This is a genomic window from Nonomuraea sp. NPDC004580 (assembly GCF_040609855.1).
GTDB lineage: Bacteria > Actinomycetota > Actinomycetes > Streptosporangiales > Streptosporangiaceae > Nonomuraea > Nonomuraea salmonea.
Genome location: NZ_JBEXLH010000031.1, coordinates 1 through 56,022 on the forward strand (window position 1 = coordinate 1; position 56,022 = coordinate 56,022).

Here is a 56,022-nt window from a genome sequence, read left to right on the forward strand (position 1 = left end):
GGGCTGCGGGACGGGCGGGGCTGCGGGACGGGCGGGGCTGCGGGACGGGCGGGGCTGCGGGACGGGCGGGGCTGCGGGACGGGCGGGGCTGCGGGGTGCCGATCACCGGTAGAGTCGGCTCGGTGACCAAGCATGCGATCTCCCCACAGACCGGCATCCTGGGTGACACGTTCGCCTGCGACTGCGGCGCGCTCATGGCCGGCCGGATGACGGCCGAGGTGCACGCCGCCGAGAGCGGGCTGTGCTCGGCCTGTCTCGGCACGACGCAGGATGAGGTGGCGCCCGGCCTGGTGCGCCCCTGCACCTCGTGCGCCGGCTCCGGCCGCCGCAAGGAGCAGGTGACCTGGCAGCTCGCCCACGCCGAAGCCGAGCACCTGATCACGATGACCATCGTGCGCGGCGTCGTCGCCGGGTTCGACGGCCCCTTCCACCTGTCGGAGGTGGCCGACACGGTCAGGAACGGCCTCGGCCTCCCTACGGGCCGGCTGCCCGTCGGCCCTCGCGTCCGCGACCTGCTGCTCCAGCTGCAGGCGGCGGGCGAGATCGCGATGGTGTCGGCCCCCGACGAGATGGTCGGCACGGACATGGTCCTCTATCGCGACCCCCAGTGGCAGCGCGTCCGCGCCATCGGCCTGTAGGCCCCCTCTCAGCACGGCGGCCCCGAGCGGGGAGCCCGGGGCCGTGGGCGGCGGGCGGTCAGTAGACGCAGGTGCTGCTCGACAGGACCTCGATGCCGGCGATCTTGCGGGGCTGCGCGTACGTCATCGAGTCGCCCGGCTTCAGGCAGCTGACGGTGATCCCCTCGGCCGGGCGCACCCGCGCCGCGTAGGTGCTGAGGTTCTGGGCCCCCGTGACGGTCGCGCTGAGCGCCTTGAAGCCCGGCTCGCCGGGGACGCAGAGGCGGCCGGAGGGCGAGACCGTGGTCACGCACACCGAACCGGCGGCGGCCTGCCCCGGCGCGGACTGCGCCGCCTGTGCCGGCGCGGCCGACAGGGCGGTCAGCGACAGTGCGGCGACGATCGCTCCGGTGACGCCTCTGGCGAATGCGGACATCCTTGCCCCTTTCCCTGGACTTGCGCTGGATCCGCCGGAATGGCGGGCTGGTGCAGGGCGGGGAGAGGGAGGTCTCCCCGCCTGCTCAACCCTCCAATGGATCAGGCGTCTTGGCCAGGGCCGCGGCCGGGCATTGTGCGGTCATTACCGGCCCGATGCCACGCTTCCACCCGGGGCCGTCCTGGGCCCTCCGGGGGGCATCAGGGGCCATCCAGGAGCCACCGGCGCTCAGCCGGGCAGGCGGCAGATGACCTCGCCGTGCAGGATGGAGAACCAGCCGTCCTCGGCCGCCGCCCACTCCCGCCACCCCGCCGAGATGCGCCGCAGATCGGACTCGGTGGCGGCACCGGTGGCGAGGGCCTGCCGGGCCATGGCGGAGGACAGGATGCGCTCGGCCCACATGCCGCCCCACCACTCCCGGTCGGCGGGGGTGGCGAAGCACCAGGTGGAGGAGGTGGCGGTGACGTCGTCGAAGCCGGCGGCGCGGGCCCAGGACAGCATCCTCCGCCCGGCGTCCGGCTCGCCGCCGTTGCCGCGGGCGACCTTCTGGTAGAGGGCCAGCCATTCGTCCAGCGCGGGCACCCGCGGCCACCAGGTGAAGGCGGCGTAGTCGCTGTCGCGGGCGGCGACGAACCCGCGCGGCTTGGTGACCCGGCCCATCTCGCGCAGCGCGCGTACGGGGTCGCCGACGTGCTGGAGCACCTGGTGGGCGTGCACGACGCAGAACGTGTCGTCGGGGAAGGGCAGGTCGTGCACGTCGGCCACGGCGAACTCGACGTTGGTCAGCCCCCTGGCGCTGATCTCGGCTCTGGCCAGGGCGAGGGCGTCGTCGCTCACCTCGGACGCCGTCACGTGTCCCACGCGGCCCGCCAGGTCGGCGGTGATGGTGCCGGGCCCGCTGCCCACGTCGAGGAGCTTCATGTGCGGGAGCAGGTGGGGCAGCAGGTAGGCGGCCGAGTTCTCGGCGGTGCGCCAGCGGTGCGAGCGCAGCACGGACTCGTGGTGGCCATGCGTGTAGACGGCGTTCATCGGCGAACTCCCTCGGATCGACGTACGGCCACCCTAACTCTCATCTCATTATTCAAGAGAATATGTCTCAGCCTTCAAGACATCGCGGGATGTCCGTAGACTTTGCGCGACGACGTACGACATCTCGTGGAAAGGCGGAGTCCGTGGCAGAGGTCCGGCCGATCACCCTCGTGGGCGACCCTGTGCTGCACAGCCCCTGCGAGCCGGTCACCCGGTTCGACGGCGAGCTGGCGACGCTGGTGGAGGAGATGTTCGCCAGCATGTACGCGGCCGAGGGCGTGGGACTCGCCGCCAACCAGATCGGCGTGCCGCTGCGCGTGTTCATCTACGACTGCCCCGACGCGGAGGGCACCTCGCACAAGGGCGTGGTCGTCAACCCGGAGCTGGAGCTGCCCAGCGTGGGCGAGCGGCGGCTCGACGAAGGCGACGAGGGCTGCCTGTCGGTGCCGGGACAGTACGCCCCGCTCCCCCGCCCCGACCGGGCCACCGTGCGCGGCTTCGACGTGACCGGCGCGCCCGTCACGGTCGAGGGCACCGGCCTGCTGGCGCGCTGCCTCCAGCACGAGACCGACCACCTCGACGGTTATCTCTACATCGACCGGCTGCCGGCCAAGCGGCGCAAGCAGGTCCTGGCGGCGTACCAGGCGTATCACGCATCCCAGGCATCGCAGGCGTCCGCAGCGTCCGCTAAAGCGGACAAAGCATCGCTATAGTGGAGGAGTGAGCGAAGGGGTCCTGTCCAGCGGCCTGTCCATGCCCGAGCTGGGCCGGCGGATCCGCGGTGAGCGGCGGGCGCGCGGGCTGTCCATCGAGCGGCTGGCCGAGCTGAGCGGCATCAGCAGGAGCATGGTGTCGGAGGTCGAGCGGGGCGCCAAGACGCCGACCGTGCTGGTGCTCGACCGGCTGGCCACGGCGCTCGGCACGTCCATCTCGCGGCTGCTCGACGAGCCCGCGCACGGCGGCGTGCGGGTGCTGCGGCACGCCGCGCAGCGGGTGCTGCGCGACCCGTCCGGCTGGGAACGGCGGGTGCTGTCGCCGGTGCTGGGCGAGGTGGAGTTCGAGTTCATGCGGACGACCATCGGTCCCGGCGTGGACGCGGGCGAGTTCGCGCCGCACGCGCCGGGCTCGCGCGAGTACCTCGCCGTCGAGCAGGGCGTCCTGCTGCTGACGATCGACGGGCAGCCGTACGAGCTGGCGGCCGGCGACTCCGCGTACTACCCGGGCGACCGCCGCCACGCCTTCGCCGGCGACGCGGAGACGGGCTGCGTCTTCTACCTCGCCATGGAGCTGGCGCCTGGACACCACGGGAGGGAGGGGCACGATGGATGAGCTGCGGACGGTCGCCGGGCTGGTCGCCGACCACCTCGACGACATCGCGGGCAGGCCCGTGTGGCGGCCGGTCCCCGACGACGAGCGGGCCTGGCTCACCGGGCAGGAGCTGCCCGAGACCGGCCGGCCGCTGGACGAGCTGCTGGCGGACACGCGGGAGCACATCCTGCCGTACCCGATGGGCAACGGCCACCCGCGCTTCTTCGGCTGGGTCAACCCGCCGCCGAACCGCGCGGGCGTGCTGGTGGAGCCGCTGGCCGCGGCGTTCAACCCGAGCTGCGCGGGCGGCGACCACGCGGGCCCGCACCTGGAGCGCACGGTCGTGCGCTGGCTCGCGGAGCTGGCCGGGTTCCCGCATCCGCCCGGCGGCGGGCTGCTGACCAGCGGCGCGTCCATGGCGACGGTGATCTGCCTGGCCGCCGCCCGGCAGCGTGCGGCGGTCGCCGACGGCTGGGACGTCCGCCGCGACGGGCTGTCCGGGCGGGCGCCGATGGTCCTGTACGTCACCGGCGAGGGGCACAGCTGCCTGCACAAGGCGGCCGAGCTGCTCGGCCTGGGGGCGCGGCACGTCAGGACGGTGCCGGTGGACGAGGCGTACCGGATGGACGTGGCCGCGCTGCGCCGCATGATCGCCGAGGACCTCGGCGCCGGGCTGCGGCCGTTCTGCGTGGCGGGCAGCGCGGGCACGGTGAACTCCGGCGCGGTCGACCCGCTCGACCAGATCGCCGACGTGGCCGCCTCGTACGGGATCTGGTTCCACGTGGACGGCGCCTACGGGGCGCTCGGCGTGCTGGCCGATGAGGCGGCGCCGCACTACCGGGGTCTCGACCGGGCCGACTCGCTGGCCCTCGACCCGCACAAGTGGCTGGGCGTGCCGGTGGGCTGCGGGTGCGCGCTGCTGCGCGATCCGGGGACGGCGCGGGCGGCGTTCAGCCTCGTGCCGTCGTACCTGGTGGACGACAACGCGAGCGACCTCGGATGGTTCGCCGAGTACGGGCCGGAGCAGACCCGCCCCTTCCGTGCGCTGAAGACCTGGGCGACCCTGTCGCACCTGGGCCGCCAGGGCGTCAAGGACCTGGTCGAGCACACGTCGGGGCTGGCCCGCACGCTGGCCGCGATGGTCGAGGAGGCCCCCGACTTCGAGCTGCTGGCCCCGGTCACCACCTCGATCACCGCCTTCCGGCACACCCCGCCCACCGAGGGGCGCACCGAAAGTCGGACCGAGGGGCTCGACGCGCTCAACCGGGCGATCCCCTCTGCGGTGCAGGCGCGCGGCAACGCGTTCATCACCGGCACCCGGCTGGGCGGGCGGGACGTGCTGCGTGCCTGTTTCCTGCACCCGGACACCACAGAGGCGGACCTCGCGGTGCTGCTGGAGGAGATCAGGCTGGCGGCCAAGGACCTGTAGCCTGGCGGGCGTGGTCACCGTCGAGGACGTCCGCCGGTTCGCGCTGACGCTGCCGCGCACGACCGAGCACCTCATCCGCGACCGGGTGAAGTTCCGGGTGGGCAGGATCGTCTACGTGGCGTTCTCGCGCGACGAGACGATCATGGGGTTCGGCTTCCCGAAGGAGGCACGCGCGGCGCTGGTGGCCGCCGGCCCCGGCACGTTCCTCCTCCCCCGCGAGTCCGACCTGCGCTACCACTGGGTGGAGGCGCGCATGGCGGCCCTGGAGCCCGACGAGATGCGCGAGCTGGTGCTGGAGGCGTGGCGGATGTGCGTACCGAAGAAGGTGCGCCTGGAGCAGGAGCGCGCCGCCACCCCATAGCCGCCGCCACCCCCTGGCCGCCGCTCCCCCATGGCCGCCGCCCCGTGGCGGCGCGGGTCAGCGCGAGACCGTGCGGTAGAGGTCGCGGGCGAGCGTGGTGACGCGCTTGACCGAGGCGTTCCATGTGCCGCCGGCCGGGTGCGCGGTGAGCAGCGCCATGACGTAGCGCTCGCCGGGGCCCACGAGCCCGGTCGTGTGCAGCACGGGGCGGCCGTAGTCGGGCACGCCCGAGCCGGTGGCGCGCTGCGCGATCCACGACAGGGGCGCCCCGATCGCGCCGCCCGCCGCGGCGGTGCCCGCCGCGTGGGTGGCGTTGCCCGAGCACCGCACGGGCGGCTTCGTGCCGAAGCCCGACCAGCCCTGCTTGACGGCGTGCGGCTTCGGCACGCCGTCGGGGATGCCGAAGGTCTGGTCGAAGCCGTCGGTGCCGCACGGCGTGGCCTTGCGCAGGTGGCCGAGGATGGTGTCCCTGACCCTGGGTTCGGCCCGGTCGAGCAGGTAGCGGTAGGTGCGCACGATGTCGTACGCGCTGAGCGAGACGTACCCCCAGAACCCGGGCTTGGACACGGGCGGCGGGGTGGTGTCGGCGAGGCCCAGCCTGCGCGCCTGCCGCACGATGATCTGCCCCTTGCCGAGCCGGTCCCAGAAGGCGGAGGCGGCGTCGTCGTCGCTGGACCGCAGCATGCCCTTCAGCAACTTGGCGTCGGCCGGCGGCACGGTCCTGCGGCCCTCCAGGTAGTCGATCGCGATGAGGATCTTGACGACGGAGGCGGAGCGGAACTTGCGGTGCGCGTTGCGCACCGCGACGAACTTACCGGCCTGGCGGTCGAAGACCACCCACGCGGCGGTCGTGCCCGCGGGCACGCGGGGTGCCGCGGCGGCCTGGGCGGGCGTCGCTAGCGCCAGCGTGAGGCTGCCGGCGAGGAGCAGGGGTGCCAGGGGCTTGGTTCGCATTCGCCTATAACTACCAGATTCCGGCAGGGGGCTCTTGACCCGCCAACGAAAGCGGGTATAAACACAGAGGAAACCAACTCGAAACGGCGGTGAATCAACATCATGTACGCCGAGGAGCGGCAGCAGGAGATCCTGCGACGTGCGCGGGCCGCGGGCCGCGTCGACGTGGTGACGCTGGCCGCCGAGCTCGACGTGACCACCGAGACGATCCGCCGCGACCTGACGTCGCTGGAGCGGGCCGGCGTGCTGCGCCGCGTGCACGGGGGCGCGATCCCCGTGGAGCGGCTCGGCTTCGAGCCCGCGCTCGCCACCCGCGACGAGGTCATGACGGCCGAGAAGGAACGCATCGCCAAGGCAGCGCTGGCCGAGCTGCCCGAGGACGGCTCGATCATCATCGACGCGGGCACCACCACGGGCCGCCTGGTGAAGGTGCTGCCCGCCGACCGGGAGCTGACGGTGGTGGTCAACTCACCCCCGCTGGCGACCGCGCTGGCCGCCCGCGCCAACCTGCACGTGATCATGCTGGGCGGCCGGTTGCGCGGCAAGACGCTGGCCACCGTGGACGACTGGGCGCTGACCCCGCTGGCCACGCTCAACGTGGACGTCGCGTTCATGGCGACCAACGGCTGCTCGCTGACCCGCGGCCTGACCACCCCCGACCCCGCGGAGGCCGCGATCAAGCGTGCGATGGTCAAGGCCGCGCAGCGCAGCGTGCTGCTGGCCGACCACACGAAGTTCGGCAACACCTACCTGGCCACGTTCGCCGGCCTGAGCGAGATCGACGTGGTGATCACCGACACCGGGCTGGACGTGACGCAGGCCGCCGACGTGGCGGCCGCCGGTCCGGAGGTGATCAGGGCGTGATCCTCACCCTGACGCTCAACCCCAGCCTCGACCGCACGATCGAGATCTCCTCACTCGACAGGGGCGCGGTCATCCGCGCCGCCGCGGCCCGCCTCGACCCCGGCGGCAAGGGGGTCAACGTCTCGCGCGCGCTGCTGGCCAACGCGGTGGCGAGCCGGGCGGTGGTGCCGTACGGCGGCGACGAGGGCAGGCAGCTCGTCCGCCTGCTGGCCGCCGAGGGCCTCGACATGGTGACCGTGCCGGTGGCCGGCGCGACCAGGTCCAACGTCACGCTCGCCGAGCCCGACGGCACCGTCACCAAGGTCAACGAGCCGGGCACGGCACTGTCGCCCGCCGAGCTCGACACGATCGCCGAGGCCGTGCTGGACGCCGCGCACTCCGGCGGCCAGGGCGCCGACTGGGTGGTCGCCTCCGGCAGCCTGCCGCCCGAGGTGCCCGCCGACGTCTACGCGGTGCTGTGCCGGCGCTTCGCCGGGGCCGGCATCAACGTCGCGGTCGACACCAGCGGGCCCGCGCTGTCGTGCGCGCTGCCCGCCGCACCCACGCTGGTCAAGCCCAACCTGGAGGAGCTGTCGGCGGCCACCGGCCTGCCGGTCAGGCGGCTCGGGGACGTGGTCGCGGCCGCTGGCGAGCTGCGTGCGGCGGGGGCCCGTACGGTGCTGGCCAGTCTCGGCGCCGACGGCGCCGTCCTCGTCGAGGAGTCCGGCGTCTGGTACGGCGAGGCGCCCGCCGCCGTGCCGCGCAGCTCGGTCGGCGCCGGCGACGCCATGCTCGCGGGCTTCCTCGCGGCGGGCGGCACCGGCCCCGACGCACTCGCGCAGGCGCTGGCCTGGGGAGCCGCCGCCGTCCAGCAGCCCGGCAGCCGCATGCCGGGCCCCGCCCACATCGACCTCAGCGCCGTCACCGTGTGCCGGCCCGACCCCGACCGTCCGCTCTCCACCGCTGTCCCCGCGGCACTCCCGCAACCCGGCTGATCTCCTGCTCATCCCCCAAAGGAGCACCTCCCATGGCCGACACCTACACTCCCCCGGTCACCGGAACCGGGGTCAAGGCCACCATCCAGCGCATCGGCGGCCATCTGGCCGGCATGATCATGCCGAACATCGGCGCGTTCATCGCCTGGGGTCTGATCACCGCGCTCTTCATCCCCACCGGCTGGCTGCCGAACGAGTCGCTCGCGCAGATGGTCGACCCGATCATCCGCATCCTGCTCCCGGTCCTCATCGCCTACACCGGGGGCCGGATGGTGCACGGTCAACGGGGAGCCGTCGTCGGGGCGGTCGCGGTGATGGGCGTCGTGGTGGGCACGGAGTCGCCGATGTTCCTCGGCGCCATGATCATCGGCCCGCTCACCGCGCTGATCCTGAAATATGTGGACAAGTTCACGGAGCAGCGGACCAAGGCCGGCTTCGAGATGCTGGTCGACAACTTCTCCGCCGGCATCGTCGGCGGCGCGATGGCCATCGTCGGCTACTACGCCATCGGCCCGATCGTGCAGGCCGTCACCACCGGCGCCGGCAACGCCGTCGAGTGGCTGATCACCAACAACCTGCTGCCCATCGCCTCGGTGCTGATCGAGCCGGCCAAGGTGCTGTTCCTCAACAACGCCATCAACCACGGCGTGCTCAGCCCGCTCGGCGTCGCCGAGGCCGCCGAGAGCGGCAAGTCGATCCTGTTCATGCTGGAGTCGAACCCGGGCCCCGGCCTCGGCCTGCTGCTGGCCTTCCTGCTCTTCGGCCCGCGCGCCATGCGGCCCACCACCCCCGCCGCCATGATCATCCACTTCTTCGGCGGCATCCACGAGATCTACTTCCCGTACGTGCTCATGAAGCCCCGCCTCATCCTGGCCGTCATCGCGGGCGGCGCGGCCGGCGTGTTCACCTTCATGATCACCGGCGCCGGGCTGGTCGCCACCCCGTCGCCCGGCAGCATCTTCGCCTACCTCGCGGTCACCCCCAAGGGCGGCTGGCTCGGCTCCAGCCTGGGGATCCTCGTGGCGACCGGCGTCTCGTTCGCCATCGCCGCCATCCTGCTCGGCTTCGGCAGGGGAGAGAAGGCCCAGCCCGAAGAGGCCGAGACCGCGCCGACCACCCAGAAAGAGAGCTGAGCCATGGCCGGCATCGACAGCAAGGACATCCACAAGATCATCGTGGCCTGCGACGCGGGCATGGGCAGCAGCGTCATGCTCGCCTCCACACTCAAGAAGCAGCTCAAGGACACGGGCGTGACCGTCGAGCACACCCCCGTCAACAACATCCCGGACGACGCCGACGTCATCGTCTGCCACTCCGGCCTGGCGGCCCGTGCCAAGGCCGCCGCCCCGGGTAAGGTGCTGATCCCGTTCCAGATCTTCCTCGGCGACCCGGCGGTGACCCGGCTGGTGAACACCATCAAGAACGGCGGCACGGTCGATGCGTGACGACCTGCTCGACCCCCGGGCCGTCCTGCTGCACGAGAGCGCCCCCGACCGCACCGCGGCCATCCGCCGGTGCGGGCGGGCGCTGGTCGAGGTGGGGGCCGTCGAGGAGCCGTACGTGGAGGCGATGCTCGAACGCGAGCGGACGATCTCCACGTACGTCGGCGAGGGCGTCGCCATCCCCCACGGCACCGCCGCCTCCAAGGGCACCGTCAAGCGCGACGCCATCTGCGTGGTGCGCTTCCCGGGCGGCGTCGACTGGGACGGCGAGCAGGTGACGCTCTGCGTGGGCATCGCGGCCAAGGACGACGGGCACGTGCCGCTGCTGGCGGCGCTGGCCGACATTCTGCTCGACCCGGAAAGGGCACGGGCGTTGCGGGAGGCCACCGAGGTCTCCCAGGTGATGAAGGAGCTCAGATGAAGGTCGCGCGTTTTCACGCGCCGGGTGACATCCGGATCGAGGAGGCGCCCGAGCCGGTCGCCGGTCCGGGCGAGCTGAAGATCCGGGTACGCAACTGCTCCACGTGCGGCACCGACAACAAGATCTTCAAGTTCGGCCACCACCACATCGTGCCGCCGCGCGTGATGGGCCACGAGATCGCCGGCGAGGTCGTCGACACCGGCGCCCGCGTGCAGGTGATCGCCGCCATCCCGTGCGGCACCTGCGGCGAGTGCCGGCGCGGGCGGCTCACCGTGTGCCCCGACCAGGAGTCGATGGGCTACCACTACGACGGCGGCTTCGCCGAGTACATGATCGTGCCGGCCAAGGTGCTCGCCGTGGACGGTGTCAACGCCATCCCCGAAGGGGTGGGCTTCGCCGAGGCGTCGGTGGCCGAGCCGCTCGCGTGCGTGCTGAACGGCCAGGAGCTGGCGCGCGTCGGGCCCGGCGACGACGTCGTCGTGATGGGCGCGGGTCCCATCGGCTGCCTGCACGTACGCCTGGCGCGGGCGCGCGGCGCCTCCCGGGTGTTCCTGGTGGACGTCAACGCCGAGCGCCTCGCCATGGCCGCCGAGCTCGTACGTCCCGACGCCGCCATCGACACCGACCCCGTCGAGCAGGTGCTGAAGCTGACCGGCGGGCGGGGCGCGGACGTCGTCATCACCGCCGCCGCCTCGGGCGCCGCCCAGGAGCAGGCGGTGCGGATGGCGGCCAGGCAGGGGCGCATCAGCTTCTTCGGCGGACTGCCCAAGGACAACCCGATCATCTCCCTCGACTCCAACCTGGTCCACTACCGCGAGCTGACCGTCGTCGGCGCCAACGGCTCCAGCCCCGCCCACAACGCCCAGGCGCTGAAGCTGGTCGCCGAGGGATCGGTGGTGGTGTCCGACCTGATCACGCACCGGCTGCCGCTGCCGCGCGTGCTGGACGGCATCGACCTGGTCAGCAGGGGCGAGGCCATCAAGGTCACCATCGAGCCCTAGGAGGGTCTGCCATGGCACAACGTAGGGTGGTCGTGGCCTCGGCCAGCGGCCTGCACGCCCGGCCCGCCAAGCTGTTCGTGCAGGCGGCGGTGAAGGCCGGGGTGCCGGTGACGATCCGCGCCGGGGACAAGGCCGTGCCGGCCAAGAGCATGCTGGGCGTGCTGTCGCTGGGGGCGGCCCAGGGCACGGAGGTCACGCTGGAGGCCGACGGGCCGGGGGCCGAGGAGGCGCTCGACGCGCTCGCGGCCCTGCTGTCCCGCGACCTCGACTCGGAAGAGGCCCTCGATGCCTGACACTCCACCGCTCCCTGGCTCCCCCGCCACCGAGCCGACCACCGCCGTCCCCGACGGCGGACCGACGGCCTCCGCATCCACCGGCCCCGGCCCGGCCGGCACCGGTCCGGCCGCCTCCGAACGGGCCACCTCCGGACCAGCCACCTCCGAACCGGCCGCTTCCGGCTCGGCCGACGCTGGGCCGATGGGCGGCTCCTTCCCCGCCGCCGGGAACGGTCCGACGGGCGGAGAGGCGTGGGAAGGGAGCACCGGGCGGCTTGCCGGGCTGGGCGTCAGCCAGGGGCGGGCGGCCGGGCCGGTGCTCCGGATGGCGGGGCCGCCCGCGCTGCCGGCGCCGCGCGCCGTCGGCGACCCCGGCGCGGAGGTGGCCGCGGTCGGCAAGGCGCTGGAGTCGGTGGCCGCGGACCTGAACAGGCGAGCGGCGCAGGCGGGAGGCGAGGCGGCCGAGATCCTGGAGGCCCTCGCCATGATCGCCGACGACCCGATGCTGCGCGAGGACGCCGAGGCCAGGGCCGGGTCGGGCGTGGACGCCGCCCACGCCCTCGACGCCGCCTTCGCCCAGCACCGCGAGGCCCTGGCCGCGCTCGGCGGCTACCTCGCCGAACGCGCCGCCGACCTCGACGACCTCAGGCACCGGGCCATCGCGTCCGTGCTCGGGCTGCCCATGCCGGGCCTGCCCGACCCCGGCCACCCGTACGTGCTGGCCGCCGACGACCTCTCCCCCGCCGACACCGCCGGCCTGAGCGACGACGTACTGGCCCTGGTCACCGAGCGCGGCGGCCCCACGAGCCACACCGCGATCCTGGCCCGCGCCCGCGGCCTGCCCGCCGTGGTGGCCTGCAAGGGCGTCATGGACCTGGACGACGGCACCGTCATCGGCGTCGACGGCACCACCGGCGAGATCGCCGTCGGCCTCACCGGCGCGCAGGCGGCCGCCGTCGCCGAGGAAGAGCGGGCGCGCAGGGCCAGGCTCGCCGCCGGCACCGGGCCTGGCAGGACCGCCGACGGCCACCCCGTCAAGCTGCTGCTCAACATCGGCTCCGCCGCCGACCTGCGGCCGGGCGCGGAGGGGGTCGGGCTGTTCAGGACGGAGTTCCTGTTCCTCGACCGCAAGCAGGCGCCGTCGTACGAGGAGCAGGTGGCGGCGTACGCCGACGTGTTCGCGCAGACGGGCAGCGTCATCGTGCGCACCCTCGACGCGGGCACCGACAAGCCGCTGCCCTTCCTCGGCCTCCCGCACGAGGAGAACCCGGCGCTAGGCGTACGCGGGCTGCGCGTGGACCGGCTGCTGCCCGACGTCCTCGGCACCCAGCTCGACGCCGTCGCCGAGGCCGCCCGCCGCACCGGCACCGAGCCCTGGGTGATGGCGCCCATGGTCACCACCATGGCGGAGGCCAGCGCGTTCGCCCGCCAGGCCAAGGCCAAGGGCATCGCCAAGGTGGGCGTCATGATCGAGGTGCCGGCGGCGGCGCTGCGGGCGTCCCGGCTGCTGCAGGAGGTCGACTTCCTCAGCATCGGCACCAACGACCTCGCCCAGTACACCTTCGCCGCCGACCGCCAGCACTCCGCCCTCGCCGACCTCCTCGACCCGCGCCAGCCCGCCCTGCTGGAGCTGATCGGGATGTGCGCGAGGGCCGGCCGCGAAGCAGGCAAACCGGTCGGGGTCTGCGGCGAGGCCGCCGGCGACCCTCTCCTGGCCCCCCTTCTGGTGGGACTGGGGGTGACCAGCCTGTCGATGGCTCCCGTCTGCGTCCCCGCCGTACGCGAAGCCCTGTCCGGCCTGACGCTCGCGGAATGCCGCGCACGAGCCGAAGCCGCCCTTGAGTGACCTGGCGCTCAGAGGGTCGTGAGCTCCCGTTGGGGGAGTTCACGACCGGGTCCGGGCCTCGAACGCAGCCGAGTGGCCGTTCAGGGATCAGCGCATGAACAGTTCGACGGGTCAGGCGGGCGGGCGTGGTTCATGGGGAAGAACCGCTCGGTGGCGGCCATCCAGGCCGCGAACGCCACGCATCCGGTCTCGAACGCCACCAGCCGTCCGTCCCACGCATCGCCAGGACGTTCGGCCCTGGCCGCCGAACGCAGCAGCGCGAGCCCGCCGGCCAGGTTGGCCAGCCCCCACACCAGGTTCACCCCAGGACCGGAACGCCGGCCGGCGAGCGGGGTGAGATGGCGCCGCCCGGTGACGGCCGTGGCCAGGTGGGGAGCGCTGTTGCTCACCAGCAGCCCGGCCACGAACGAGCGGGCCCGGGGCGAGAACCTCACGATCCCACTTTCCAGCCGTGCAGCTTCATGAGCCGGGCCGCGACCCTGGCGAACCGCTCGCCGTCCAGCACCGCGCCCTCCCGGCGGATGTCGTCCTCGTCGAGTTCGAACACCCGGTCAAGCCGTACGTAGGACACCCGGTCGTCGCGCTCCCACGTGCCCAGCTCCAGCCAGTCGGGCCCGTCGTCGCCCTTGCTGGACAGCATCATGCCGAGCAACCGCCGCCCGGTACGCCCCACGACCAGCAACGGCCGATCCTTGCCCCGGGAAGGGTCCTCCTCGTACGGCACCCACGCCCACACGATCTCCCCCGGATCGGCCAGGCCGTCGAGGTCGGGAGAGTAGGCCAGGGTGGCGGTCCCGCGCAGGGAGTGAATCTCACGTACGGCACCCCGGACAGGGCGGGGGTCCTCACCTAGATCACGCATTGAGGGAGCTTACGGCCCACCCCCACACGAAATCCACCCCGCCCCGGCCGGACGCCCTGCTCGGCGAGCAGGACAGCGAATCCTTCTTTTCCATCGTGTTCGGCTGCACCGGCCCGGCCGCTCTGGCGGGCTTCTACGCCGAGACGACCGGCTGGACGCGGACGGGCGGTGACAGGGAGGCGAAGAACGTCCGGAGGTCGTCGGCCAGCAGGCCGGGGGCCTGGAGGGCGGCGTAGTGGCCGCCCCGGTCGAACTCCGGCCAGTGCACCACGTTGTGCACCTGCTCCGCCTAGCGCCGCACGGTCGTGTCGCCGGGGAAGACGCCCGGAATGGACGGGATGACGAGGTGGAAGTCGCGGCCGAGCGGGCCCGCGAGGTGGGAGAAGTCGGCGAACGAGCTGGGCCGGCCGTGGGTGAGCAGCAGCGCGGGCGCGTCGGCGCGGTCGCTGCGCACGTGCACGACGTGCATGCGCTGGCGTCGATCTCGGGCAACCCTGCTCTAGAATCTCATTCTGTGTCGTCAGAGTCAGCGTTTTTCACGCTTAAGCGGGACGAGTTCGTGCCCGCTCCGCACGCCCGTGGCCCCTGGTCCCCCGACATGCTGCACGGCCGCCTGCTGGGTGGCCTCGCCGCCCGCGCGCTCGAACAGCACCACGCCCAGCCCGGGCTGCGCTTCGCCCGGCTGACCGTCGATCTGTTCCGCAACAGCCCGATGCTGCCGGTCACCGTGGAGACGTCCCTGATCAGGGACGGCCGCAGGATCCGCGTGGCGGACGCGACGATCTCCACCGTCCAGGGCGTCATCGCGCGGGCGAGCGCGGTGCTGCTGCGGGAGGGCGAGCAGCCCGACGGCGAGCGCTCGCTCGTCACGCCCGCCTGGGACGAGCCGCCGCCCTCGGGCCCGCCCGCCGGGGCGGGCGGACCCTGGACGCCGCCGTTCGACCTGTGGCGGGTCACGCCGTGGGGCGCCCCGGGGCCGGGCCGGGTGTGGCTGCGCGAGAAGTTTCCGCTGGTGGACGACGAGCCGCTGACCCCGATCGTCCGAGCCGCGCTGGCCGCCGACTTCGCCAGCCCGATCAGCAACGCCCAGGCCGACGGCCTGCGGTTCATCAACGCCGACTACACGCTGACGCTGGCCAGACCGCCGGAGGGCGAGATCGTCGGCATGGAGGGCACCGGCCACCTCAGCGCCGACGGCGTCGCGACCGGCCAGGTGACCGTGCACGACACCACGGGGCCGATCGGCTTCTGCGTGGTGACGGCCCTCGCCAACGGCTCCGCCATGGCGGCGCAGGCCGCCCGCACCCGTACCACGGACGGCGGCACGGGCTGAAGAGACAGGAGGGCTACGCCGGACGTTCCGTGCGGTCGCCGGACCAGTCGGTGTGGAAGGCGCCCTCCTTGTCCACCCGGTGGTAGGTGTGCGCGCCGAAGAAGTCGCGCAGTCCCTGCACCAGCGCCGCCGGGAGGCGGTCACGGCGCAGCCCGTCGTAGTAGGCCAGGGCCGAGGAGAAGCCGGGCGTCGGCACGCCGATCTGCACGGCCGTGGTGACGACGCGCCGCCACGACTCCTGCGCCGCCTCCAGCGCCCCGGCGAACGTCGGGTCGGCCAGCAGCGTCGGCAGGTTCGGGTTCGCGTCGTACGCCGCCCTGATCCGGTCGAGGAACTTGGCCCTGATGATGCAGCCGCCCCGCCAGATGGTGGCCATGGCGCCGAGGTCGAGGTCCCAGCCGTACTCCTTGGAGGCCGCGGCCATCTGGTCGAAGCCCTGGGCGTAGGCGACGATCTTGGAGGCGTACAGGGCCTGGCGGACGTCCTCGATCAGCTCGCGCCCGCCGACGCCGGACAGGTTCGGCCCGTGCAGCGACCTGGCCGCGGCGCGCTGCTCGGGGTGGCCGGACAGGGCGCGGGCGAACGTCGCCTCCGCGATGCCCGTCACCGGCACGCCCAGGTCGAGGGCGCTCTGCACGGTCCAGCGGCCGGTGCCCTTCTGCTCGGCCTGGTCGACCACGACGTCCACGAACGGCTTGCCGGTCTCGGCGTCGACCTGGTCGAGCACCTCGGCGGTGATCTCGATCAGGTAGGAGTCGAGGTCGCCCCTGTTCCACTCCCTGAACACCTCGGCCAGTTCGGCCGGGGTGGCGCCCAGCGCCTGGCGCAGCAGGTCGTAGGACTCGGCGATGAGCTGCATGTCGGAGTATTCGATGCCGTTGTGCACCATCTTGACGAAGTGCCCGGCGCCGTCGGGGCCGACGTGCACGGAACACGGCACGCCGTCCACCTTGGCCGAGATGTCCTGCAGGATCGGGCCGAGCGCCTCCCACGACTCCTTCGACCCGCCCGGCATGATGCTCGGGCCGAGCAGCGCGCCCTCCTCGCCGCCGGAGATGCCGGTGCCGACGAAGTGCAGGCCACGCTCGCGCAGCGCGGCCTCGCGGCGGCGGGTGTCCTCGAAGTGCGCGTTGCCGCCGTCGACGATCATGTCGCCCGGCTCCATCAGCTCGGCGAGCTGCTCGATCACCGCGTCGGTGCCGGCGCCCGCCTTCACCATGATGATCGCGCGCCGTGGCCGCTTCAGCGAGGCCACGAAATCGGCCATCTGCTCCGACGGCACGAACGTGCCCTCGGAGCCGAACTCCTTCACCAGCTGCTCGGTGCGGCTGTGGGACCGGTTGTGCACGGCCACGGTGTAGCCGTGCCTGGCCAGATTCCTCGCCAGGTTGCGCCCCATGGTCGCCAGGCCGGTGACGCCGATGTCTGCCAAGTCCATTAGTCAGCTCCTCTGTGGGGAATACGCATGCTCCAGCTCGGAGGTTCGCGGGGATATTCCCGTCAGTCACTCTGGCGTACGCCGAGTTCGTCGAGCCGGTCCAGCATGTCCGCCGGGTCGGCGTACACCCGGAAGGCCCCCGCGCGCTCCAGCTCGTCCCTGCCATACCCGCCGGACAGCACCCCGATGCCCAGCGCGCCGGCCCGGCGGGCGGCGAGCAGGTCCCAGACGCTGTCGCCCACCACCATGGCATGCGCGGGCTCGACGCGGGCCAGTGCCGCACCGGCGAGGAACAGGTCGGGGTCGGGCTTGGCACGCCGCACCAGGTCACGGGTGACCATCGGCGTGTTCTCCGGCAGCCCGAGCAGGCCGAGCGCGAGCCGCGCCGTACGGGCGTAGCCGCTGGTGCAGATGGCCCACGGCACGCCGCGCGCGCTCAGCTCGGCCAGCAGCTCCGCCGAGCCGGGCAGCGGCCTGACGGAGTGGGCCTGCTGCTCGTACGCCTCAGCGTGGTGGGTCTGCAGCTCGTCGATCTGCTCCTTGGTCAGCTGGAGCCCGGTCTCGCGCAGCAGTGCGCTGACGAACAATCCGCCGCTCATGCCGATGCGGCGGTGGATCCGCCACACCGACAGGTCGATGCCCATGCCGGACAGCGCCTGCCGCCAGGCCACCACGTGCTGGTAGACGCTGTCGATCAGGGTGCCGTCGAGGTCGAAGAGGAACGCCGGCGTGGGCGCCTGCGGGAAGTCACGCATGCGTCCATGACACCATGGCCGACATGCGGATCATCATCGCGGGTGGACACGGGAAGATCGCGTTGCGGCTGGCGGAGCGGCTCAGGTCGGGGGCCGTCGGGCTGGTTCGCAACCCGGCGCACGTCGCCGACGTCGAGGCGACCGGCGCGCAGGCCGTCGTGTGCGACCTGGAGCGGGCGAGCGTCGACGAGGTCACCCGGATCGTGGAGGGGGCCGACGCCGTGGTGTTCGCGGCGGGGGCGGGTCCCGGCAGTGGCGCGGCGCGTAAGGACACCGTCGACCGGGCCGCCTCCGTGCTGCTCGCCGACGCGGCCGAGCGGGCCGGGGTGCGGCGGTTCCTCCAGATCTCCAGCATGGGGGCGGGTAAGCCGCCCGCGCCTGGGCGTGACGAGGTGTGGGCCGCGTACATCAAGGCCAAGACGGAGGCGGAGGAGGACCTGCGCCGGCGCGACCTCGATTGGACGATCCTGCGGCCCGGCCGACTCACCGACGAGCCTGGCACGGGCCTGGTCCGGCTGGAGCCCGAGGTGCCGCCCGGCGCGGTGCCGCGCGACGACGTGGCCGCCGTCATCGTCGCCCTGCTGGCCAACCCGGGCACCGCCCGCCGCACCCTCGAACTCGTCTCGGGCGACACCCCGATCATCGACCTCGTCGCAACGGAATGAGCCGGCCGGCCTGAGCCAGGCGCGATGCCCGCGCCTCGGCGCACTCGCCTCGTGCCGACGGCACCGCCCGCCTTCCGAGAAGGCAGGCGGGACGAGGAGCGGTCAGTCGGGGAAGACGGCGGCGAGTTCGGGGATGCGGGCGCGGTAGCCGTCGAGCAGGCGGTGCGCGGTCGGTACGGAGCCGACCAGCGGGTGCAGGGCGAACGCCGCCACCGCGAGGCGTGACGATCCCGCCATGGCGGCCTCGATGGCGGTCTGCTCCACCTCCTTGACCTGCTGCATCAGCCCGAGGAACCGCCCGGGCAGCGGCCGGGTGGCGAGCGGCCGGACGCCGGAGCCGTCGACCGCGCAGGGGATCTCGACGACGGCGTCATCGGGCAGGCCGGGCACGGCGGCGCCGTTGCGCACGTTGAGGATCATGGTGGCGGGCTCGCCCCTGGCGATGGCGGCCATGAGGGCGAGCGCGATGCCCTCGTACCCGCCGGCCTCCAGGTCCTCGGCGGAGCGCTCGCCGGCGTCGGTGGCCTCGCGCGCCTCCGCCATGTACGACTCGTCCCGCTCCCTACGGGCCCGCCGCCAGGCGTCGAGCGCGTCGCCGGGCCGCTCGCGCACGGCGGCGTAGAAGCGGCCCTGCTGCTCCAGCAGCGCCTCTCCCCTGGTGGTCCCGGCGCCGGCGGCGACGGCCTGCCGCGCGAAGTAGTAGTAGTACAGGTATTCGTTGGGCAGCGCGCCCAGCACCCGCACCCAGTCGGCGCCGAGCAGCCTGGCCTCCTCGACCTGGTGCAGCGCGGCGTCGTCGGCGAGCAGCGAGGGCAGCACGTCGCGGCCGTCGTGCACGAGGCCGCGCAGCCAGCCGAGGTGGTTGAGCCCCACGTAGTCGGGCGAGACGCGGGCGGGGTCGAGCCCGAGCGCGGTGGCGGCCCGCCTGATGAGCCCGATGGGCGAGTCGCAGATGCCGATGACGCGGTCGCCGAGCACGCTGCGCATGGCCTCGGTGATCATGCCGGCGGGGTTGGTGAAGTTGATGACCCAGGCGCGGGGCGCGCGGGCGGCGACGCGTTCGGCCACGCGGACGGCGACGGGCACGGTGCGCAGCCCGTACGCGATGCCGCCTGGCCCGGTGGTCTCCTGGCCGACGAGCCCCAGCTCCAGCGCCACCCGCTCGTCGGCGGTGCGCCCGGCCAGGCCGCCCACGCGGATGGCGGAGAAGACGAAGTCGGCTCCGGTGAGCGCGTCGTCGAGGTCGGTGGTGACGCGCACCACGGGCGGGTCGTCGTGGCCCGCGGCCATGCCGCGCAGCACGTGGGAGATGGCCTCGAGCCGTTCGGGCGAGACGTCGTAGAGCACCACCTCCTCCACCCGGGGCTTGGCGGTGTCGCGCAGGAGCGCGCCGTAGACGAGGGGGACGCGGAAGCCCCCGCCGCCGAGTACGGCCAGTCTCATCCTCAGCCTTTCACGTGAGCAGCACTTCGGCGCCGGCGGCGGCGCAGGCGCGCAGCGTCGCCTCGTCGGCGCCTTCGTTCGTGACCAGCACGTCGACGTCCTCGGGACCGCACACGCGCAGCGCGCCGGTGCCGGGGAACTTGTGCCGGTCGGCCAGCAGCACCACCTGCCCGGCCGCGGCGATCATGGCTCGTTTCAGCGGCACCTCGGCGAGCGTGGTGTCGACGAGCTGCCCGTCGGGGCGTACGCCGCTGGCTCCGAGGAACACCCGGTCGGCGACGACCTGGGCGAGCGCCGCCTCGGTCAGCACGCCGACGAGCGAGTGGTAGGGCCGGCGCACCATGCCGCCGAGCAGCAGCAGCTCGACGACGGAGTCGGTGCGCAGCACGTCGAGTACGGCCAGGCTGGAGGTCACCACGGTGACGCGGCGGCCGCGCAGCCTGCGGGCCAGCCGCATGGTGGTCGTGCCGATGTCGAGCAGGACGACGTCGCCGTCGCCGACCAGCTCGGCCGCGCGGGCGGCGACGGCCTCCTTGTCCTGCTCGTCGGTCGCCGCGACCTCGGAGAACGGCCGGTCGGCGTCGGCGTCCACAGTGGCCAGGGCGCCGCCCCTGACGCGCCGCAGGGTGCCGTCGCGGTCGAGCACCTCGAGGTCCCTGCGGATGGTGGACGGGCTCACACCGAGCTGACTGGCGAGATCACGCACGCTCGTGGCGCCCGAGCTGCGGACGCGGCGCATGATCTCGGCATGCCGGAGGCGCTGGAGCACGGCCGGAGTCTAACATTCAGTTCCGCGCACAAGTAAGCAACTTGCGCCAAACAATTGCGCGAGCACTTGCAGAGTGCGAGCAAACGTGCAAGATTGCGCAGAACCTGGTGTGTCGAGGAGGACTTATTCCCGTGTCTGTCCAGGCGTACGACCCTCTCGCCGGCGAGCGAACCCCTGAAGGCCCGCAGTTCGATGTCTTCCTGGCCGGCACCGTCTTCCTCGACATCATCTTCACCGGCCTGCCCGCCATGCCGGCCGCGGGCACGGAGATCTGGGCCGAGGGGATGGGCTCCTGCCCTGGCGGCATCGCCAACCTGGCCATCGCGACGAGCCGGCTGGGCCTGCGCACGTCGCTGGCGGCGGCGTTCGGCGACGACGACTACGGCGACTTCTGCTGGCGCACGCTGGAGGAGCAGGAGTCGGTCGATCTGTCGCGCTCGCGGCGCTTCGAGCACTGGCACTCGCCGGTGACGGTGTCGATGGCGGTGCACCGCGACCGCAGCATGGTGACCCACGGCCATCCCTCGCCGATACCGGCCAACGAGATGATCGGCAAGCCGCCGCGCTCGCGCGCGGTGATCGCCACGCTCTCCCCCGACGAGCCGCTCGGCTCGCCCGACACCGCCTGCAACTGGGCCGATCTGGCCTCCCGCGAGGGCGCGCTGATCTTCGCCGACGTGGGCTGGGACCCGTCGGGCGCGTGGTCGCGCTCGCTGCTCGACCAGCTCGAGTACTGCCACGCGTTCATGCCGAACGCGACCGAGGCGATGGCCTACACCGGCACCGAGACGCCGCGCGACGCCCTCTACGTGCTCGCCGACAAGGTGCCGCTCGCCGTGGTGACCGACGGCGCCAACGGGGCGATGGCGATCGACTCCTCGACGGGCGAGGAGGCGTTCGTGCCGGCGCCCCGGGTGACGGCGCTCGACCCGACGGGCGCGGGCGACGTGTTCGGCGCCGCGCTCGTGCTGGGCACGCTGTGCCGCTGGCCGCTGAACGACCGGCTGGCGTTCTCGGGGCTGTGCGCGGGGCTCGCGGTGCAGCAGTTCGGCGGCTCGCTGGCGGCGCCGGGCTGGGGCGACATCGCCGACTGGTGGCACGAGGTGCGCGAGACGGCCCCGTACGGCGGCGCGTACGGCAGCTCGCTGGCCCGCCGTTACGCCTTCCTCGACCGGCTGGTGCCCACCGACCCGGTGGGCGCGGTGCGCCGCGCTGCTGCGACCATCGCCAGGTACGCCGACGTGGGCATGACACCCGGCATGACACCCGGCATGGCACCCGGCATGACGCCCGGCATGGCACCCGGCATGGCACCCCCCGCTTCCGGGCAGCGGTCGGAAGCGCCGCAATCCCCGCCCGAGGATGACGACCCGGACACTCCTCGCGCACCTGTTCATAAGGAGTAACGCATGACCGCCCCGACGCGACGACCGCGCGACCCGAGAGCATTCGCCCTGCTCGCCGCCGGCGCCCTGACCCTCACCGGGGTCCTGACCGGGTGCGCGCCCGGCTCCTCCGCCCCGCCCTCCTCCCCCTCGGCCCAGCCGTCCGCCTCGGCGGTGCGCACCGACGCCGCCTCTCTCGGCGAGGTCACCCTGACCGTGTGGGACCAGGAGGTCCGCGGCGGCCAGGCGGCCCAGATGGAGCAGCTCAACAAGGCGTTCCAGGCGAAATACCCCAACATCAAGCTCAACCGGGTCTCCCGCTCGTTCGACGACCTCAACACCACGCTGCGCCTGGCGCTGAGCGGCAACGAGCCGCCCGACGTGGTGGAGGCCAACAACGGCCGCTCGTCGATGGGCGCGTTCGTCAAGGCGGGGCAGCTGCTGCCGCTCGACAAGTACGCCGAGGCGTACGGGTGGAAGCAGCGCTACCCGGAGTCGGTGCTGAAGTACTCGCGCTACAGCGCCGACGGCAAGGTGTTCGGCGAGGGCAACCTGTACGGCCTGCCGCAGGTCGGCGAGGTCGTGGGCATCTTCTACAACAAGGCCAAGCTCAAGAAGCTGGGCGTCGAGCCGCCGGCGACGTGGGCCGGCTTCGAGTCGGCGCTGGCCGCGGCGAAGGCGGGCGGCGAGGTGCCGCTGCAGTTCGGCAACCTCGACAAGTGGCCCGCCGTGCACGTGTTCGGCACCGTGCAGGGCCGCGAGGTGCCGAAGGACCAGATCGGCACGCTGGCGTTCGGCAAGAAGGGCGCGTCCTGGACCTCGCCGGAGAACGTCAAGGCGGCCGAGCACCTGGTGAGCTGGGTGGACAAGGGCTACTTCGCCAAGGGCTTCAACGGGCAGGGCTACGACGCGTCCTGGCAGGCGTTCGGCAAGGGCCAGGGCGTGTTCCTGATCGCCGGCACCTGGCTGCTCGCCGACCTGGACAAGGCGCTCGGCTCCGACCTGGGCTTCATGCTGCCGCCCGGCACGGCGGCGGACGCGGCGCCGGTGGCGACGGGCGGCACGGGGCTGCCGTTCGCGGTGACCGCGAAGAGCCCGCACCCCGACGCGGCGGCGGCGTACATCGACTTCATCACCAATGCCGACGCCATGAAGGTGCTCACCGAGACCGGTAACCTGCCGGTCGCCGACACCTCCGCGCAGAGCGTGAAGGAGGGGCCGCAGAAGGACGTCTTCACCGCGTTCGGCACGGCCACCGAGAAGGACGGGCTGGTGCCGTACCTCGACTACGCCACCCCGACGTTCGCCGACACGCTGGGCGCGGCGCTGCAGGACCTGCTGGCGAAGAAGGCCACGCCGCAGGAGTTCCTGCAGACGCTGGAGAAGGACTACACGGCCTTCACCGAGAGCAACGGAGGATGACCAGTCCGCCCGGAGAGCCCCGCCGCGTCGCCTACCTTTACATCCTGCCTGCCTTCGCCGTCTATGCGGCGTTCCTGCTCTGGCCGATCGGGCGGGCCGTGCAGTTCTCCCTCTACGACTGGGACGGGCTGAGCGTCGGCACGTGGGCGGGGCTGGACAACTACCTCGCGATCGCAGCCGACGAGGGGCTGCGCGGGGCGTTCGGGCACGCGCTGGTGCTCATCGTCTTCTACTCGGTGTTCCCGCTGGTCATCGGGCTGGCGCTGGCCGCGATACTCAACCACGCCAAGGTGCGCGGGCTCGGCTTCTTCCGCACGGTGGTGTTCCTGCCGCAGGTCATCGCGATGGTCGTGGTGGCGGTGGCCTGGCGGCGGGTGTACGCCCCCGACGGCTCGCTCAACTCGCTGCTGAGCGCGCTCGGGCTGGACGCGCTGACCCGCGGCTGGCTGGGCGACTACACCTTCGCGCTGCCCGCCGTCGGCGTGGTGGGCACCTGGTTCGAGACGGGCCTGGTGACGGTGCTGCTGCTGGCCGGGATGAGCCGGGTGCCCGCCGACCTGTACGAGGCGGCCCGCCTCGACGGCGCGGGCGCGGTGCGCGAGTTCTTCTCGGTCACGCTGCCGTCGGTGCGCGCGGAGATCGCGGTGGCGCTGACGCTGACGGTGATCGCCGCGCTGCGCACGTTCGACCTGGTGTACGTCACCACCCGCGGCGGCCCGGGCGAGTCCACCTCGGTGCCGTCGTACGAGGTCTACCACCGGGCCTTCGGCCTGGGCCAGGTCGGGTCGGCGGCGGCCGTCGGGGTCACGCTGACCGTGCTCATCTTCATCGTGTCGTTCGGCGTGAACCGCTTCGCGGACAGGAGGCTGACGTGATCTCGCGCGGTGAGCGGGTGGCGAACTACGTCCTCCTGTCGGTGTTCGCCGCGTTCGCGCTCTACCCGATCGTGGTGATCCTGTCGGCCGCGCTCGGCCCCGCCGACAGCGGCGGCACGTCCGGCCTGGCGAACTTCGCGGCGGCCTGGGACATCGGCCATTTCGGCTCGTACCTGCGCACCAGCCTCGCGGTGTCGGCGTTCACGGTGGTCGTGAGCGTGGTCCTGTCGATCATGAGCGGGTACGCCTTCGGCACCATGCGCTTCCGCGGCAGGACGGCGCTGTTCTACCTGTTCATGCTGGGCATCATGATGCCGAGCGAGGCGGTGGCGGTGCCGCTCTACTTCGACCTGCGCTCGCTGGGGCTCATCGACACGTTCTGGTCGATCACGCTGCCGCAGGTCGCGATGTCGGTGGCGTTCGGGACGTTCTGGATGCGGGCCTACTTCCTGGCCTCCAACCGGGCGATCGTCGAGGCCGCGCGCATCGACGGGGCGTCGAGCTGGCGGGTGCTGTGGCAGGTGCTGCTGCCGCCGGCCAGGCCCGCGATCGTCACGCTGACGCTGCTGGTGTTCATGTGGACGTGGAACGAGTTCCTCATCCCGCTGATCATGGTGACCAGCGAGTCGCTGCGTACGGCGCCGCTGGGGCTGGCCTTCTTCCAGGGCCAGTACACCTCCGGCTTCACGCTGCTCGCGGCCGGGTCGGTCATCGTCGCGACGCCCGTCGTCATCTTCTACCTGTTCCTCCAGCGCCACTTCGTCCGCGGACTGCTTCAGGGGGCGGTCCGCGAGTAACCCCCCGGAGGTTCGATGCCCATCAACGTATCCGCCGCGCGGCGCGCCGCCGTCACGGCCGCGGCTCCGCTGGCCGCCGCCGCGCTCGTCCTCGGCCTTCTCCCCGCCCTGCCGGCGAGCGCCCTTCCAAAGAGCGTCCTTCCAAAGAGCGCCCTGCCGGCGAGCGCCCTGCCGGCGAGCGCCCTGTCGGCGAGCGCCCTGTCGGCACCCGTCGATCTCGACGCGCTGTTCGTCGGCGCGCATCCCGACGACGAGTCGGGCACGCTGTCCACGCTCGGCCAGTGGAACGAGGACCACGGCGTGCGCGCCGGCGTGGTGACCGTGACCAGGGGCGAGGGCGGCGGCAACGCCGTCGGCCCCGAGGAGGGGCCCGCGCTCGGGCTGCTGCGCGAGTCGGAGGAGCGCACGGCCGTCGGCAAGGCGGCCGTGCGCGAGGTGTTCAACCTCGACGACGTCGACTTCTACTACACGGTGAGCGCGCCGCTGACCGACCAGGTGTGGGGCGGCGACACGCTGGAGAAGGTGGTCAGGGTCGTCCGCCAGACCCGGCCGGAGATCATCCTCACCATGGATCCGGCTCCGACGCCGGGCAACCACGGCAACCACCAGGAGGCGGCCAGGCTGGCGATCGCGGCGTTCTACGCGGCGGCCGACCCGAAGGCGTTCCCCGACCAGATCAAGAAGGAGGGGCTGCGGCCGTTCGCGCCCGCGCGGCTGTTCACCGGCGGGGCGCGCGGCACCGGGCAGGCCGGGCCGTCGTGCTCCTCGACGTACAAGCCGAACAATCCCGCGCAGAACGTGTTCGGCGTCTGGAGCGGGCGCACCTCGCCCAGCAGGGGCAAGACGTGGGCCGCCGTCGAGCGTGAGGCGCAGCGCACGTACGCCTCGCAGGGCTGGGCCGGCTTCCCCGACGTGCCGTCCGACCCCGCGCAGCTCGGCTGCGACTTCTTCACCCAGGTGGACGCGCGCGTGCCGTTCCCCGAGCCGGGCAGCCCGGCCGCCGCCGCGCCCACGAACATCCTCGACGGCGCGCTGACCAGGGCCGAGGGCGGCGTGCCGCTCGGCACGCGGTTCGCCCTGCGCACGGGTGAGTTCGACGTCCGGCCGGGGGCGGCGTTCACGGTGGAGGCCGAGGTGGGCGCGCCCCGGAAGGAGGAGCTCGGCCGCTCCGAGGTGGCACTGCGGGTGCCCGGCGGCTGGCAGGTGAGCGGCTCCGGCGACCTCGGCAGGCTGCGGGCCGGGCGCTCCGGCAAGGCCGCCTTCAAGGTGACGCCTCCCGCGCAGGCCGCGCCAGGCCGGGTACGCCTGGCCGCCACCCTCACCACCGAGCGCGGCGGCGGCTACACCGACCGGCAGGTCGAGGTGAGCCCGCCGGTACGCGCGGCGCAGCAGCCGCTCCCCCAGGTCGCCCAGTACGAGAAGTGGACGGCCGAGGTGGGCGTGCCGCAACTCGGCGGCATCGTCCCGCCCGTGCTCACGCTCCCGTCCGGCGGCAGCCGCGAGGTGGGCGTGGTCGTCACCAACGTGAGCGGGGAGACGCGGTCCGGCACCGTACGGCTCGGCCTGCCCGACGGGTTCACCGCCGAGCGGACCGAGGCGCCCTTCGACGATCTCCCCGCGGGCGAGTCGACGACCGTGCCGTTCAAGGTGACCAACTCCGACCCGTCGCTGAAGACGTCCAACGAGGGCGGCGACTACGCGTACACGATCACCACGACCGTCGACGGCGGCGGCTCCACCACTGCCGGGCCCGCGCTCCAGCTCGTGCCCGCCACCACGGTGCCGCAGGCCGAGACCGCGCCGGCGGTGGACGGCGCGCAGGGCGACGGCGAGTACACCGGCGACCCGATCGACATCTCCCGCCGGTGGGAGGGCTCCGCGTGCGCGTCGGCGGCCGACTGCTCGGGCACGGCCCGGGTCGCCTGGCACGACGACACGCTCTACCTGCTGGTGCACGTGAAGGACGACGTGCTCGGCACGCCGCTCGCCGCCTCCGACTGCAAGCGGCACTGGCGTACCGACGCGGTGGAGGTCACCCTCGACCCGCGCGGCACGTCCGAGAACACCTCCACCACCTTCAAGACCGCGGTCCTGCCGGTCACCGCCGAGGGGCCGCCGTGCTTCCTGCGCGACGCCGACAACCGCCAGGGCCCTGGCGAGGAGACCGCGCCCGGCATGAAGGTGGCGTCCACGACGGGCGACGGCGAGTACACGGTGGAGCTGTCCATCCCGATGGAGGTGCTGCCGGGAGCGGTCGATCCCGGGCACCTCGGGCTGAACATCCTGGTGTACGACTCCGACACCCAGGACAAGACCGGCCAGACCCGGATCGGCTGGTCCACGTGGGGTGGCGTGCAGGGTGACCCGTACCGGTGGGGCGTGGCCACGCTGCCCGGCTACCAGCCGCCCGCCGACCGGCCCACCACGCCGCCGGACCCGGTGATCCCCGACACGGCGCTGTCCTCCCTGGACTCGCCGCAGACGCTGGAGCAGGCGGTGCGCGTGCACGTGCCGCCCGCGGGCGCGCCGGCCGCCTCCACGGCCGCGCGGGTGCTGACCGCCTCGGCCGGGCGCGACGCCGTACGGGTGCGGCTGCAGGCCGGCGGGCCGGGCAAGGCGCACCTGTTCGTCCGTGACGCCGAGGGCACGGCCGGCGGCAAGGTCGTGACCGTCTCCCGCAAGGGCGTCACCACCGTCACCGTGCCGGTGACCCGGGCCCCGGGCAAGGGCGCGAACGTCCTGGCCGGATGGGAGGACCGCAGCGGCGGCACGGCCGCCTCGTCCGTCACGGTGCGCTGAGCGCAAGGGGGACGAAAGGCTCCTGTCATCACTCAGAGTGATTGTTCGACTACATTCTGGGTAGAGGTGCAAGAGCCAACCGCCCCCCTGCGCGGCTCTCCGCCGCGCGCACCGAAGGGAACCCCCGTGCCCGACACCGACCGTTGCGCCACCATGCCCGTCCATCGCCGCCTGCTCGCCTCCTCGCCCCGCTACGCGCTGGCGCTGGCCGCGATCGAGAACGAGACGTTCGCCAGGAAGACCGCCAGGACCGCCGCCCGGGACGAGGTCGTCACCATCCCCGTGGTGGTGCACGTCGTCCACCGCACCCCCGAGCAGGACATCGGCCAGGAGCAGATCGACAGCCAGCTCAAGGTGCTGAACGCCGACTTCCGCAAGGCCAACCCCGACGTGAGCAAGGTGCCGCAGGCGTGGCGGAACGTCGTGGCCGACGCCCGGCTGGAGTTCCGGCCGGCCTCGACCGGACCCGACGGCGAGCCCACCTCCGGCGTCGTGCGCGTCTCCACCGATACCGCCGGGTTCAGCACCGACGACAGGGTCAAGTTCAGCGCGCAGGGCGGATCCGACGCCTGGCCCGCCGACCGCTACCTCAACGTGTGGGTGTGCGAGCTGACGGACGCGCTCGGGTACGCCGCCTTTCCCGGCGGGCCGCCCGAGCTCGACGGGGTGGTCATCCGGCACAGCGCGTTCGGCACCACCGGCACGGCGGCCGCCCCGTACGACGGGGGCCGGACCGCCACCCACGAGGTCGGCCACTGGCTGAACCTGCGCCACATCTGGGGCGACGACGGCGACGGCTGCTCGGGCAGCGACTTCGTCGACGACACCCCCAACCAGGCGGGCCCCAACCGCGGCTCCCCATCCTTCCCGGCCGTGAGCTGCGGTAACGCGCCGAACGGCGACATGTTCATGAACTACATGGACTACGTCGAGGACGCCGCCATGTACATGTTCACCCTCGGCCAGGCCGAGCGCATGGACGCAGCCCTGGCCGGCCCCCGCTCATCGTTCCTGACACCGCAACTGCGGCAGAGCATGCGCGCCTCCGTGTAGACCCCGGCCCAGGCTCCGGCCCAGGCTCCGGCCCAGATTCCGGCCCAGATTCCGGCCCAGACCCGGCCCGGTCATCGGCCCTGCTCACCCTGGCTGCGAACATGGGGAGCATGCGTGTTGTGGTGATCGGAAGCGGCATCGTGGGGGCCGGTGCGGCCTACCACCTGAGCCGCAGGGGCGCGGCGGTGACCGTCGTGGACGGCGGCTACCCGGGCGAGGCGACGCAGGCGGGGGCCGGCATCGTCTGCCCGTGGGTGGACCACCCCGAGGACGACGACTGGTACCGCCTGACCCGCGAGGGCGCCCGCCACTACCCCGGCCTGGTGGAGGAGCTGGGCGAGGACATCGGCTACGCCAAGGTGGGCGCGCTGCTGGTGGCCGAGGACCCGGTGGACCTGGAGCCGGTGCGGGCGCTGCTGCGCCGCCGTTACGCGGGTGCGCCCGAGATGGGCGAGGTCGTGGACGTGGCGACCCCCGCCGAGCTGTTCCCGCCGCTGTCCGACACGCTGAGCGCGCTGCTGGTGCCGGGCGCGGCCCGGGTGGACGGCCGTTCGGTGCGCGACGCCCTGCTCGCGGCGGCGGTGGCGAGGGGCGCCGAGGTCCGTACGGGCACCGCCACCCTCACCCAGGACGGCCACGTCCTCCTCCACCCCGCCGACCACCCGGAGACCTCTGCCCCCACCCCACCCCCGCCCGCCCCCGCCCTCTCCGGAAGGGCCCTTGCCGGGACGACTCCCGCCGGAACCGGCCCCTCCGCGACGGTCCCGGCCGGGGAGGCGTCGTGGCGGCAGGCGGCGCCGCTTCACCTTGGTGCGCCGGCGATGCCCGGCGGCCGGCAAGAACCCTTGAGCGAGGGGGCGCCGCTCGAGGCGGACGCGGTGATCGTGGCGGCCGGGGCGTGGACGGGTGAGGTGTGCCGGCCGCTGGGCGTCGAGCTGCCGGTCTTCCCCCGCCGGGGCCAGATCCTGCACGCCACGCTGGAGGGCGTGGACACCGCGTGGTGGCCGATCATCCTGCCGCGCATGGGGCCGTACCTGCTGGGTTTCCCCGACTCGCGGGTGGTGGTCGGCGCGACCGTCGAGGACGTCGGGTTCGCGCCGCGCGTCACCGTGGGCGGACTCGACGAGGTGATCGAGGCGGGACTGCGGGTGGCGCCGGGGCTGGCCGGCGCGACGGTCTCGGAGACGCGGGTCGGGCTGCGCCCGGTCTACGCCCCCGGCTGCGCCCTCATCGGGCCGGTGACGGACCGCGTGGTGGTGGCGACGGGGCTCAGCGCGTACGGGCTGACGGCGGGCCCGTTCACCGGCGAGCTCGCCGCCGCGCTGGCACTCGGGGAGCGGCCGCCCATCGACATCACCCCGTACCGGCCGCCCACCGGCTGAATCCGGGCACCGAGCGCGATAAGCCACCCTGACCGTCAAGTGCGACAAGCGGCAACGTAAGATCGGATACCTCCCCACCGGTGACGTCGTGGGGAGGCCGCCTTGCCGCTGCTCGCACTGCTCCTGCTGCTGCTCGCGGCGCTGGCCGGCTGCGCGGACCCGGAGGCCACCACGCCTCCGCCCCCCTCGATCACGCCTCCTTCCTCCCCTGCCCCCAAGCCGCTGGCGCCCCGCCACCGCGAGGACGCGCCCGAGCAGGAGGAGGTGCGGGTGCCGAACGCCGCCTCCGGCCGCTACGCGATCGTCCCCGGCTCGGCCCCCGCCAGGCCCGGCCGTGGCGCGGCGGTGCGGTACCTGGTGGAGGTGGAGCGCGGGCTGCCGTTCGAGCCGCGCGCGTTCGCCGCCGAGGTGCACAGGACGCTCAACGACGTACGCGGCTGGGCCCGCTTCCACCGCGTGGACCACGGCCCCGTACGGGTGCGCGTGGCGCTGTCCAGCCCGCGCATGACCATCCGCCAGTGCCTGCCGCTGCGCACCGGCGGCGAACTGTCCTGCTGGAACGGCCGCCGCTCGGTCATCAACGCCCTGCGCTGGGCGAAGGGCGTCCCGCAGTACGACGGCGACCTGGTGTCGTACCGGCACTACCTGATCAACCACGAGGTGGGCCACGCACTTGGACACGACCACCGCCACTGCCCTGGCCCCGGCCGCCTGGCCCCCGTCATGGTCCAGCAGTCGAAGTCCCTCGGCCGCTGCCGTCCGAACCCGTGGCCCCACCCCCGCCGGGGCCGCGACCAACGCCGCTGACGCACACGGACCCACACTGTGGGGGCGGCGTTCCGGGGGGTCGGGGCGACCGATAGGTTTCCTTCAACCGGACGAGGTCGCCGCTTCGGTGACGGGGCCCGGCATCGCCGCGCACGCCGCCCCTACGCGGGCCCGCCCGGCGGTGGCCGGATTCGGTCAACGCCGGTGGAGCGATCACGCCCGTCTGACCTATCGCGATATATCGTAGAAGTGGAACACCGGGGAGTCCCGTTCGCACCGATCGGGACGTGGAAGACCTTCCAGGGGAGTGTGAGCGATGGCAGGGATGCGGACGGCACGGCGGATCCTCGCGGGCGGCGCGGTCCTGGCCGCGGCCGGTTGGGCACTGCGCGAGGTTCCCGCCGAGCTGGGCATGCGGCCGCTGCAGTCGGGGCCCGACCGGGTGGCGCGGATCAGGCGCTCGGCGCAGTTCAGGGACGGCGCGTTCGTCAATCCGATGCCCGAGGCGGCGACCGTGCCGTCAGGACCGCCCGTCAGCATGCTCGGCGAGTTCGCCCAGGACCGCGAGCAGCGGCACCCGGCAGGTCCCATCCCGCTGCGCATCCCGCCGGCCGACGCGCCGCCCGCCGACGGCGTGCGCGCGGTCTGGTACGGCCACGCCTCCACGCTGGTGGAGGTCGAGGGCAGGCGGGTGCTGTTCGACCCGGTGTGGAGCCGCCGGGTCTCTCCCACGCAGTTCGTCGGCCCCAAGCGGCACCACCCGGTCCCGGTGGAGCTGAACGAGCTGCCCCAGGTGGACGCGATCGCCATCTCCCACGACCACTACGACCACCTCGACATGGCGACCGTGCGCACGCTCAACAGGACGCAGAAGGCGCCGTTCATCGTGCCGCTGGGCATCGGGGCGCATCTGGAGCGGTGGGGCGTGGCGGCGTACCGGATCATCGAGCTGGACTGGGACGAGGAGGCCGAGGTGGCGGGGCTGCGCTTCGTCGCCACGGCGGCCCGCCACTTCTCCGGCCGCACCCTGAGCCGCAACGACACGCTGTGGGGCTCCTGGGTGGTGGCCGGGCCCACCAAGCGGGTGTTCTACGCGGGCGACTCCGGCTACTTCGAGGGCTATAAGGGCATCGGGAGCAAGCACGGCCCGTTCGACCTGACGCTGATGCCGATCGGCGCCTACAGCCCGGCCTGGCCGGACATCCACATGAACCCGGAAGAGGCCGTCAACGCCCACCTCGACCTGGGCGGAAAGCTGCTGCTGCCGGTGCACTGGGCCACGTTCACGCTCGCCCTGCACCCCTGGGCCGAGCCGGTGGACCGGTTGTGGCGCGAGGCCAAGGCACGCGACGTCCGCATCGCGGTCCCGCGTCCCGGCGAAGCCGTGGACGCCTCCGCCGCCCCCACGGTCGAGGGCTGGTGGGAGATGCTCACCTGAGTCGTCGCCCGCCGAGTGCCACGACGTAGAGTTCGGGCGTGAGCAACCTGGAACGGGACCCCCGCGAGATCCGCTGCACCGCCGGCCCGGCCGGCGGGCCAGGCCCCGAGGCGGAACGTGCGGCGGCCGTCCCGGCGCCTGACGCGCCGGCGGAAGGCGGGGCGCCGGACGAGCGGGAGGTCCTGATCGGGCGTGAGGTGCCGCTGGGCGGCCCGCGGGCGATGACGGTCAGCAGAACCCTGCCTGGCGTGCACCGCCGCATGATCGGCGCGTGGTGCTTCGTCGACGCGTACGGGCCGCAGCCCGCCACCATGCGGGTGCCGCCCCACCCGCACACCGGCCTGCAGACCGTGAGCTGGCTGGTCGAGGGCGAGGTGCTGCACCGCGACAGCCTGGGCACGCTGCAGGAGGTCCGGCCGGGCCAGCTCAACCTCATGACGGCCGGTCGCGGCATCTCCCACTCGGAGGAGTCGCCGCAGACCGTGCTGCACGGGGTCCAGCTGTGGGTGGCGCTGCCCGGCGAGCACCGCCACACCGCGCCCGCCTTCGAGCACCACCCCGAGCTGCCCGTGCTGGAGGGCACCGGCCACCGGGCCCGCGTCCTCATGGGCACGCTCGGCGGGGTGACCTCGCCCGCCACCGCCCACACCCCGCTCGTGGGGGCCGAGCTGGCGATCGACGGCGCCGCCGAGGTGCCGCTGGAGCCGGGCTTCGAGCACGGGCTGCTGCTGCTCGACGGCGAGGTGGCCGAGGTGGAGCGGGGCCCGCTGGTGTACGTGCCGCCGGGCCGCACGTCGATCCGCCTGTCGGGCCGGGGCGGGGTGCTGCTCATCGGCGGCGCGCCGTTCGGCGAGGAGATCGTCATGTGGTGGAACTTCGTCGGCCGCTCCCACGAGGAGGTGGCCGCGTACCGGAAGGAGTGGATGGACGGCGAGGGCTTCGGCGTCGTCGAGGGCTTCGACGGCGCGCCCCTGCCCGCGCCGGTCCTCCCCGGCACCCGGCTCAAGCCCCGCGGCCGGGTCCGCTGACCGCTCTCGAACAGGTGAGGGGTCAGGTGAGGCGCTGGGCCTTGCTGAGGAGGCGTTGGGCCACCACCACCAGAGCCAGGAAGAGGCCGCTGACCACCTGCTGGAACGCCGACGTCAGGTTGCCCACCTGGTTGATGAGGCTCTGGATGACGCCCAGCAGCAGCACCCCGGCCACAGACCCGGTGATGCCGCCCGCGCCCCCGGTCAGCAGGGTGCCGCCGATCACGACGGCCGCGATGGCGTCGAGTTCGAGGCCGATGCCGAGGATGGTGACGCCGGAGGAGAGCCGGGCGGCGTTGAGCGCGCCGGCCAGCCCGGCCAGCAGGCCGGACATGACGTACACGTACACCTTGGTGCGCACGACCGGCACGCCCATCAGGGCCGCCGCCTGCTCGTTGCCGCCGATGGCGTAGACGTTCTGGCCGAAGCCGGTGCGCTGCAGCAGCACCATGGCGAGCAGCGCGAGGGCGGCGGTGACGTAGACGGGGTAGGACAGGCCGAGGATCTCGCCCTGCCCGAGCGTGGCGAAGGCGCGGTCCTTGACCAGGTACGTGGTGGCGCCCTCGTCGGAGATGGCCAGCATCAGCCCGCGCACACCGAGCAGCCCCGCCAGCGTCACGATGAACGGCGCCATCCCGGTACGCGCGATGACCAGCCCCTGCACCAGCCCGACGACCCCGCACACGGCGAGCGGCAGCAGCAGCGCCACGAGCAGGCCGTACCGGGAGCCGTAGGCGGCCAGCACGCCGCCGAGGACGAACAGCGACCCGACGGACAGGTCGATGCCGCCGCTGATGATCACGAACGTCATCCCGACGGCGATGATCGCGAGGAACGACGAGGAGACGACCACGCTTGCGGCGTTGGCGGTGGTGGCGAAGGAGTCGAAGGCCAGGCTGCCCACGACGACCAGCAGGCCGAGCACCATGACGGCGCCGTGCTGCTGGAGCAGCCTGCTCACCTGTTCGCGGTTCATCGGCTCCCCCGCTTCCTGGTGGCGTAGACGGCGGCCAGGATGATGACCGCCTGGACCATCTGGGTCCATGACTGCGGGAGGTTGTGCTTGATCAGCGTGGCGGCCAGGAGCTGCATGAGCAGCGCGCCCATGACCGTGCTGAGCACCCTGATCCGGCCGCCGGTCAGCGGCGTGCCGCCGACGACGACGGCGGTGATCGCCGACAGCTCGATGAACAGGCCGAGCGAGGTGGGGTCGCTGGCCTGCAACCGGGCCGTGGCCAGCACGCCGGCCAGGGCGGCGAGCAGGCCGGAGATCACGTACACGATCAGCAGCACCCGCCTGACGGGCAGGCCGGACAGCTCACTGGCCGAGCGGTTGCCGCCGATGGCGACGACCTGCCGGCCGAACGTGGTGCGCCGCACCACGAACAGCACGATCACGGTGAGCGCCGCCGCGATGAGCACGATGACCGGGACGCCGGCCACGGAGCTGCTGCCGAGCGCGATGAGGTCGGGGTTGCGGAACTCGACGAGCTGCGGCACCAGGACGTTGGCCAGGCCGCGCACGCCGACCAGCAGGGCGAGCGTGGCGACGATGGGCTGCACGCCGACGTACGCGACCAGCGCCCCGCCCGCCGCGCCCACGACGGCGCCGCCGATGACGGCCACGATGACCGCGGGCAGCCAGCCGTAGCCGAGGTAGAGCACGGTCAGCGCGGCGGCCAGCGCCATCACGGACCCGACCGACAGGTCGATGCCCTGGGTGCCGATGACCAGCGCCATGCCCAGCGAGACGATCACGATGGGGGTGACCTGGACGAGCTGGGTGCGGAAGTTGGAGGCGTCGAGGAAGTGCGGGGTGAACAGCACGTTGAACAGCAGCAGCACGAGGACGGCCGCGTACACGCCGTAGTCCTGAACCCACGCGTACACCTGGGGTTTGAGCACGGCGACCCGGGCGCTCCCCCTGGAGGTCAGCTCAGCCATCGGCCTGCTCCGCGATCGTCGCCATGATCCTCTCCTCGGTCACCTCGTCGCCGGACAGCTCGCCCACGACCGTGCCCTCGCGCAGCACGAGGATCCTGTCGGCGCCCTCGACCAGCTCCTCCAGGTCGGAGGAGATGAGCAGCACGCCCAGCCCTTCCTGGGCCAGCTCGTCGATCAGCGCCTGCACCTCGGCCTTGGCGCCGACGTCGATGCCGCGGGTGGGCTCGTCCAGCAGCAGCACCTTGGGCCGGACGGCGAGCCAGCGGGCCAGCAGCACCTTCTGCTGGTTGCCGCCGGACAGCTCGGAGACGAGCTGGTGCTGCGAGGCGGCCTTGATCCTCAGCCTCCGCATGAAGATCTCGACCACCCGGTCGATCTTCGCCTCGGACACCACGCCGGCCCGGCCGAGCGCGGGCAGGGCGGCCAGGACGATGTTCTCGCGGACGGACAGCGTCGGGATGATGCCCTCGGCCTTGCGGTCCTCGGGCAGCAGGCTGACGCCGGCCTTGATGGCGGCGGCGGTGGAGCCGCCGCGCAGCGGCAGCCCGGCCACGAGCACCTGCCCGCCGTCGAGCGGCAGCGCGCCGACGATGGCCTTGGCGGTCTCGGTACGCCCCGCGCCGAGCAGGCCGCCGAGCCCGACGACCTCGCCCGGCTCGACGCTGACGTTCACCCCGTCGAGCACGTGCCTGCGGGTCAGGCCGCGGGCCTCGACCACCGGCGCGTCCGCGCCGGAGCCGTGCCGGTCGCGGCTGAAGCGGGTCACGCCCTGGGCGCGGACCTCGTCGAGGTCGCGGCCCAGCATGAGGGAGATCAGCTTCAGCCGGTCGAGCGCGGCCAGCGGCCCGGTGTGCGCGATCCGGCCGTCGCGCAGCACGGTGACCTGGTCGCACACCTGGTAGAGCTCGTCTAGGCGGTGGCTGACGTACATGACGGCGATGCCGCTGCCGCGCAGCCGCCTGATCACGCCGAACAGCGTCTCGACCTCGCGCGGCTCCAGGGAGGAGGTGGGCTCGTCCATGATGACGACGCGGGCGTCCACGGAGACGGCGCGGGCCAGGGCCACCATCTGCTGGGCGCCGACGCCGAGCGTGCGCAGCGGGCGGCGGACGTCGGTCTCGACGCCGTAGCCGGCCAGCACCCGCTCGGCCTCGCCGTACATGGCGGCGGCGTCGATGACGCCGAACCTGCCGCGCGGCTCGCGGCCGAGCAGCAGGTTGCGGGCCACCGACATCATGGGGACGAGGTTGACCTCCTGGTAAATGGTGGAGATGCCGGCCCGCTGCGCCTCCATGGGGCTGCCGAAGGCGGCGGTGCCGCCCTGGTAGCGCAGCTCGCCCTCGTCGGGGCGGTAGACGCCGGTGAAGACCTTGATGAGGGTGGACTTGCCGGCGCCGTTCTCGCCGACGAGGGCGTGCACCTCGCCAGGACGCAGGGCGAGGGACACGCCGTCGAGCGCGAGGACGCCGGGGAAGCGCTTGCTGACGGCGCGGGCCTCGAGAACCGCTTCCACCTCAGTACGCCTCTCCGAGGGAGTCCTTGGCGTTGGTGGTGTCGTAGTCACGGTCGGAGATGATCACCTTGTCGGGGATGGCCTCGCCGTCGAGGAACTTCTGCGCGGTCTCGAAGGCCAGCGGCCCGAAGCGCGGATTGGACTCGATGACCGCGTGCAGCCAGCCGTCCACGATGCCCTGCACGGCGCTGCGGGTGCCGTCGACCGAGACGATCTTGATGTCGCCTGGCTCCTTGCCCGCGCCCTTGAGCGCGGTGACCGCGCCGAGCGCCATCTCGTCGTTCTCGGCGTAGATGCCGTTGATGTCGGGGTTGGACTGGATGAGCTGCTCGGTGACCTGCTGGCCCTTCTCGCGGGCGAACTCGCCGGTCTGCTCGAACGAGATCGTGATGTCCGGCGCCTTCTCCTTGACCCGGTCCTTGAAGCCGTTGGTGCGCTCGGTGGTGACGTTGTTGCCGGGGGCGCCGAGCAGGATGGCGACCTTGCCCTTGCCGCCGAGCGCGTCGATCATCCGGTCGGCGGCGCGCTTGCCCTGCTCGTAGAAGTCGGAGCCGATGAACGTCAGGTAGTCGCTGCACGGCTTGGCGTTGATCTTGCGGTCGACCGTGATGATGGGGATCTTCTTGGCCGCGGCCTGCTGGAGCACCGGCTCCCAGCCGTCGGAGTTGAGCGGCGCGATGACCAGGAGCTGCACGCCCTGGGCGATGAGCTGCTGCACGTCGGTGATCTGCTTGGAGAACTGCGACTGGGCGTTGGTCACCTTGAGGTCGCCGATGCCCAGCTCGGCCGCCTCGTCCTTGATCGACTTGGTCTCCGCGATGCGGAACGGGTTGGCCTCCTTCTCCGACTGGGAGAAGCCCACGGTGGCCGTCTTGAGGTCGAACGTCGTGCCGCCGAACTGCTCCAGCGTGCAGGTCGGGCCGGCCGTGCCCGCAGGCGTCTGGACGACCTGCCGCCCCGCGGTGCCGGTGGGGGCGGGCGCGCTCTGCGGCTCCTCCGCCTTGGCGCAGGCCGTCGCGGTGAGGAGGACGGCCAGGGTCAGGGCGGCCGTCCGGAGATGGGGGGTCATCGCGGTTCCCTTCTTATCAGGTCCAGCCGGTGCGCGCCCCGGCCCTCACGGGTCCTCGCGGGTCCTCGCTGGCCCTCGCTGGCCCTCGCTGGCCCTCGCTGGCCCTCGCTGGCCCTCGCTGGCAGGGCCGGGGCGGCGGTGGTTCAGTTGCAGGTGGGGCTGATCGCGCTCGTCAGCGCCTTGTGGGCGTCGTGGAGGCGCTTGACGTCGGGCTTGGTGATCGCCCTGTCGTACGTCATGAGGCCGTTGATCTCGGTCTCGACGTCCGTCGTCTGGGTGTAGATGGCGGCGCTGAGCTGCTCGCAGGCGTGCAGCCGCGCCAGCTCCTCGACCATGCCCACGTAGCGGTCGGTGAGGGCCTCGGGGTCGGGCTCGACCGCGTAGCCCCAGCCGCCGCCCGACCAGGTGTGCCCGACGAGCGGCAGGGCCAGGCCGCCGTACTCGCCGATCACGGTCGCGCGGACGCCCTCGGGCTTGCCGGGGTTGCCGGGGCCCGGGTAGATGTGGAAGTCCTTGACGTCGCCGTTGCCGCCGTCCACGGCGCCGCAGCAGTTGACGCCGCTCATGTTGTTCACCAGGCGGCTCGGGTCCCAGCTCTTGACCAGGTCGGCGATGCGGGCCTGGTCGTACTGGCCCCAGCCCTCGTTGAACGGCACCCACATGACGATCGACGGGCTGCTCCTGTGCTGGTCGATCATCGCGCGCAGCTCGGTCTCGAACTGCTGCCTGTCGTCGGTGCGGAACGCCGACGGCATGTCCTGCCAGACCAGCAGGCCGAGCTTGTCGGCGTAGTGGTACCAGCGGTCGGGCTCGACCTTGACGTGCTTGCGCACCGCGTTGAAGCCGAGCGCCTTGGTCTGCTCCAGGTCGTAGCGCAGGGCCTCATCGGTGGGCGCGGTGTAGATGCCGTCCGGCCAGAAGCCCTGGTCGAGCGGTCCGATCTGGAAGACCGGCCGGCCGTTGAGCAGCATCCGGTTGCCGGACAGGGTGATCTCGCGCATCCCGAAGTACGACTCGACCTTGTCGCCCTTGAGCCTGACCTCCAGGTCGTACAGGTGGGGGCTCTCCGGCGACCAGAGCTTGGGCTTGCGCACGGGGACGCGCAGCTTCTCGCCGGTCTTGCCGTGCGCGGTGCCGATGACGCGGCGGCCGTCCCTGACGATCACGGTGGCGGTGCCCGGGGTGCCGTGCACGGTGACGTCCACGGCCTGGCCGCGCACGTCGGGGGTGGTGTCGACGCGGTCGACGCGGTGCCTGCCGACCGGCTCGATCCAGACGGTCTGCCAGATGCCGGACACGGGGGTGTACCAGATGTTGCCGGGTTCGAGCCGCTGCTTGCCGACGGGCTGCGCGCCGCGGTCGGTCGGGTCGTACACGCCGACGACGAGCTCCTGCGGGCCTTTGCGCTTGAGCGCGCCGGTGACGTCCACGCTGATGCGGTCGTAGCCGCCCTTGTGGGTGGTGACGCGCTTGCCGTTGACGTAGACGGCGGCGTCCCAGTCGACGGCGTCGAGGTGCAGCATCAGCCGCTCGCCGCTCCAGGAGCGCGGCACCTCGAACGTGCGCCGGTACCACATGCGCTCCTCGTGCCGGCCGATGCCGGACAGCTGCGACTCGACCGGGTACGGCACGGTGATCCGCTCGGGCAGGGTGCGGCCGATCGGCGCGGCCTCGCCCTCCTTGGCCGTGGCGAACTGCCAGACGCCGTTGAGGCTGCGCCAGCGGTCGCGGACGAGCTGCGGCCTCGGGTACTCGGGCAGCGGGTGGTTCTTGTCGACCTTGTCGGTCCAGCGGGTCTTGAGCACGTACGCGGACAGGTTGACCACGCTCGCGAACGGATAGGCGGCCAGCGGGGTGCCGTCGGCGTAGGCGATGCCGCCGGTGCCGTCGTAGGAGGTGCGCACGGTGCCGCCGGCCTTGGCCGGGACCGGGTACTTGAGCGTGAGCTCCAGGGTCTCCGGGCTCTTCTGCTCGACCGAGGTGACGGGCCAGGCGGCGGCGCCGACGGTCAGCGCGAGCTTCTCCGCCGCGCCGGCGGGCAGCGGGGCGAGGGGCCGCGGGTAGGTGAGCGTCACGACGTCGCCGGCGGTGTTGAGCCGGGCGTCGTACGGGCCGTCCGGCTGGAAGTCGGCCGGGACGGTGAGCGCCTCGGTGGGCACGACGGCCTTCGGCTGGCTCGGGCTCTGCCAGCGCAGGCGCAGGTTGGCGCCGCCGTAGTGCTCGAAGTACTCGACCTTGATGTCGTACTCGCGGCCGGCTTCGAGGGCGATCGGGGTGCCGGTCTGCTCGATGTCCCAGTCGTCCACCCAGTGATCGATGATCATCTGGCCGTCCACCCAGAGCCGGAACCCGTTGTCACCGATGATCGAGAAGGTGTAGGTCTCGGAGTATTCCGGGGTGATCTGCCCGGTCCAGCGGACCGAGACGTCGTCCTCCCTGCCGGTGAGCAGCTGGAAGACGGGGTTGAGGTCGGTCAGCTCCAGCTTCGGGTCGATGATGCTCGCCTTGAGCTCGGCGAAGTCGAACGTCCCCGCCCCTGAGGCGAGGTAGTAGTCGCCGCGCAGCCCGTTCCGCTCGGGAAGGGCCGACGTTGCGGCGGAGGCGGGTGCCGGCAGCTGCCATAACACGGACATCAGTACGGCCAGCAGCAACGCGAGGCGCTTACGCACGGGGAGTGTCCTTTCGGAAGGCGCCGATCAGGTTCGGACAGCTTTTGACCCTGACACGCTCCAAAGTAAGCACCGCCGGACCGAGCCGGTCAAGATTTCCGATCAAATTCGTTCTCGTTCAGTCAGAGGTGAACTCATGTTGGCCTGTCGACTATGATCGGCCCGTGAGCGACACGCAGAGCGACGGACGCAGGCCCGTGTTCGCCGCGGAACGCCGCCAGCGCATCCTCGAGCTGGTGCGTGCCAACGGCGCCGTGTCGCTGCGCGAGCTGGCCCAGGCGGTCCACTCCTCCGAGGTCACCGTCCGCCGCGACCTGCGCGCGCTCGAGTCCGAGGGCCTGCTCAACCGCCACCACGGCGGCGCCACGCTGCCCGGCGAGCTGTCCCGCGAGGCCGGCTACGCGCACAAGGTGTCACTGGAGTCGGCCGAGAAGGCCGCCATCGCCGACCTCGCCGCCGCGCTCGTCGAGGACGGCGACGCCATCGTGGTCGGGCCCGGCACCACCACGCAGGAGTTCGCCCGCCGCCTGACCAGGCACTCCGAGCTGGCCGTGGTGACCAACTCGCTGCTGGTCGCACAGGTGCTGGCCGGCTCGCCGCGCGTCGAGGTGATGCTGACCGGCGGCACGCTGCGCGGCTCCATCCTGGCCCTGGTCGGCAGCGCGGCCGAGCACTCGCTGGCCGGGCTGCGGGTGCGCAGGGCGTTCATCTCGGGCAACGGGCTGACCGCCGAGCGCGGGCTGTCCACGCCCAACATGCAGGTCGCGGGCGTCGACCGGGCCCTGGCCGCCGCCGCCGAGGAGGTCGTGGTGCTGGCCGACCACACGAAGGTCGGCGTCGACACCATGGTGCAGACCGTTCCTCCCGACCAGATCGACCACCTGGTCACCGACGACTCCGCGCCCCGCGACGTGCTCGACGAGCTGAGCGCGCGCGGCGTCCGGCTGCACGTCGCCCAGTTCTGATCGGCGCACTGATCGAATGTGACAAGCCCGTTACTATAATGTTTCCTTCCTCGACCACCATCGAGGGCGGAGGCAACCGTGCTGCAGGTGGCTGGCGTTCTCAAGGCGTTCCAGGGTGTCACCGCCCTCGACCACGTCACCCTGTCCGTACGCGCCGGGGAGGTGCACGCCCTCGTCGGCGGCAACGGCGCGGGCAAGTCCACCCTGGTGAAAGTGCTCTCCGGCGTCTACCCGCCCGACGCGGGCGAGCTGCGCTTCCTCGGCGAGCCGGTGCGCTTCGCCGGGCCCGCCGACGCCAAGAAGGCCGGCATCGCCACCATCCACCAGGAGACCAACCTCGTCCCCACCATGAGCGTGGCCCGCAACCTGCTGCTCGGCAGGGAGCCGCGCGGGCGGCTCGGGCTGATCGACTCCGCCGCCGTGCACGCCAGGGCCGCGCAGGTGCTGGCGGCGTACGGGCTGGAGGTGGACGTCCGCCGCCCGCTCGGCTCGCTCGGCGAGGGCGCGCGGCAGATCGTCGCGCTCGCGCGGGCCGCCTCCGCCGACGCCCGCCTGGTCATCATGGACGAGCCCACCACCGCGCTCGACCACGGTGAGCTCGAGGTGCTGTTCGGCGCGGTGACCCGGCTGCGCGAGCAGGGCCGCTCGGTCATCTACGTCACCCACCGGCTCGAGGAGCTCTACGGCGTCTGCGACCGGGTCACCGTGCTGCGCGACGGCCGGGTCGTGCACACCGGGCCGCTGGCCGGGCTCGACCGGCTGCGGCTGGTCTCGCTCATGCTGGGCCGCCCCTTCCACCCCGCCGCGCCGCCCCTGCCCGCCGGCGAGCCCGACCCGCCCGGCGACGCGCCCGTCCTGGAGGCCAAGGGCCTGACCAGGCACCACATGCTCGACGGGGTGTCGCTCGCCATGCGGGCCGGCGAGGTCGTCGGGCTCGGCGGGCTGCTCGGCGCCGGGCGCAGTGAGACGGCCCGCGCCATCGCCGGAGTGCTGCCGGTGGACGCCGGTCAGCTCACCGTCGCGGGCGCGCCGGTGCGCAAGTGGTCGATCAGGAGCGCCGTACGCGCCGGGATCGGCCTGGTGCCGGAGAACCGCAGGACCGAGGGCATCGTGCCCACCCTGTCGGTGCGCGACAACATCGCCCTGGCCGCCCTCCCCCGCCTGTCGCGGGCCGGCATCGTGTCCGACACGCAGGTGGACAACATCGTCGCGACCTTCATGCGGCGCCTCGGCATCAAGGCCGTCTCCCCCCGCCAGCCGGCCGGCGAGCTGTCCGGCGGCAACCAGCAGAAGGTGCTGCTGGCCAGGTGGCTGGCCATGCACCCCAAGGTGCTGCTGCTCGACGAGCCCACCAGGGGCGTCGACGTCGCCACCAAGGTCGAGATGCAGGCCCTGCTCGACGAACTGGCGGTGGACGGGCTGGCCATCCTGCTCATCTCCTCCGACGTGAGCGAGCTGGTGAAGAACTGCGACAGCGTCGTCGTGCTGCGCGACGGGGCCATCACCGAGCAGCTCAACGGGCCCGAGGTCACCGAGGACCGCCTGCTCGCCGCCCTAGCCAAGGACTAGTAGACGGAGACGTGCGGATGGTCATAGTGGTTGGCCGTCGTGCCGCCGCGGTCCGACATCACCCGCCACACGCCCGTCCTGGCGTGCCAGATGCGCTGGCGGTAGATGACGTACATGATGCCGAGCCGCTTCGCGTTCTTGACCACCCAGGCGGCGATCTCGTCGCCGCGCTTCAGCTCCTCCCCTGACGGCATCGCGCCGCCGCGGCTCAGCATGAAGTCGCAGGCCCGCCCGAGCGGATGCTCGCCACCGTCCTGGATCGGCCGGTAACACCCGATCCCGTACGGCACCTCGAACCGCTCCTGGATGAGCTGCCTGACCAGCCGCATCCTGGGCGTGATGTTGTCGGGCCCGTCCGGCAGCTGCGGCACCCACGTGCCGTCGGGGCGCCGCACCCCCGGCGCCGTGTAGAGCAGGTCGATCCTGTCCTTGATCTTCTCGATCTGCTGCTCGGCCTTCTTCTTGCGCCGCTCCAGCTCGCCGACCGTGCGCTTCAGCTCCTCGGCGCGGGCCGCCGCCTCCTCCTCGGCCCGCGCGCGGGCGTCCCTGACCTGGGCGTGGCCGCGCAGCCTGGCGTCCTGGCCGTCGATGAGGTGCTGGGAGAGCGCCATCCTGTTCAGCAGTCGCGCGGGGTCGCCGCCGCCCTGCCCGCTCACGAGGACGGCGAGCGGTCCCGGCGTGCCGCCCATGTACTCCGCCGTCGCGATGGCCCGCAGCTCCGTCGAGTGGCGGTCGTAGGTCTCCTGCGCCTCGGCCAGCCGCTCGCTCGCCTTCTTCGCCTCCTTGTCCGCCTTCTGCTGGGCGACGCGGGAGGCGTAGTAGTCGGTGATGAGCCTGTCGGCGTCCTTCTGCATCGTGGCCAGCTCCTTCTTGAGCTGCTTGGCCGTCGGCTTGGGCGCCGCGTGCGCGGGGGCCGCGGTGACCAGCAGCAGCTGGGCGAGGACGATGCAGAGCACGGACGTACGGACGGGGGAGGCTTCCGCCACGCTTCTCCTTACCCCGGGCCACAGGGCAGGTTCCGGGCATGAGCTGTTCAGGCCGGGGGTCGCCCTCCATTCGACGCACGATAGTAGAGGATCAAGCCTCCCCACCCGCAAGTCACGAATTTTCGTGATCACGGCCTTTTCGTACTCTGCGCACCACGATGTGCCGTCCGAGCAGCACCGAGCCCGGCACCACGACGAACCCCAGCAGGCTGGTGCCCAGCCCGAGCCCGATGTCGGCGTCCACGAGCCGGTCGCCGCCCCTCAGCACCGGCAGGCCGAGCGAGACGCTCACCGAGACCGACAGCAGCGGCTCCCGTTCGCGCGGCGGGTCCGGCTGGTTCGTCGCGGGCGGCGGCTCCTGGTCGCCCGGCGGGTCGGGCGGGTCGTCAGCAGGGGGCGGCGGGGTCGGCCGGACGGTGGTCGGCGCCGCGGTCGTCGGTGGCCTCCTGGTGGGGCCGCTCGTCGCGGTCGGCCTACGGGTGGGCTCCCTGGTGGGCCTCGTGGTCGTGGGGCGCTGCGCGGACCTGGAAGCCGTACTGGTCGGCTGGGCGGCCGATCTGCCGGCCCGGGGAGGCGCGCTCTCCGCCGGGCGGCCCGCCGAGGTGACCGGCGGCGTCACCACGGCCGGCTCACTCGCCACAGGGGGTTCCTGGGTGCGAGTCGGCCCCGTCGTCAATGTCGTCGTCGGTGTCGTCGTCGGTGTCGTCGTCGGTGTCGTCGTCGGGGTGGCGGCCGGCTTCGGCGGCTCAGGCGAGGAGGGAACGGGCGTGACCGGCGGGGCCACGCTGGGCGGCGGCACGGCCACGCTGCGCGGCTCGGGCGCGTCGCCCAGGATCGCGAACGCCGACACCACCGCGGCGGCCGTCGCCACCACCAGGCCGCCGGTCATGGCGAGCTTCCCGGCCGGCGACAGCGCGTCGCGGAACAGGCTCGTGCCCGTGCCTGACTCGGGGGCGGGCGGCGGGTTCGGCAGCAGCCCGGCCAGCGGCATGGCCGATAACGCCAGGGTCGCGCGGCCACGGACCTCCCAGTCGTCGCCGTACGCGGTGCGCGCCGTCTCCTCCAGCTCCTCCAGGAACGACAGCGCCGTCTCCGGCCGCCGTGCCGGCTCCTTCGCCAGGCCGTGCTCGATCAGCGGGCGCAGCGGCGCCTCGATGTCGTCGATCGGCGGCGGCAGGTGCTGGTGCTGGTAGGCGAGGGCGGCGATGTTCTCGCCGTGGAAGGCGCGGTGGCCGGTCAGGCACTCGTAGAAGACGAGGGTGGCGGCGTAGACGTCGGTCGCGGGCCCGGCCGGGGCCTCGTCCCACTGCTCGGGCGCCATGTACGGCGGCGTGCCCGCCAGCGCGGCCGTCTCCCCGACCTTGGCCGCCACGCCGAAGTCGACGAGCTTGCTGTCGCCGTCCTGGGTGATCATCACGTTCTCGGGTTTGAAGTCGCGGTGCACGACACCGTGCCGGTGCGCCTCCGCCAGGCCGAGCAGCGAGCCCTTCAGCACCGTCAGCGCCGCCTGCGGGCCCGTCGCGCCCTCGCCGGCCAGCAGCCGCCGCAGCGTGAGACCGTCGACCAGCTCCATCACGATGACCGCGTCGTCGTCGCCCTCGACGTAGTCGAGCACGCGAGCGGTGTGCGGGCTGTCGATCTCCTGGATGAGCAGCGCCTCTTCCCTGAACCGCGCCACGAACGCCTCATCGTCGCGCAGCGGCTCGGCGAGGTGCTTGATCGCGACCTGTGAGCCGTCGGATTCGCGGACGGCGAGCATCACGCGGCCGGTCCCGCCGTGACCCAGTTCCCGGATCTCCGTGTAGCCGGGAACCTCCATGGAGCCCTCCTGACCGGATAAAGATCCTTATAGGGGGACGCTAACCTGACGTCACCGGACGTGTCGACCCCCTTCGCCACAGTGATCGGATCGGTATGGACACCATGCCGCGTAGCAGCCCACGGACCCCTCGGCGGACGGCACCTGGCCCCTTGCGCGCCGAACCTTCTGTGCGGCGGTCCCCCTTGGCCGCCGGCTCTCCTGCGGCTCAGCGAGCACCGTCGCGTAGGAGGTCTCGGCGGCGAAGCGGTCGGTCGGCACGTGGTAGGTGCGGGCGATGTCGCGGATCACCGCGTCGAAGGCGAACTCGCCGGTCGTGTGGACGTACCAGCGGCTTGGGGACAAGGACATGGACCGGACATCCAGCGGACGTTTCCGCTGGTATGGCCTCAGGCAGCCGGAAGCGCGGAGGAGGCGGCCGCCGGAGCTGCGGGGGTGGCAGGTGGATGCGCGAAGGTAGCCGCCGGATGCGCGGAGGTGGCCGTGAGGAGGCGGTGGACTTCGCGGGCGGCCATGCGGCCCGCGCGGTTGGCGCCGATCGTGCTGGCCGAGGGGCCGTAGCCGACCAGCTGCACCCTGGGGTCGCGGACGACGCGCGTGCCGTCGACGCGGATGCCGCCGCCCGGCTCCCGCAGGCGCAGGGGTGCGAGGTGGTCGAGCGCCGAGCGGAACCCGGTGGCCCAGACGATGGTGTCGCAGGCCAGGAACGTGCCGTCGTCCCACTCCACGCCGTTCTCCGTGATACGGCGGAACATGGGGCGCCGGTGCAGAGCGCCCTTGGCCAGCGCCTCACGGACGACCGTGCTGTAGGTGAGCCCGGTCACGGCGACGACGCTCTGCGGCGGCAGCCCGGCGCGTACGCGGTCCTCCACCAGGGCGACGGCCTCGCGCCTGGCGTCCTCGCCGAAGTCGTCGTCACGGAAGACGGGTGGCCGCCGCGTCACCCACGCGGTCGCGGCGGCCACCCCCGCGATCTCCGACAGGACGTGCGCCGCCGACGTCCCGCCGCCCACCACGACCACCCGCCGCCCCGCGAACTCCGCCGGCCCCCGATAGTCGGCGTAGTGCAGCCGGCGGCCGGCGAACGTGGCGGCCCCCGGGTAGTACGGCCAGTAGGGACGGGTCCACGTACCGGTCGCGTTGACCAGCGCGGCGGCGGACCACTCCCCCGCGTCCGTCGCGACGAGCAACCGCCCCCTGGCGCCCTCGCGCACGGACGTGACCCGCACAGGACGCACGACGTGCAGCCCGGTCGCCCGCTCGTAGGCGTCGAAGTACGCGGGCACGACCTCGGCGGCGGGCCGCACCTCGCCGCCGTCCGCGGGCTTGGGGTGGCCCGGCAGGTCGAAGATGCCGTGCACCTTGTCCATCGTCAGCGACGGCGACCGGTGCCGCCACGCCCCGCCGGGCCCGTCCTCCGCGTCGAGCACGACGGCCTCGACCCCGAACCGCCGCAGGAAGTACGCACTGGACAGGCCGGCCTGCCCGGCCCCGATGACGACGACGTCACTCTCCTCCACGCTCACCCTCAACCACCCCCGCCCCGCCCCTCTTCCCACCGCCCCCGAAAACCCGAAACGGTTTCGTCAAGGGCGCCCCGGCGCGCGAACCACCGAACGGCGTGGTCAGGGGAAGATTCACCAGGTCAGAAGAGCCGAGGCGGTGTGAAGAAGAAACTTCGAAGGACCGAAACTTTTCGGCAGCTGACATCCACCGCCTCACCTCTCCCCCGCTGAGAACCGGGGAGAGGATCCGAGGCGAACATCCACCACCCCACCTCCCCCCGGCGAAAGCCGGGGAGGGGCGGGGTGGTGGGTCAGGGGCGGTGGGGGACGGGGGCGGTGGAGCCGCGGACCACCAGCTCGGTGGCCAGCTCCACGTGGTGGGAGTCCACGCGTTCGCCTTCCGCCAGCCGCAGGGCCGTGCGGAGGGCGGCCTGGCCCATCTCGCGGAGCGGCTGCCGGATGGTGGTCAGCGGGGGTGAGGTGACCTTGGCGATCTGGGTGTCGTCGAAGCCGACGATGCTCAGATCCTCCGGGATGCGCAGCCCGCGCTCCCGCGCCGCCTCCATGATGCCGACGGCCATCTCGTCGCTGCCGGCGAAGATGGCGGTCGGCGCGTGGGGCAGGTCGAGCACGGCGGCTCCGCCCTCGACGCCGTCCTGGTAGTGGAAGTGGCTGGAGCGCACGTAACCGGGCAGCACGGGCGCCCCCTCGGCCTCCATGGCGGCCCGGTAGCCGTGCAGCCGCGCCTGGTTGCACGCGGCGGTGGCGGGCCCGCCGACGTAGGCGATGCGCCGGTGGCCGAGCGAGAGCAGGTGCTGGGTGGCGGCCAGCCCGCCGGCGAAGTTGGTGGAGCCGATGCTGGTCACCCGGGTGCGCGGCAGGTTGAGCGGGTCGATGAGGACGAGCGGCAGCCGCGCCCGGTTGAGCGCGGCGGGCTGCCCCGCGGTCAGCTCGCTGGTGACGGCGATCAGCGCGCGCCGCCCTGCGGCGACGAGGCCGCGCGCCCAGGCGGTGGTGCGGGCCTGACCGCTCCTGATGCTGACCACGATGCCGACCCCGGCCTCGGCCCCGGCCTCGACGGCGCCCTGGATGATCTCCGTGGAGTAGGCGTTGAGGTCGGTGTCGAACTGCACCTCGACGGTGCCGAGCCCGGCCTGCTCGCGGCGTGGCGCCGGGGCGACGTAGTCGTGCTGCTGCAGCAGCGACTGCACGAGCGAGCGGGTGGCCGGCGAGACGTCGCTGCGGCCGTTGAGCACCTTGGAGACGGTCGCGACCGACACCCCTGCGGACGCCGCGACCGTCGCGAGGGTGGCACGTCTAGGACTGGGCGGCATCTGCACCCCCTTGCCGGGACTGCCCGGCGGCCGCGCCGGCGCTCACCTCCGCGGGTGTGACGAGCCGGCGGTCGTGGCCGACGTGGCGGGCCCGGCCGGTCAATCGTACGACGGCGCGGCACGGCAGGTCGGCGGCCGACGTGCCGGCCAGCACCTCGATGTCGCCTGGTTCGACGACGCGGCGCAGGTCGCGCCCGGTGAAGGCGGTGCGGTCGGCGTGTATGCGGAAGGTGACGTCGGCGCTTTCGCCGGGTTCGAGCGGAACTCTGGCGTAGCCGGTGAGCTGCAGGACGGGTCTGGTGACCGTGGCGAGGAGGTCGTTGAGGTAGAGCTGGACGACCTCCTCGCCGGCCCGCCCGCCGGTGTTGCGCACGGTGACGGTGGCGCTGAACTCGCCGTCGGTGGGCACCTCGGTGGCGCTGAGCCGCAGGCCGGACACCTCGAAGGTGGTGTAGGAGGCGCCGTGGCCGAAGGGGAACAGCGGGGTGGGGTCGAGGTTGCTGATGCCGTGGCTGTCGGTGCCGAGCGGCGGCTGGAGGTAGGTGCCGGGCTGGCCGCCCGGTACGCGCGGGATCTGCACGGGCAGCCGCCCGGTGGGCTGGACGCGTCCTGACAGCACGCCGGCGATGGCCGCGCCGCCCTCCTCGCCGGGCATGAACGCCTGGACGAGCGCGGCGGCGCCGTCGCGGATCTCGCCCAGCGCGTACGGCCGTCCGGAGACCACGACGACGACCACGGGCGTGCCGGTGGCGGCCAGCTCGGCGAGCAGGTCGGCCTGCACGCCGGGCAGCCGCAGGTCCTCGGCGTCGCAGCCCTCGCCGGAGGTGCCCTGCCCGAACAGCCCGGCCAGGTCGCCGACCACGGCCACGCACACGTCGGCGTCGCGGGCGGCTTCGACGGCGGCGGCGAAGCCGGAGCGGTCGTCTCCGCGCACCTCGCAGCCCTTCTCGTAGCGCAGCTCGGCGCCGGGCAGCTCGGCGGTGAGCGCGTCGAGCACGGTGGGCGCCTCGATGCCGAGCCCGAGTCCGGGGTGGCGGGGCAGCACGTGGTTGGGGAAGGCGTAGCAGCCCATGAACGTGCGGGGGTCGTGGGCGGCGGGCCCGACGACGGCGACGCGGCGCGGCGCGGGGCGGCCGTCGGGCCCGCCGCCGAGCAGCGGCAGCGCGGTGCCGGCGTCGAGCAGGATGATCGAGCGCTCGGCCAGCTCTCTGGCGAGTGCGCGGTTGGCGGGCGAGTCGAGGTCGACGTCCGCGGCGCCGGCGACGGACTGCTCGGGCGTCCACCCGGGGTCGAGCAGCCCGAGCTCGACCTTCTGGGTGAGCAGGCGGCGCACGGCCCGGTCGATGAGCTCCTCGTCCAGCTCGCCGCGGCGTACCCGGTCGGCGAGGTCCTGGCCGAAGCCGAGGGTGTCGGGCAGCTCGACGTCGATGCCGGCGGTGAGCGCCTGCACGCCTGCCTCGCCGGTGTCGGCGGCGACGCGGTGCATGGTGGTCAGGAACGGAACCGCCCAGTAGTCGGAGACGACGGTGCCGGTGAAGCCCCAGTCGTCGCGCAGCACCTCGGTGAGCAGCCACGGGTCGGCGCCGGCGGGGACGCCGTCGACGTCGGAGTAGGAGTTCATCACCGAGCGGGCGCCGCCGAGCGCGATCGCGGTCTCGAAGGTGGGCAGGATGATGTCGAGCAGCTCGCGCCTGCCCATCGGCACGGGCCCGTGGTTGCGCGCGGCGCGGGAGGCGGAGTAGCCGGCGAAGTGTTTGAGCGTGGCGATGATCCCGGCGTTCTCCAGCCCGCGTACGTAGGCGGCGCCGAGCGTCGCGACCAGGTACGGGTCCTCGCCCATGGTCTCCTCGACCCGCCCCCACCGGTAGTCGCGCACGACGTCGAGCACCGGCGAGAGCCCCTGGTGCACGCCGACGGCCCGCATGTCGCGGCCGATGGCGGCGGCCATGCGCTCGACCAGGCCGGGGTCGAAGGTGGCGGCCCAGGCGATGGCGGCCGGGTAGACGGTGGCGCCGTAGGCGGTGAAGCCGGTCAGGCACTCCTCGTGGACGATGGCGGGGATGCCGAGCCGGGAGCGTTCGATCACGATCCGCTGCTGGCGGACGACCTCGGCCGCGCCTTCTTCCGGCGTGACGGGGACGCTGCCGTGGACGCGGGTCAGGTGGCCGAGCCCGTGCCGGGCGGCCTCCTCCAGCGGGATGGTGCCGGAGGCGGCGAAGACGTCCTGCATGGGGGCCACGTTGAGCGGCTCCGCGCCCGGCTCCGGCTCCTCGGCCTGGCTCATGTCGTTGCCGACCCACCTGCTGCCGAGCTGGCCTATCTTCTCCTCCAGGGTCAGCTCGGCAAGGAGGGCTTCGACTCGGTCGGCCACGGCGAGCGCCGGGTCCTGCCACGGGCGCAGCGCCCGGTTCGCCGTGGGGGTCCGATCTAGAGCCGTCATGTACTGCGCTCCTTAAAGAGGTGCGGTCTTTTCGTAACTTTTCGAAGACGTTTCGCCAGCGGTGCCGACCTCGGCGCGCGACCGTCGCTGTCCCAGACCTCCAGCTAAGAGCACGCGCGGTAGTACCTTACACGCGCCTCATCAGAACGCCAGATGTTTGTCTGATCGACAACCTCTTGACACCACTATTCCCGAAACCTAGATTGGCGACCCCCGCGGTCATGTCGAAAATGTTTCGATGAGCTGACACTAGGAGGAGTGGAAGAGTGGCACTAGGGTGCCAATCCACGACCGCCGGCCATCGCATCCGATGATCAACGAGCCGCGACCCCCAGCCCGCGGCACTCACGTACGGAGATCAGCGTGGAGTCCAGGACTACCTCTCGCCGCAACTTTCTCAGCCTCGTCTCCATGGGAGTCCCCCTAGGAGCCGCACTTGCCGCCTGTGGCGGCACGGGTCCCACCCAGACGGGCGCCGGTGGCGACCCCGGCGCCGGCGCGACCACCGGTGGCGGCGCCAACAGCGCCACGTACTGGTACCTGTCGACGCAGCCGCAGGAGGGCGTGCGCACCCGGACGATCGAACGGCACAACAAGGCCAACCCCAGCGGGACGATCACCGGCACGACGTTCCAGAACGACGCCTACAAGACCAAGATCAAGACGGCTATCGGCGCCGGCCAGGCCCCCACCCTCATCTGGGGCTGGGGTGGCGGCACCCTGCGCAGCTACGTGCAGGCCGGCCAGGTGGACGACCTGACCGACTGGTTCGAGCAGAACGCGGCCGTCAAGGACAAGCTGTTCCCGTCCTCCTTCGGCGCCGCGACCATCGACGGCAAGATCTACGCGATGCCGTGCGAGACCCTGCAGCCGATCGTCCTCTACTACGACAAGCGGGCCTTCGACAAGATCGGCGCGCAGCCGCCCCAGACGTGGGGCGACATCCTCGACCTGGTGCCCAAGTTCAACGCCAAGGGCATCGCGCCGTTCTCGCTGGGCGGCCAGTCGCGCTGGACGAACATGATGTGGCTGGAGTTCCTCTTCGACCGCATCGGCGGTCCCGAGGTCTTCCAGGCCGTGTTCGACGGTGAGAAGGACGCCTGGTCCAACCCGGTCGCGATCCAGGCGCTGGGCGAGATGCAGAAGCTGATCAAGGCCGACGGCTTCGTCAAGGGCTTCTCCTCCATCACCGCCGACTCCAACGCCGACCAGGCCCTGCTCTACACCGGCAAGGCCGCCATGATGCTGCACGGCGGCTGGACGTACGGCAGCATGAAGGCCGACGGCGGCGACTTCGTCTCCGGCGGCAACCTGGGCTACATGAACTTCCCGCCGGTCGACGGCGGCAAGGGCGACCCCGGCAACACCGTGGGCAACCCCGGCCAGTACATCTCCATCTCCTCCAAGGCCACGCCCGAGCAGAAGGAGATCGCCAAGAAGTTCTTCGCCGGTGCGCTGATCGACGACACCGCGGTCAAGGAGTGGGTCGGCACGGGCGCCGTCCCGATCATCAAGGGCGCGGACAAGGAGTTCGCGAACTCCGAGGACAAGGACTTCCTGGGCTTCGTCTACAACATCGCGGTCAACGCCAAGACCTTCGGCCAGTCCTGGGACCAGGCGCTCAGCCCGACGGCCGCCGAGGTGCTGCTGGACAACATCTCGAAGCTGTTCCAGCTGTCCATCTCGCCCGAGCAGTTCGCCACGAACATGAACGCGGTCATCGGCAAGTGAGCGCCGTCATGACCACCGCCAGGCCCGCCCGCAGGGCGGGCCGTGGCGGCTCCATCAAGTGGATGACCATTCCGGCGCTGGTGTTCTTCGTCGGGTTCGCCCTCATCCCGCTGGTAGGGGTGCTCGCCCTCAGCTTCGCGCAGTGGGACGGGCTCGGAGAGATCGGTATCGCCGGGTTCAGCAACTGGAGCGCCATCCTCGCCGATCCCGGCCTGCCGCACGCGCTGTGGATCACCTTCCTCGTCATGGCCGTCTCGTGGGCGGTGCAGACGCCCGCGAGCATCCTGATGGGGGCCTTCCTGGCCGGGCAGCAGAAGTACCGCGCGGTCCTGTCGGTGGTGTTCTTCATCCCGCTGCTGCTCAGCTCCGCCGCGCTGGCGATCACCTACAAGGCGCTGCTCGACCCGAACTTCGGTCTCGGCGCCGGGCTGAACATCCCGTTCCTGGTCCAGGACTGGCTGGGCGAGCCGGTGCTCGCCTTCGGCGTGGTGATCTTCGTGGTGTCGTGGCAGTACATCCCGTTCCACTCGCTGATCTACCAGGGCGGCATCCGGCAGATCCCGCGCTCGATGTACGAGGCCGCCGAGCTCGACGGCGCGGGCCGGGTGCGCAGGTTCTTCAGCATCACGCTGCCGCAGCTCAAGTACACGATCATCACGTCGTCCACGCTGATGGTCGTCGGGTCGCTGACCCTGTTCGACCTGATCTTCGTGCTGACGGCGGGGGGCCCGGGCGACGCCACCCGGGTGCTCGCGCTCGACATGTACAAGCGCGGTTTCCAGGCCAACCTCATGGGTCCGGCCAGCGTGATCGCGGTCATCCTCGTCCTCGTCGGCCTCGGCCTGTCGCTGTTGCTGCGCCGGCTCGGCGGCCGAGACCAAAGCCACAGCCAGCTTGAAGGGGCCTGACGCATGACGACCGCCCCCACCAGGGCTCCCCGGCGCGACACCATCTCCGCCGGCCCTTCGCACCGCCGCAAGGTCGGCCGCAGCCAGGAGCGCCCCAACTGGATGGCCGGCCTGACCAGCGTCATCTGGCTGGTCATCGTCGCCGTGCCGATCTACTGGATCGTCATCACCAGCTTCAAGTCGCAGTCGAACTACTACCAGGAGAACCCGTTCGCCCCGCCGGGAGAGCCGACGCTGGCGAACTACCGCCTGGTCATCGAGTCCGACTTCATCCAGTACTTCATCAACAGCGTGATCGCGACCCTCGGCGCCGTGGTGCCGGCCGTGCTGGTCAGCTTCATGGCGGCGTACGCGATCGTGCGCGGCGGCAGGAGCAGGTCGCTGCGCTGGACGAACTCGCTGTTCCTGATGGGCCTCGCGATCCCGCTGCAGGCCGTGGTGATCCCGATCTACCTGATCATCATCCAGCTCGGCCTGTACGACTCGCTGATGGCGCTGATCCTGCCGTCGATCGCGTTCGCGATCCCGCTGTCGGTGCTCGTCCTGTCGAACTTCATCAGGGACGTGCCCAAGGAGCTGTTCGACTCCATGCGGATCGACGGCGCCTCCGAGACCGAGATGCTCTGGAAGCTGGCGTTCCCGCTCACCCGCCCCGCCGTGGTGACGGTGACGATCTACAACGCGCTGCAGATCTGGAACGGCTTCCTGCTGCCTCTGGTGCTCACCCAGAGCCCCGACAAGCGCACGCTGCCGCTGGCGCTCTGGTCGTTCCAGGGCCAGTACAGCATCAACGTGCCCGCGGTGCTCGCCTCCGTCGTGCTCACCACGCTGCCCATCCTGGTGCTGTACGTGGTGGGCCGCCGCCAGCTCCTTGCCGGTCTCACCGCGGGGTTCGGCAAGTGAGCCGGCCGGCGTGCCGCCTCAGGTGCGCCATGTCCGTCTCGTAGAAGCGGTCGTCCCCGCGGGCGACGTGACCGGCGAAGGCCGCGTCGCCCGCGGCGGCCACGTCGCCGTGGCAGATCACCTCGGCCGGCTCGACCGGCGGGAGGTACCAGGTGGCGCCGGGCGGCGGCACGAAGCCGGCGGTGGCGTCGTGGTAGCGGCGCAGCAGCCGGGCCGCGCCGGTCAGCGCCTCGTCCGTACGCGCCCACGGCGGCAGCGGATGGCCGGCCGTCTCCCCCGGCACGAAGCCGAGCACCTCGCGCCCCTGCTCGTCCACGCCATGGACGCTCGGCGCGCCGGTGAAGCCGCGTGCGGCGAGGTGGCGCAGCAGCGCGTGCACGGCCGGGGTCCAGGGGCCGGTGGGGCGGCGTACGGTGCCGGCCACCTTCACCACGTGGTTGACGCCCCCGCCTGTCAAGATCTCCTCGTCCGGCACCCCTCCCTTGTACCGGTCGTGCCGCTCACCGCACCACTTGTTTTATGACCGGCTTCCCGGCGGCGCGATAGAACAAAGCGCATGGACCCGGCACCGGTGGTACTCGTCGTGGACGACGAGCGCAACATCCGCGAGCTGCTGCTCGACGCCCTGGAGCTCAACGGCTTCCGTGTCCGCACGGCCGCGTCGGGCTCCCAGGCGCTGCAGAGCGTCGGCAGGGAGCGGCCCGACCTCATCCTGCTCGACGTGATGCTGCCCGACCTCGACGGCTTCGCGGTGGCGCAGCGGCTGCGGCCGGACGGCGGCGGGCCGCCGGTGCTGTTCCTGACCGCGCGCGACACGGTCGCCGACCGCATCGCGGGGCTGACGGCGGGCGGCGACGACTACGTGACGAAGCCGTTCAGCCTGGAGGAGGTGGTGCTGCGCATCCGCGCCATCCTGCGCCGCACGGGCGCGCGCGAGGCGCCCTGCGACGACGGCCTGCTCCGCTACGCCGACCTGGAGCTGGACGAGGAGACCCACGCCGTACGCCGCTCCGGCCGGCACATCCACCTGTCGCCCACGGAGTTCGCGCTGCTGCGTTACCTGATGATCAATGCCGAGCGGGTGGTGAGCAAGTCGCAGATCCTCGACCGCGTGTGGTGCCACGGCTTCGGCGCCGACAGCCGCATCGTGGAGTCGTACATCAGTTACCTCCGCCGCAAGATCGACGCCGAGGGACGGCCGCTGATCCACACGCTGCGCGGCGTGGGCTACTCCCTGCGCGACCAGACCCTGCTGGACCGCGCCCGATGACGGGCCGTTCCCTCCCCCGTGCGCGGGCGTGGCCGCTGCGGCACCGGCTGCTCGCGGCGCTGCTCGCGTTGTCGGCGGCGGCGCTGGCGGTGTTCGCGGCGGCCGGGGTGCTGCTGCTCGACCGCTCGCTGCTGGCGCGCGTGGACACCCAGCTCACCGGGTTCGCCGCGACGTTCCGGCAGGGTCGGCCGCCGCCCGGCGCTCCCGTGCCGCCGCCCCGGCCGCGGG

55 protein-coding genes (1 of these 55 only partly in view) are annotated in these 56,022 nt (G+C 72.5%); 32 read left to right on the forward strand and 23 right to left on the reverse strand.

Going from position 1 to position 56,022, the window contains the following annotated elements; genetic code table 11:
- Positions 1–638, forward strand: a 638-nt coding sequence (locus ABZW11_RS27740; protein ID WP_355422862.1) for a hypothetical protein, incomplete at its 5' end; no start/stop codon positions are given.
- 58 nt (positions 639–696) lie between these two features.
- Here the strand turns inward: ABZW11_RS27740 and ABZW11_RS27745 are convergent.
- Both ABZW11_RS27745 and ABZW11_RS27750 read right to left on the reverse strand, forming a co-directional pair.
- Positions 697–1,053, reverse strand: coding sequence for a hypothetical protein (locus tag ABZW11_RS27745; RefSeq protein ID WP_355422865.1), 357 nt, complete (start codon positions 1,051–1,053; stop codon positions 697–699).
- Between the two features lie 228 nt (positions 1,054–1,281).
- A complete protein-coding gene (locus ABZW11_RS27750; protein WP_355422868.1) occupies positions 1,282–2,082 on the reverse strand; it encodes a methyltransferase domain-containing protein in 801 nt (266 codons plus the stop codon).
- 143 nt (positions 2,083–2,225) lie between these two features.
- On the opposite strand from ABZW11_RS27750, the gene def reads away from it, so the two are divergent.
- From def to ABZW11_RS27770, 4 genes are read left to right on the forward strand one after another with little or no spacing between them, the layout of a single operon-like run.
- Positions 2,226–2,795 (forward strand): peptide deformylase, encoded by a 570-nt coding sequence (gene def / locus ABZW11_RS27755; RefSeq protein ID WP_355422871.1) that lies wholly within the window; start codon positions 2,226–2,228, stop codon positions 2,793–2,795.
- Between the two features lie 7 nt (positions 2,796–2,802).
- Positions 2,803–3,411, forward strand: coding sequence for a helix-turn-helix domain-containing protein (locus ABZW11_RS27760; RefSeq protein WP_355422874.1), 609 nt, complete (start codon positions 2,803–2,805; stop codon positions 3,409–3,411).
- Positions 3,404–4,819: an aminotransferase class V-fold PLP-dependent enzyme gene (locus ABZW11_RS27765; RefSeq protein WP_355422877.1), complete on the forward strand. Its 1,416-nt coding sequence runs from the start codon at positions 3,404–3,406 to the stop codon at positions 4,817–4,819. Before ABZW11_RS27760 ends, ABZW11_RS27765 begins: the two co-directional genes overlap by 8 nt.
- 10 nt (positions 4,820–4,829) lie before the next feature.
- Positions 4,830–5,180, forward strand: a complete 351-nt coding sequence (locus tag ABZW11_RS27770; protein ID WP_355422880.1) for an MmcQ/YjbR family DNA-binding protein — start codon at positions 4,830–4,832, stop codon at positions 5,178–5,180.
- A gap of 57 nt (positions 5,181–5,237) precedes the next feature.
- Here ABZW11_RS27770 and ABZW11_RS27775 read toward each other — a convergent pair whose 3' ends face one another.
- On the reverse strand, positions 5,238–6,134 hold the full coding sequence (locus ABZW11_RS27775; protein WP_355422883.1) for a hypothetical protein: 897 nt from the start codon (positions 6,132–6,134) through the stop codon (positions 5,238–5,240).
- A 102-nt stretch (positions 6,135–6,236) separates the two neighbouring features.
- Between ABZW11_RS27775 and ABZW11_RS27780 the strand changes: the two genes are divergently transcribed.
- From ABZW11_RS27780 to ptsP, 8 genes are read left to right on the forward strand one after another with little or no spacing between them, the layout of a single operon-like run.
- Positions 6,237–6,998 carry a DeoR/GlpR family DNA-binding transcription regulator gene (locus ABZW11_RS27780; RefSeq protein WP_355422886.1) on the forward strand — a complete coding sequence of 254 codons (762 nt, stop codon included), beginning with the start codon at positions 6,237–6,239 and terminating at the stop codon, positions 6,996–6,998.
- Positions 6,995–7,972: a 1-phosphofructokinase gene (pfkB, locus tag ABZW11_RS27785; RefSeq protein WP_355422889.1), complete on the forward strand. Its 978-nt coding sequence runs from the start codon at positions 6,995–6,997 to the stop codon at positions 7,970–7,972. Before ABZW11_RS27780 ends, pfkB begins: the two co-directional genes overlap by 4 nt.
- A 32-nt stretch (positions 7,973–8,004) precedes the next feature.
- Complete coding sequence (locus tag ABZW11_RS27790) at positions 8,005–9,105, forward strand: PTS mannitol transporter subunit IICB (protein ID WP_355422892.1); 1,101 nt, start codon at positions 8,005–8,007, stop codon at positions 9,103–9,105.
- Positions 9,106–9,108: 3 nt separating this feature from the next.
- The gene (locus ABZW11_RS27795) at positions 9,109–9,417 is read left to right on the forward strand and encodes a PTS lactose transporter subunit IIB (protein WP_355422895.1); all 309 of its coding nucleotides are present in this window, start codon (positions 9,109–9,111) and stop codon (positions 9,415–9,417) included.
- Positions 9,410–9,835, forward strand: a complete 426-nt coding sequence (locus ABZW11_RS27800; RefSeq protein WP_355422898.1) for a PTS sugar transporter subunit IIA — start codon at positions 9,410–9,412, stop codon at positions 9,833–9,835. The genes ABZW11_RS27795 and ABZW11_RS27800 overlap by 8 nt, the downstream gene beginning before the upstream one ends.
- Complete coding sequence (locus tag ABZW11_RS27805) at positions 9,832–10,836, forward strand: zinc-dependent dehydrogenase (RefSeq protein WP_355422901.1); 1,005 nt, start codon at positions 9,832–9,834, stop codon at positions 10,834–10,836. Before ABZW11_RS27800 ends, ABZW11_RS27805 begins: the two co-directional genes overlap by 4 nt.
- A gap of 11 nt (positions 10,837–10,847) precedes the next feature.
- A complete protein-coding gene (locus ABZW11_RS27810; protein ID WP_355422903.1) occupies positions 10,848–11,129 on the forward strand; it encodes an HPr family phosphocarrier protein in 282 nt (93 codons plus the stop codon).
- Positions 11,122–12,957: a phosphoenolpyruvate--protein phosphotransferase gene (ptsP, locus tag ABZW11_RS27815; protein ID WP_355422906.1), complete on the forward strand. Its 1,836-nt coding sequence runs from the start codon at positions 11,122–11,124 to the stop codon at positions 12,955–12,957. The genes ABZW11_RS27810 and ptsP overlap by 8 nt, the downstream gene beginning before the upstream one ends.
- 80 nt (positions 12,958–13,037) lie before the next feature.
- Here ptsP and ABZW11_RS27820 read toward each other — a convergent pair whose 3' ends face one another.
- The 4 genes from ABZW11_RS27820 to ABZW11_RS27835 form a co-directional block, all read right to left on the reverse strand.
- Positions 13,038–13,391 carry a hypothetical protein gene (locus tag ABZW11_RS27820; RefSeq protein WP_355422909.1) on the reverse strand — a complete coding sequence of 118 codons (354 nt, stop codon included), beginning with the start codon at positions 13,389–13,391 and terminating at the stop codon, positions 13,038–13,040.
- Entirely contained in the window at positions 13,388–13,819 is a 432-nt protein-coding gene (locus ABZW11_RS27825; protein WP_355422912.1) for a type II toxin-antitoxin system PemK/MazF family toxin, read from the reverse strand. Before ABZW11_RS27825 ends, ABZW11_RS27820 begins: the two co-directional genes overlap by 4 nt.
- A 133-nt stretch (positions 13,820–13,952) precedes the next feature.
- Positions 13,953–14,090, reverse strand: coding sequence for a hypothetical protein (locus ABZW11_RS27830; RefSeq protein WP_355422915.1), 138 nt, complete (start codon positions 14,088–14,090; stop codon positions 13,953–13,955).
- Between the two features lie 18 nt (positions 14,091–14,108).
- Positions 14,109–14,288, reverse strand: coding sequence for an epoxide hydrolase N-terminal domain-containing protein (locus ABZW11_RS27835; protein WP_355422918.1), 180 nt, complete (start codon positions 14,286–14,288; stop codon positions 14,109–14,111).
- Between the two features lie 90 nt (positions 14,289–14,378).
- On the opposite strand from ABZW11_RS27835, the gene ABZW11_RS27840 reads away from it, so the two are divergent.
- The gene (locus tag ABZW11_RS27840; RefSeq protein ID WP_355422921.1) at positions 14,379–15,152 is read left to right on the forward strand and encodes an acyl-CoA thioesterase domain-containing protein; all 774 of its coding nucleotides are present in this window, start codon (positions 14,379–14,381) and stop codon (positions 15,150–15,152) included.
- 13 nt (positions 15,153–15,165) lie between these two features.
- Here the strand turns inward: ABZW11_RS27840 and gndA are convergent, their stop codons facing one another.
- Together gndA and ABZW11_RS27850 are read right to left on the reverse strand one after the other, a co-directional pair.
- Positions 15,166–16,590, reverse strand: coding sequence for an NADP-dependent phosphogluconate dehydrogenase (gene gndA, locus ABZW11_RS27845; RefSeq protein ID WP_355422924.1), 1,425 nt, complete (start codon positions 16,588–16,590; stop codon positions 15,166–15,168).
- 62 nt (positions 16,591–16,652) lie between these two features.
- Positions 16,653–17,345: an HAD family hydrolase gene (locus tag ABZW11_RS27850; RefSeq protein ID WP_345403294.1), complete on the reverse strand. Its 693-nt coding sequence runs from the start codon at positions 17,343–17,345 to the stop codon at positions 16,653–16,655.
- Between the two features lie 23 nt (positions 17,346–17,368).
- Between ABZW11_RS27850 and ABZW11_RS27855 the strand changes: the two genes are divergently transcribed.
- A complete protein-coding gene (locus ABZW11_RS27855; RefSeq protein ID WP_355422927.1) occupies positions 17,369–18,010 on the forward strand; it encodes an SDR family oxidoreductase in 642 nt (213 codons plus the stop codon).
- 102 nt (positions 18,011–18,112) lie between these two features.
- Here the strand turns inward: ABZW11_RS27855 and ABZW11_RS27860 are convergent, their stop codons facing one another.
- Both ABZW11_RS27860 and ABZW11_RS27865 read right to left on the reverse strand, forming a co-directional pair.
- Positions 18,113–19,453, reverse strand: a complete 1,341-nt coding sequence (locus ABZW11_RS27860) for a 6-phospho-beta-glucosidase (protein WP_355422930.1) — start codon at positions 19,451–19,453, stop codon at positions 18,113–18,115.
- 10 nt (positions 19,454–19,463) lie between these two features.
- A complete protein-coding gene (locus tag ABZW11_RS27865; RefSeq protein WP_355422933.1) occupies positions 19,464–20,222 on the reverse strand; it encodes a DeoR/GlpR family DNA-binding transcription regulator in 759 nt (252 codons plus the stop codon).
- A gap of 131 nt (positions 20,223–20,353) precedes the next feature.
- On the opposite strand from ABZW11_RS27865, the gene ABZW11_RS27870 reads away from it, so the two are divergent.
- From ABZW11_RS27870 to ABZW11_RS27915, 10 genes are all read left to right on the forward strand, one after another.
- Positions 20,354–21,628 carry a PfkB family carbohydrate kinase gene (locus ABZW11_RS27870; RefSeq protein WP_355422936.1) on the forward strand — a complete coding sequence of 425 codons (1,275 nt, stop codon included), beginning with the start codon at positions 20,354–20,356 and terminating at the stop codon, positions 21,626–21,628.
- Between the two features lie 3 nt (positions 21,629–21,631).
- Complete coding sequence (locus ABZW11_RS27875) at positions 21,632–23,029, forward strand: extracellular solute-binding protein (RefSeq protein ID WP_355422939.1); 1,398 nt, start codon at positions 21,632–21,634, stop codon at positions 23,027–23,029.
- Positions 23,026–23,904 (forward strand): sugar ABC transporter permease, encoded by an 879-nt coding sequence (locus ABZW11_RS27880; RefSeq protein ID WP_355422941.1) that lies wholly within the window; start codon positions 23,026–23,028, stop codon positions 23,902–23,904. Before ABZW11_RS27875 ends, ABZW11_RS27880 begins: the two co-directional genes overlap by 4 nt.
- Positions 23,901–24,701, forward strand: a complete 801-nt coding sequence (locus ABZW11_RS27885; protein WP_355422944.1) for a carbohydrate ABC transporter permease — start codon at positions 23,901–23,903, stop codon at positions 24,699–24,701. Before ABZW11_RS27880 ends, ABZW11_RS27885 begins: the two co-directional genes overlap by 4 nt.
- A gap of 15 nt (positions 24,702–24,716) precedes the next feature.
- The gene (locus ABZW11_RS27890; RefSeq protein WP_355422947.1) at positions 24,717–27,500 is read left to right on the forward strand and encodes a sugar-binding protein; all 2,784 of its coding nucleotides are present in this window, start codon (positions 24,717–24,719) and stop codon (positions 27,498–27,500) included.
- Positions 27,501–27,626: 126 nt separating this feature from the next.
- Positions 27,627–28,553 (forward strand): zinc metalloprotease, encoded by a 927-nt coding sequence (locus tag ABZW11_RS27895; RefSeq protein WP_355422950.1) that lies wholly within the window; start codon positions 27,627–27,629, stop codon positions 28,551–28,553.
- Between the two features lie 110 nt (positions 28,554–28,663).
- Positions 28,664–29,935: an FAD-dependent oxidoreductase gene (locus tag ABZW11_RS27900; protein WP_355422953.1), complete on the forward strand. Its 1,272-nt coding sequence runs from the start codon at positions 28,664–28,666 to the stop codon at positions 29,933–29,935.
- A gap of 102 nt (positions 29,936–30,037) precedes the next feature.
- Positions 30,038–30,742 (forward strand): DUF3152 domain-containing protein, encoded by a 705-nt coding sequence (locus tag ABZW11_RS27905; protein WP_355422956.1) that lies wholly within the window; start codon positions 30,038–30,040, stop codon positions 30,740–30,742.
- Between the two features lie 277 nt (positions 30,743–31,019).
- Complete coding sequence (locus ABZW11_RS27910; RefSeq protein WP_355422959.1) at positions 31,020–32,141, forward strand: MBL fold metallo-hydrolase; 1,122 nt, start codon at positions 31,020–31,022, stop codon at positions 32,139–32,141.
- A gap of 38 nt (positions 32,142–32,179) precedes the next feature.
- A complete protein-coding gene (locus ABZW11_RS27915; RefSeq protein WP_355422962.1) occupies positions 32,180–33,169 on the forward strand; it encodes a pirin family protein in 990 nt (329 codons plus the stop codon).
- A 22-nt stretch (positions 33,170–33,191) separates the two neighbouring features.
- On the opposite strand, the gene ABZW11_RS27920 is transcribed toward ABZW11_RS27915, so the two are convergent.
- The 5 genes from ABZW11_RS27920 to ABZW11_RS27940 all read right to left on the reverse strand — a co-directional run bounded on the left by ABZW11_RS27920 (position 33,192) and on the right by ABZW11_RS27940 (position 40,364).
- Positions 33,192–34,145 (reverse strand): ABC transporter permease, encoded by a 954-nt coding sequence (locus ABZW11_RS27920; protein WP_355422965.1) that lies wholly within the window; start codon positions 34,143–34,145, stop codon positions 33,192–33,194.
- Complete coding sequence (locus ABZW11_RS27925; protein WP_355422968.1) at positions 34,142–35,113, reverse strand: ABC transporter permease; 972 nt, start codon at positions 35,111–35,113, stop codon at positions 34,142–34,144. Before ABZW11_RS27925 ends, ABZW11_RS27920 begins: the two co-directional genes overlap by 4 nt.
- A complete protein-coding gene (locus ABZW11_RS27930; RefSeq protein ID WP_355422970.1) occupies positions 35,106–36,626 on the reverse strand; it encodes a sugar ABC transporter ATP-binding protein in 1,521 nt (506 codons plus the stop codon). Before ABZW11_RS27930 ends, ABZW11_RS27925 begins: the two co-directional genes overlap by 8 nt.
- A gap of 1 nt (position 36,627) precedes the next feature.
- Positions 36,628–37,695 (reverse strand): ABC transporter substrate-binding protein, encoded by a 1,068-nt coding sequence (locus tag ABZW11_RS27935; protein ID WP_355422973.1) that lies wholly within the window; start codon positions 37,693–37,695, stop codon positions 36,628–36,630.
- Between the two features lie 143 nt (positions 37,696–37,838).
- Positions 37,839–40,364, reverse strand: coding sequence for a PA14 domain-containing protein (locus ABZW11_RS27940; protein WP_355422976.1), 2,526 nt, complete (start codon positions 40,362–40,364; stop codon positions 37,839–37,841).
- Between the two features lie 164 nt (positions 40,365–40,528).
- Here ABZW11_RS27940 and ABZW11_RS27945 point away from each other — a divergent pair, with 164 nt between their 5' ends.
- Positions 40,529–41,329 (forward strand): DeoR/GlpR family DNA-binding transcription regulator, encoded by an 801-nt coding sequence (locus tag ABZW11_RS27945; protein ID WP_355422979.1) that lies wholly within the window; start codon positions 40,529–40,531, stop codon positions 41,327–41,329.
- A gap of 78 nt (positions 41,330–41,407) precedes the next feature.
- Positions 41,408–42,898, forward strand: a complete 1,491-nt coding sequence (locus ABZW11_RS27950) for a sugar ABC transporter ATP-binding protein (RefSeq protein ID WP_355422982.1) — start codon at positions 41,408–41,410, stop codon at positions 42,896–42,898.
- Here the strand turns inward: ABZW11_RS27950 and ABZW11_RS27955 are convergent.
- From ABZW11_RS27955 to ABZW11_RS27980, 6 genes are all read right to left on the reverse strand, one after another.
- Positions 42,895–43,884: a hypothetical protein gene (locus ABZW11_RS27955; protein WP_355422985.1), complete on the reverse strand. Its 990-nt coding sequence runs from the start codon at positions 43,882–43,884 to the stop codon at positions 42,895–42,897. The two genes, ABZW11_RS27950 and ABZW11_RS27955, sit on opposite strands and share 4 nt — an antisense overlap.
- A 112-nt stretch (positions 43,885–43,996) precedes the next feature.
- Entirely contained in the window at positions 43,997–45,703 is a 1,707-nt protein-coding gene (locus ABZW11_RS27960; protein ID WP_355422988.1) for a serine/threonine-protein kinase, read from the reverse strand.
- Between the two features lie 51 nt (positions 45,704–45,754).
- A complete protein-coding gene (locus tag ABZW11_RS27965) occupies positions 45,755–46,054 on the reverse strand; it encodes a hypothetical protein (RefSeq protein WP_355422991.1) in 300 nt (99 codons plus the stop codon).
- Positions 46,055–46,092: 38 nt separating this feature from the next.
- On the reverse strand, positions 46,093–47,229 hold the full coding sequence (locus ABZW11_RS27970) for an FAD-dependent oxidoreductase (protein WP_355422994.1): 1,137 nt from the start codon (positions 47,227–47,229) through the stop codon (positions 46,093–46,095).
- Between the two features lie 290 nt (positions 47,230–47,519).
- Positions 47,520–48,542, reverse strand: a complete 1,023-nt coding sequence (locus ABZW11_RS27975) for a substrate-binding domain-containing protein (protein ID WP_355422997.1) — start codon at positions 48,540–48,542, stop codon at positions 47,520–47,522.
- Positions 48,526–50,982: a glycoside hydrolase family 3 N-terminal domain-containing protein gene (locus ABZW11_RS27980; RefSeq protein ID WP_355422999.1), complete on the reverse strand. Its 2,457-nt coding sequence runs from the start codon at positions 50,980–50,982 to the stop codon at positions 48,526–48,528. The genes ABZW11_RS27975 and ABZW11_RS27980 overlap by 17 nt, the downstream gene beginning before the upstream one ends.
- A 411-nt stretch (positions 50,983–51,393) precedes the next feature.
- Between ABZW11_RS27980 and ABZW11_RS27985 the strand changes: the two genes are divergently transcribed.
- From ABZW11_RS27985 to ABZW11_RS27995, 3 genes are read left to right on the forward strand one after another with little or no spacing between them, the layout of a single operon-like run.
- Positions 51,394–52,713 carry an extracellular solute-binding protein gene (locus ABZW11_RS27985; protein WP_355423002.1) on the forward strand — a complete coding sequence of 440 codons (1,320 nt, stop codon included), beginning with the start codon at positions 51,394–51,396 and terminating at the stop codon, positions 52,711–52,713.
- 8 nt (positions 52,714–52,721) lie between these two features.
- The gene (locus ABZW11_RS27990; protein WP_355423005.1) at positions 52,722–53,621 is read left to right on the forward strand and encodes a sugar ABC transporter permease; all 900 of its coding nucleotides are present in this window, start codon (positions 52,722–52,724) and stop codon (positions 53,619–53,621) included.
- 3 nt (positions 53,622–53,624) lie between these two features.
- Positions 53,625–54,524 carry a carbohydrate ABC transporter permease gene (locus ABZW11_RS27995; RefSeq protein WP_355423008.1) on the forward strand — a complete coding sequence of 300 codons (900 nt, stop codon included), beginning with the start codon at positions 53,625–53,627 and terminating at the stop codon, positions 54,522–54,524.
- Here the strand turns inward: ABZW11_RS27995 and ABZW11_RS28000 are convergent.
- Positions 54,502–54,999 (reverse strand): phosphotransferase, encoded by a 498-nt coding sequence (locus ABZW11_RS28000; protein WP_355423011.1) that lies wholly within the window; start codon positions 54,997–54,999, stop codon positions 54,502–54,504. The two genes, ABZW11_RS27995 and ABZW11_RS28000, sit on opposite strands and share 23 nt — an antisense overlap.
- Before the next feature lie 81 nt (positions 55,000–55,080).
- On the opposite strand from ABZW11_RS28000, the gene ABZW11_RS28005 reads away from it, so the two are divergent.
- Both ABZW11_RS28005 and ABZW11_RS28010 read left to right on the forward strand, forming a co-directional pair.
- Positions 55,081–55,794: a response regulator transcription factor gene (locus tag ABZW11_RS28005; RefSeq protein WP_355423014.1), complete on the forward strand. Its 714-nt coding sequence runs from the start codon at positions 55,081–55,083 to the stop codon at positions 55,792–55,794.
- On the forward strand, positions 55,791–56,022 hold the 5' portion of the coding sequence (locus ABZW11_RS28010; RefSeq protein WP_355423017.1) for an ATP-binding protein. It continues 1,349 nt past the right edge of the window; 232 of the gene's 1,581 nt are visible here — the first part of the coding sequence; its start codon is at positions 55,791–55,793; its stop codon lies beyond the right edge, outside the window. The genes ABZW11_RS28005 and ABZW11_RS28010 overlap by 4 nt, the downstream gene beginning before the upstream one ends.

Bases quoted from the DNA above. Each gene is read 5' to 3' on its own strand.
- ABZW11_RS27890 (WP_355422947.1), top strand. From the start codon at position 24,717: ATGCCCATCAACGTATCCGCCGCGCGGCGCGCCGCCGTCACGGCCGCG.
- ABZW11_RS27980 (WP_355422999.1), bottom strand. From the start codon at position 50,982: ATGACGGCTCTAGATCGGACCCCCACGGCGAACCGGGCGCTGCGCCCG.
- ABZW11_RS27795 (WP_355422895.1), top strand. From the start codon at position 9,109: ATGGCCGGCATCGACAGCAAGGACATCCACAAGATCATCGTGGCCTGC.
- ABZW11_RS27990 (WP_355423005.1), top strand. From the start codon at position 52,722: ATGACCACCGCCAGGCCCGCCCGCAGGGCGGGCCGTGGCGGCTCCATC.
- ABZW11_RS27985 (WP_355423002.1), top strand. From the start codon at position 51,394: ATGGGAGTCCCCCTAGGAGCCGCACTTGCCGCCTGTGGCGGCACGGGT.
- ABZW11_RS27835 (WP_355422918.1), bottom strand. From the start codon at position 14,288: ATGCACGTCGTGCACGTGCGCAGCGACCGCGCCGACGCGCCCGCGCTG.
- ABZW11_RS27745 (WP_355422865.1), bottom strand. From the start codon at position 1,053: ATGTCCGCATTCGCCAGAGGCGTCACCGGAGCGATCGTCGCCGCACTG.
- ABZW11_RS27805 (WP_355422901.1), top strand. From the start codon at position 9,832: ATGAAGGTCGCGCGTTTTCACGCGCCGGGTGACATCCGGATCGAGGAG.
- ABZW11_RS27910 (WP_355422959.1), top strand. From the start codon at position 31,020: ATGGCAGGGATGCGGACGGCACGGCGGATCCTCGCGGGCGGCGCGGTC.
- ABZW11_RS27810 (WP_355422903.1), top strand. From the start codon at position 10,848: ATGGCACAACGTAGGGTGGTCGTGGCCTCGGCCAGCGGCCTGCACGCC.
- ABZW11_RS27790 (WP_355422892.1), top strand. From the start codon at position 8,005: ATGGCCGACACCTACACTCCCCCGGTCACCGGAACCGGGGTCAAGGCC.
- ABZW11_RS27850 (WP_345403294.1), bottom strand. From the start codon at position 17,345: ATGCGTGACTTCCCGCAGGCGCCCACGCCGGCGTTCCTCTTCGACCTC.
- ptsP (WP_355422906.1), top strand. From the start codon at position 11,122: ATGCCTGACACTCCACCGCTCCCTGGCTCCCCCGCCACCGAGCCGACC.
- ABZW11_RS27780 (WP_355422886.1), top strand. From the start codon at position 6,237: ATGTACGCCGAGGAGCGGCAGCAGGAGATCCTGCGACGTGCGCGGGCC.
- ABZW11_RS27775 (WP_355422883.1), bottom strand. From the start codon at position 6,134: ATGCGAACCAAGCCCCTGGCACCCCTGCTCCTCGCCGGCAGCCTCACG.
- ABZW11_RS27995 (WP_355423008.1), top strand. From the start codon at position 53,625: ATGACGACCGCCCCCACCAGGGCTCCCCGGCGCGACACCATCTCCGCC.
- gndA (WP_355422924.1), bottom strand. From the start codon at position 16,590: ATGGACTTGGCAGACATCGGCGTCACCGGCCTGGCGACCATGGGGCGC.
- ABZW11_RS27935 (WP_355422973.1), bottom strand. From the start codon at position 37,695: ATGACCCCCCATCTCCGGACGGCCGCCCTGACCCTGGCCGTCCTCCTC.
- ABZW11_RS27960 (WP_355422988.1), bottom strand. From the start codon at position 45,703: ATGGAGGTTCCCGGCTACACGGAGATCCGGGAACTGGGTCACGGCGGG.
- ABZW11_RS27825 (WP_355422912.1), bottom strand. From the start codon at position 13,819: ATGCGTGATCTAGGTGAGGACCCCCGCCCTGTCCGGGGTGCCGTACGT.
- ABZW11_RS27900 (WP_355422953.1), top strand. From the start codon at position 28,664: ATGCGTGTTGTGGTGATCGGAAGCGGCATCGTGGGGGCCGGTGCGGCC.
- ABZW11_RS27750 (WP_355422868.1), bottom strand. From the start codon at position 2,082: ATGAACGCCGTCTACACGCATGGCCACCACGAGTCCGTGCTGCGCTCG.
- ABZW11_RS27855 (WP_355422927.1), top strand. From the start codon at position 17,369: ATGCGGATCATCATCGCGGGTGGACACGGGAAGATCGCGTTGCGGCTG.
- ABZW11_RS27860 (WP_355422930.1), bottom strand. From the start codon at position 19,453: ATGAGACTGGCCGTACTCGGCGGCGGGGGCTTCCGCGTCCCCCTCGTC.
- ABZW11_RS27880 (WP_355422941.1), top strand. From the start codon at position 23,026: ATGACCAGTCCGCCCGGAGAGCCCCGCCGCGTCGCCTACCTTTACATC.
- ABZW11_RS27765 (WP_355422877.1), top strand. From the start codon at position 3,404: ATGGATGAGCTGCGGACGGTCGCCGGGCTGGTCGCCGACCACCTCGAC.
- ABZW11_RS27800 (WP_355422898.1), top strand. From the start codon at position 9,410: ATGCGTGACGACCTGCTCGACCCCCGGGCCGTCCTGCTGCACGAGAGC.
- ABZW11_RS27875 (WP_355422939.1), top strand. From the start codon at position 21,632: ATGACCGCCCCGACGCGACGACCGCGCGACCCGAGAGCATTCGCCCTG.
- ABZW11_RS27975 (WP_355422997.1), bottom strand. From the start codon at position 48,542: ATGCCGCCCAGTCCTAGACGTGCCACCCTCGCGACGGTCGCGGCGTCC.
- ABZW11_RS27920 (WP_355422965.1), bottom strand. From the start codon at position 34,145: ATGAACCGCGAACAGGTGAGCAGGCTGCTCCAGCAGCACGGCGCCGTC.
- ABZW11_RS28005 (WP_355423014.1), top strand. From the start codon at position 55,081: ATGGACCCGGCACCGGTGGTACTCGTCGTGGACGACGAGCGCAACATC.
- ABZW11_RS27965 (WP_355422991.1), bottom strand. From the start codon at position 46,054: ATGTCCTTGTCCCCAAGCCGCTGGTACGTCCACACGACCGGCGAGTTC.
- ABZW11_RS27925 (WP_355422968.1), bottom strand. From the start codon at position 35,113: ATGGCTGAGCTGACCTCCAGGGGGAGCGCCCGGGTCGCCGTGCTCAAA.